The 50,540-nt window shown below is 59.8% G+C and carries 35 protein-coding genes and 5 pseudogenes; 20 read left to right on the top strand and 20 right to left on the bottom strand.

The window, feature by feature from the left end; translation table 11 throughout:
- Window positions 1–730: 730 nt before the first annotated feature.
- The 9 genes and pseudogenes from NKH90_RS20560 to NKH90_RS20520 form a co-directional block, all read right to left on the bottom strand.
- Window positions 731–1,762 carry an IS110 family RNA-guided transposase gene (locus tag NKH90_RS20560; protein WP_352820625.1) on the bottom strand — a complete coding sequence of 344 codons (1,032 nt, stop codon included), beginning with the start codon at window positions 1,760–1,762 and terminating at the stop codon, window positions 731–733.
- A gap of 308 nt (window positions 1,763–2,070) precedes the next feature.
- Window positions 2,071–3,100: pseudogene (locus tag NKH90_RS20555) on the bottom strand (IS110 family RNA-guided transposase).
- 277 nt (window positions 3,101–3,377) lie between these two features.
- Window positions 3,378–3,559, bottom strand: a pseudogene (locus tag NKH90_RS20550) (IS66 family transposase); the annotation flags it as partial.
- Window positions 3,560–3,638: 79 nt separating this feature from the next.
- Window positions 3,639–4,232 carry a VOC family protein gene (locus NKH90_RS20545; RefSeq protein ID WP_352820624.1) on the bottom strand — a complete coding sequence of 198 codons (594 nt, stop codon included), beginning with the start codon at window positions 4,230–4,232 and terminating at the stop codon, window positions 3,639–3,641.
- Between the two features lie 202 nt (window positions 4,233–4,434).
- Window positions 4,435–4,698 carry a helix-turn-helix domain-containing protein gene (locus tag NKH90_RS20540; protein ID WP_352706557.1) on the bottom strand — a complete coding sequence of 88 codons (264 nt, stop codon included), beginning with the start codon at window positions 4,696–4,698 and terminating at the stop codon, window positions 4,435–4,437.
- Between the two features lie 152 nt (window positions 4,699–4,850).
- A pseudogene (locus NKH90_RS20535) lies at window positions 4,851–5,267 on the bottom strand (DUF1403 family protein); the annotation flags it as partial.
- Between the two features lie 25 nt (window positions 5,268–5,292).
- Window positions 5,293–5,694, bottom strand: a complete 402-nt coding sequence (locus tag NKH90_RS20530) for a DUF1403 family protein (RefSeq protein WP_352706556.1) — start codon at window positions 5,692–5,694, stop codon at window positions 5,293–5,295.
- 243 nt (window positions 5,695–5,937) lie between these two features.
- A pseudogene (locus NKH90_RS20525) lies at window positions 5,938–6,530 on the bottom strand (type II toxin-antitoxin system VapC family toxin).
- A complete protein-coding gene (locus NKH90_RS20520) occupies window positions 6,520–6,816 on the bottom strand; it encodes a hypothetical protein (RefSeq protein WP_352468047.1) in 297 nt (98 codons plus the stop codon). The pseudogene NKH90_RS20525 and the gene NKH90_RS20520 overlap by 11 nt, the downstream one beginning before the upstream one ends.
- A gap of 275 nt (window positions 6,817–7,091) precedes the next feature.
- On the opposite strand from NKH90_RS20520, the gene NKH90_RS20515 reads away from it, so the two are divergent.
- From NKH90_RS20515 to NKH90_RS20495, 5 genes are all read left to right on the top strand, one after another.
- On the top strand, window positions 7,092–8,222 hold the full coding sequence (locus tag NKH90_RS20515) for a site-specific integrase (RefSeq protein ID WP_352706551.1): 1,131 nt from the start codon (window positions 7,092–7,094) through the stop codon (window positions 8,220–8,222).
- A 1,000-nt stretch (window positions 8,223–9,222) separates the two neighbouring features.
- Window positions 9,223–10,404, top strand: a complete 1,182-nt coding sequence (gene repA / locus NKH90_RS20510) for a plasmid partitioning protein RepA (RefSeq protein WP_024927411.1) — start codon at window positions 9,223–9,225, stop codon at window positions 10,402–10,404.
- Window positions 10,401–11,435 (top strand): plasmid partitioning protein RepB, encoded by a 1,035-nt coding sequence (gene repB / locus NKH90_RS20505; protein WP_352706549.1) that lies wholly within the window; start codon window positions 10,401–10,403, stop codon window positions 11,433–11,435. Before repA ends, repB begins: the two co-directional genes overlap by 4 nt.
- 154 nt (window positions 11,436–11,589) lie before the next feature.
- Entirely contained in the window at window positions 11,590–12,939 is a 1,350-nt protein-coding gene (gene repC, locus NKH90_RS20500) for a plasmid replication protein RepC (RefSeq protein WP_352820622.1), read from the top strand.
- Window positions 12,936–13,214 (top strand): hypothetical protein, encoded by a 279-nt coding sequence (locus NKH90_RS20495; RefSeq protein WP_352706546.1) that lies wholly within the window; start codon window positions 12,936–12,938, stop codon window positions 13,212–13,214. Before repC ends, NKH90_RS20495 begins: the two co-directional genes overlap by 4 nt.
- 38 nt (window positions 13,215–13,252) lie before the next feature.
- On the opposite strand, the pseudogene NKH90_RS20490 reads toward NKH90_RS20495, so the two are convergent.
- Both NKH90_RS20490 and NKH90_RS20485 read right to left on the bottom strand, forming a co-directional pair.
- A pseudogene (locus tag NKH90_RS20490) lies at window positions 13,253–14,180 on the bottom strand (recombinase family protein).
- A gap of 445 nt (window positions 14,181–14,625) precedes the next feature.
- Window positions 14,626–15,837 (bottom strand): site-specific integrase, encoded by a 1,212-nt coding sequence (locus NKH90_RS20485; protein WP_352820621.1) that lies wholly within the window; start codon window positions 15,835–15,837, stop codon window positions 14,626–14,628.
- Between the two features lie 167 nt (window positions 15,838–16,004).
- Here NKH90_RS20485 and NKH90_RS20480 point away from each other — a divergent pair, with 167 nt between their 5' ends.
- Complete coding sequence (locus NKH90_RS20480; protein WP_352816348.1) at window positions 16,005–16,997, top strand: DUF1403 family protein; 993 nt, start codon at window positions 16,005–16,007, stop codon at window positions 16,995–16,997.
- Window positions 16,998–17,002: 5 nt separating this feature from the next.
- On the top strand, window positions 17,003–17,707 hold the full coding sequence (gene scpB, locus NKH90_RS20475) for an SMC-Scp complex subunit ScpB (protein ID WP_352615659.1): 705 nt from the start codon (window positions 17,003–17,005) through the stop codon (window positions 17,705–17,707).
- Between the two features lie 202 nt (window positions 17,708–17,909).
- Here scpB and NKH90_RS20470 read toward each other — a convergent pair whose 3' ends face one another.
- Genes NKH90_RS20470 through NKH90_RS20460 form a run of 3 tightly spaced genes read right to left on the bottom strand, consistent with a single transcriptional unit; the run spans window position 17,910 to window position 21,278 of the window.
- Window positions 17,910–18,746, bottom strand: a complete 837-nt coding sequence (locus NKH90_RS20470) for a TniQ family protein (RefSeq protein ID WP_352820619.1) — start codon at window positions 18,744–18,746, stop codon at window positions 17,910–17,912.
- Between the two features lie 11 nt (window positions 18,747–18,757).
- Complete coding sequence (locus NKH90_RS20465) at window positions 18,758–19,636, bottom strand: TniB family NTP-binding protein (RefSeq protein ID WP_352706537.1); 879 nt, start codon at window positions 19,634–19,636, stop codon at window positions 18,758–18,760.
- Window position 19,637: 1 nt separating this feature from the next.
- Entirely contained in the window at window positions 19,638–21,278 is a 1,641-nt protein-coding gene (locus NKH90_RS20460; RefSeq protein WP_352785638.1) for a TnsB C-terminal domain-containing protein, read from the bottom strand.
- Window positions 21,279–21,408: 130 nt separating this feature from the next.
- On the opposite strand from NKH90_RS20460, the gene NKH90_RS20455 reads away from it, so the two are divergent.
- The 5 genes from NKH90_RS20455 (at window position 21,409) to NKH90_RS20435 (ending at window position 26,663) form a co-directional block, all read left to right on the top strand.
- Window positions 21,409–22,518 (top strand): RHE_PE00001 family protein, encoded by a 1,110-nt coding sequence (locus NKH90_RS20455; RefSeq protein WP_352820617.1) that lies wholly within the window; start codon window positions 21,409–21,411, stop codon window positions 22,516–22,518.
- Window positions 22,519–22,971: 453 nt separating this feature from the next.
- On the top strand, window positions 22,972–24,255 hold the full coding sequence (locus NKH90_RS20450; protein WP_352820615.1) for an ATP-dependent nuclease: 1,284 nt from the start codon (window positions 22,972–22,974) through the stop codon (window positions 24,253–24,255).
- A 2-nt stretch (window positions 24,256–24,257) separates the two neighbouring features.
- Entirely contained in the window at window positions 24,258–24,707 is a 450-nt protein-coding gene (locus tag NKH90_RS20445; protein WP_352820613.1) for a hypothetical protein, read from the top strand.
- Window positions 24,700–26,181, top strand: a complete 1,482-nt coding sequence (locus NKH90_RS20440) for a UvrD-helicase domain-containing protein (RefSeq protein WP_352820611.1) — start codon at window positions 24,700–24,702, stop codon at window positions 26,179–26,181. The genes NKH90_RS20445 and NKH90_RS20440 overlap by 8 nt, the downstream gene beginning before the upstream one ends.
- Complete coding sequence (locus NKH90_RS20435; RefSeq protein WP_352820608.1) at window positions 26,178–26,663, top strand: hypothetical protein; 486 nt, start codon at window positions 26,178–26,180, stop codon at window positions 26,661–26,663. Before NKH90_RS20440 ends, NKH90_RS20435 begins: the two co-directional genes overlap by 4 nt.
- A 184-nt stretch (window positions 26,664–26,847) precedes the next feature.
- Here the strand turns inward: NKH90_RS20435 and NKH90_RS20430 are convergent, their stop codons facing one another.
- From NKH90_RS20430 to NKH90_RS20405, 6 genes are all read right to left on the bottom strand, one after another.
- Window positions 26,848–28,128 (bottom strand): McrC family protein, encoded by a 1,281-nt coding sequence (locus NKH90_RS20430; RefSeq protein ID WP_352820606.1) that lies wholly within the window; start codon window positions 28,126–28,128, stop codon window positions 26,848–26,850.
- On the bottom strand, window positions 28,125–30,626 hold the full coding sequence (locus NKH90_RS20425) for a DUF8426 domain-containing protein (RefSeq protein ID WP_352820604.1): 2,502 nt from the start codon (window positions 30,624–30,626) through the stop codon (window positions 28,125–28,127). The genes NKH90_RS20430 and NKH90_RS20425 overlap by 4 nt, the downstream gene beginning before the upstream one ends.
- A gap of 407 nt (window positions 30,627–31,033) precedes the next feature.
- Window positions 31,034–31,984: a hypothetical protein gene (locus NKH90_RS20420; protein ID WP_352820602.1), complete on the bottom strand. Its 951-nt coding sequence runs from the start codon at window positions 31,982–31,984 to the stop codon at window positions 31,034–31,036.
- A gap of 14 nt (window positions 31,985–31,998) precedes the next feature.
- Window positions 31,999–32,262 (bottom strand): DUF4258 domain-containing protein, encoded by a 264-nt coding sequence (locus NKH90_RS20415; RefSeq protein ID WP_214473384.1) that lies wholly within the window; start codon window positions 32,260–32,262, stop codon window positions 31,999–32,001.
- Window positions 32,263–32,320: 58 nt separating this feature from the next.
- Entirely contained in the window at window positions 32,321–33,361 is a 1,041-nt protein-coding gene (locus NKH90_RS20410) for a DEAD/DEAH box helicase (RefSeq protein ID WP_352820601.1), read from the bottom strand.
- Window positions 33,319–35,691 carry a TM0106 family RecB-like putative nuclease gene (locus NKH90_RS20405; protein WP_352820599.1) on the bottom strand — a complete coding sequence of 791 codons (2,373 nt, stop codon included), beginning with the start codon at window positions 35,689–35,691 and terminating at the stop codon, window positions 33,319–33,321. The genes NKH90_RS20410 and NKH90_RS20405 overlap by 43 nt, the downstream gene beginning before the upstream one ends.
- 79 nt (window positions 35,692–35,770) lie before the next feature.
- Here NKH90_RS20405 and NKH90_RS20400 point away from each other — a divergent pair, with 79 nt between their 5' ends.
- From NKH90_RS20400 to NKH90_RS20365, 8 genes are all read left to right on the top strand, one after another.
- On the top strand, window positions 35,771–36,766 hold the full coding sequence (locus NKH90_RS20400; RefSeq protein WP_352820598.1) for a helix-turn-helix transcriptional regulator: 996 nt from the start codon (window positions 35,771–35,773) through the stop codon (window positions 36,764–36,766).
- A 187-nt stretch (window positions 36,767–36,953) separates the two neighbouring features.
- Complete coding sequence (locus NKH90_RS20395; protein WP_352820596.1) at window positions 36,954–38,225, top strand: metallophosphoesterase family protein; 1,272 nt, start codon at window positions 36,954–36,956, stop codon at window positions 38,223–38,225.
- On the top strand, window positions 38,222–41,719 hold the full coding sequence (locus NKH90_RS20390) for an AAA family ATPase (RefSeq protein WP_352820595.1): 3,498 nt from the start codon (window positions 38,222–38,224) through the stop codon (window positions 41,717–41,719). The genes NKH90_RS20395 and NKH90_RS20390 overlap by 4 nt, the downstream gene beginning before the upstream one ends.
- Before the next feature lie 209 nt (window positions 41,720–41,928).
- Window positions 41,929–44,220, top strand: a complete 2,292-nt coding sequence (locus NKH90_RS20385) for a helicase domain-containing protein (protein WP_352820593.1) — start codon at window positions 41,929–41,931, stop codon at window positions 44,218–44,220.
- A gap of 21 nt (window positions 44,221–44,241) precedes the next feature.
- Window positions 44,242–45,138, top strand: coding sequence for a hypothetical protein (locus NKH90_RS20380; protein WP_352820592.1), 897 nt, complete (start codon window positions 44,242–44,244; stop codon window positions 45,136–45,138).
- Between the two features lie 13 nt (window positions 45,139–45,151).
- Window positions 45,152–46,444 (top strand): BREX system ATP-binding domain-containing protein, encoded by a 1,293-nt coding sequence (locus NKH90_RS20375; RefSeq protein WP_352820590.1) that lies wholly within the window; start codon window positions 45,152–45,154, stop codon window positions 46,442–46,444.
- The gene (locus NKH90_RS20370; protein ID WP_352820589.1) at window positions 46,441–47,904 is read left to right on the top strand and encodes a BREX system ATP-binding domain-containing protein; all 1,464 of its coding nucleotides are present in this window, start codon (window positions 46,441–46,443) and stop codon (window positions 47,902–47,904) included. The genes NKH90_RS20375 and NKH90_RS20370 overlap by 4 nt, the downstream gene beginning before the upstream one ends.
- A gap of 25 nt (window positions 47,905–47,929) precedes the next feature.
- Window positions 47,930–49,921, top strand: coding sequence for a DEAD/DEAH box helicase (locus tag NKH90_RS20365; protein ID WP_352820588.1), 1,992 nt, complete (start codon window positions 47,930–47,932; stop codon window positions 49,919–49,921).
- Window positions 49,922–50,540: the final 619 nt, after the last annotated feature.

Raw genomic sequence — 50,540 nt, 5'->3', positions numbered from 1 at the left:
TGAGCCGCCTCTCAAAGCGAGAGGACTCGGATCCTATGAAGTTGGCAAACTGCGTCTACGCACACCTAGAGCTGACCGGATTTTTGGTAGTCATGAGACGATTTCTCCTCAACCGCGACCCAGATACACCATGACCGTGCAAGTGCCGTGCCAAAGGAAAATCACGCCAAAACAATTAAGTGGCGCTACTAAGATGACTAGTGTCCGACATTGTCGGACATTGGACGCAAGCATCTGAGGAAGGCTCGAGTTTGTCGCGCGCGTGCGGGTTGTCGGACAGGACGCTGCCAGGTTCAGGCCAGAAGCTCTAAAGGCGATACCGTGGCGATCCGGGCGGTGGAGGTACGCTGCGTCTTCGCGATTGCTCAACGCGCGCCACGGCGTAACAGAAACGGCCGAGGATAATCGCCGCTGGATGAAAGTTCAGTGGCATGTATGGACGTATATGGACCCCGCCCGATTGCAACAGGTCGGCTAGATCAAGATCGTCGGTCACAACTGCTGACGTATATCCGGCTTCCTGATGCGGCTGGACAACGTCGTCGCCGCGAGCCCCGATGGATTTTCGCGGGCTTCCACCTCATCGGCCCCTAGACATTGGCCGAAGCCAAGCCGGTCCACACACCAGGTTCGGGAAGCGACGGAATGACCGTTTCACCATCTCCTACCATTTTGCTGCAATTGCTGGGGTGAGACCTCCTTCTGTTATTCCTTCGTTTGCCGCTTCGCCTTAAGCTGCTTTCACCGATGGTGCGTGCTCGTAGACTGTGCCGCCCGAGAGCATGGCCCACACGATCCTCGCATTCTTGTTGGCGAGCGCGACAGCCGCGACATTGGGATGCCGCCTTTGCCGCAACTTACTAAGCCAAAGGCTTCGAGGATCCTGCTTGCCCGCTGCTTTGCCGAGCGCAGCGCGAGCGCCATGGATCATCAATGTGCGCAGATAGCGATCGCCGCGCTTGCTGATACCGAACAGGCGGGCTCGCCCTCCACTGGATCGTTGTTTCGGCACGAGACCGAGCCATGCCGCAAACTGGCGGCCGTTCTTGAAGCAAGTTCGATCACCTACGGCAGCGATCAAGGCTGTCGCGGTCACAGGGCCGATACCTTCGATCTTTCCAAGCCGCTGACATAGTTCGCTGTTGCGAAAGAGCTCCCGAACCCGCCGATCATAAGATGCAATGCGTTGGTCCAGTTCGGCCAACTCCGTTTGCACTTCTCGGATCAGCACCCGCACCAATTCATTGAGACCATCGTCGCTGCCCCCCGTAATTTCAGCAAGGGCCCGGCGCAGCCGTGGGATGTCGCGGGCAATGACCACTCCATGCTCGGCTAGAAGTCCACGAACCTGATTAACGAGCTTGACCCGATCTGCAACCAGACGGCTGCGAATGCGATGAACCGCTTGAATCGCCAATTGATCGGCTGATTTCGGCGGAACAAAACGCATCGTCGGGCGGCCTACGGCTTCGCAAATCGCTTCAGCGTCATTCCGATCGTTCTTGTTGGACTTGACGTATGGCGTCACGAACTGAGGGCTGATCAGCCGAACCTCATGGCCGAGATCGGAAAGCACCCTTGCCCAATAATGCGCTCCGTTCGAGGCTTCCATGCCGACCAGACATCGTGGCAGATTGGCGAAGAAGGGGGCTACCGCATCGCGGCGTAGCGTTTTGCGCACGACGACTTTCCCGTGGCAGTCGACACCGTGAACCTCGAAGACGTATTTCGCTAGATCCAGGCCTATTCGAACGATCTGCATGACATCCTCCTTCGTTGCAGTTGGCGTTCGAGATTTCACCTCGCCTGGAGGGCGGGGTCCATACCATTGGCCTCCGCAGGCAAGGGCTTTCTGACGTTGCTGCCAGATTGGTCGGGTGCAGGCATGTATTCGGCCTTTGAGTGCGGCCTATTGTTGCCGCTGGCCCTGATGAAGTCCGCTGATCGGATCCCAGAAAGGTCAACGCGCTTTTAAGCGGCACCCACTGAGCGGGTTTGTCCGATCCCGGCTCGACCGTCCGTCATCACACCATCAGCGCCTCACCAATCTCGGCAATCCTTCTCGACTGCTCAAACGGCGGCCGAAGCCTCAAAGCGTCGTCCGGACATCATTAGCGCCCAAACGACCCGCGCCATTTTGTTCGCCAGGGCGACGGCGACGACGTTGTATGGCTTCTTCATCAGAAGATCGGCCGCCCAGCGAGTTGATGGCGCTTTTCCTGTTCGGCTGAAGCGGCGTACGGCATGGGCACCGACCACGAGAAGGCGGCGGAGATAAGGATCGCCCTGCTTGCTAATCCTGCCGAGACGGTCCTTGCCGCCCGATGAGTTCTGCCGCGGCACCAGACCTATCCAGGCCGCCAGCTGCCGGCCGGATTTGAAGAGCGCTACGTCTGTCACGGTTGCGGCGATAGCGCTTGCAGTGATCGGGCCGATTCCCGGAACTGTCTCCATGCGTCGGCTCAGTTCATTCGAGCGATGCCAGGCATGAATCTGGCGATCCATCTCGCTGACCTTCTCGTGCACTTCCCGCAATTGCCCGATCAGCGGAAGAAGCGCCGACTGCGCAAGCGGCGAGATGAGATCGTGATCATCATCTTCAACCAACGCGATCAGCATTCCGACGCCAGCAACACCCTGGCGGGTCACGATGCCGAACTCCGCCAGGTGGCCGCGCAAGGCGTTCACCAGCATTGTCCGTTGCCGGATCAAGAGCTCGCGGACCCGATGCAGCATCAGTACGCTCTGTTGCTCCTCGCTCTTCACCGGAACGAAGCGCATCGTCGGCCGGGCCACCGCCTCGCAGATCGCCTCGGCATCCGTCGCATCATTCTTCTGCCGCTTCACTTTACATATGGCTTGACGTAGGATGCAGGCATCAGCCGAACGTCGTGACCCAGTGACATAAGAACCCGAGCCCAGTGGTGCCCCGTCGCGCAAGCCTCGATGCCGATTAGGCACGGCGGCAATGCTTTGAAGAACCCAGCGACATCATCGCGGCGAAGCTTGCGACGGACAACGACAGCATCAGCGCCATTGACCCCGTGGACCTGAAACACCTGCTTGGCGATACCAGACCAATTGTGGTAATCTTCTCCATGGACGGCTCTCCCTCATGTGACTTTCGACAGCCACACTTTGGCACCGTCCACCACATCAGGTCACCGTCCCTGGCGCAGATCAGGTGACGCTTTCCTTTTCGTCCAGTTCGTTCGCCTCGACCTGTTCGGCTTCTTTAAGCCCGAGGAGAAGCTGATCTTCAGTAAGTGTTTCGGCGCGTCGGCCCGCTGGCGCTGCAATCCTCTGATGATCTGGCGCAGATAGGCATTTTCCGCTTCGCGCGAAAGCACCATCGCTTTGAGCGCATTCAGGTCACTCGGGGCGCAGGTGCAGGCGGCACGGCCGGTCCAGTCCGCGAGTGTCAAACGGTCGAGAGCGATGTCTCGCCGCTTGCAGATTTTTGGCAGTCTGTAGAGAGTGAGGTGATCGGCGCATTTGGAGACGGCGACTAGGCTACGATCGCTTTTGTCGGAATGCCACCTTCGATCAGTCTTGCGGGACCCTGGTAGGCCGGCGGGCGCGCATGAAGTCGGATCACCAGCATCGCTATAGAAACCGAGGGGACCACACCTCTTCGATCAGTATTTTCCAGCCTGCTCAAGTTGCTCGAAAAGCTCTTGTACGTTGTTTTCAAGAAATGCTTCCTCTCCGTTCCGATGGATGAGTTCAAAGCTTATCCCCGTATTAGGGCATCGAGAAGAGAATGCTTGTGTTAGGCCAGGTCCCTCAATAATGGTCGTGTCGAACGACAATCCCCGCGCTCTAAGCGTATTGACCGCCGCCGACACATCGTCGACAGCTAATGCAACATGAGCTAGACCTACCCCGTAATTTTGGACAAGTTGAGACACCTGCGACTCTGGCTCTGTGCCTTGGCAAAGTACAAAGCACATGTCGTTCCGAACCATGTCCGCATACACCATCCCAGTCTTCTTACCCTTTATATGCAAACGCCGCCTAAGCTTAAAGCCAAGGACATCTTGAAACAGGTGGATAGCGTCATCTAGTTTATGAACCGCCAAAGCTATGTGATCAATGCTGTGTAATCGAGGGTCATGATGGCCATTTGCCTCGATAGATACTTTCAGAGAGCCATCAGACGGCGAACCCACGGGATAAGTCATTTTTTTTGAGTCCTTCTGTTTAGGTGACGCAGCCAATTTAATGATCAAGCCATAAGCTTGCTAACAGCCTGATTACACATGAGTAGCCTCGCGTACGGGAATGGTCCATTTTTGCGTGGTCGTGGGACAATTTCTGCTCAGTGTGAGCGCGTTTGTCGATGACTTGCATTTAACATGCCAACGGAAAAAACAGGCGCTGGCGTCTGGAGCGGTTTCGCCGCTGACAGGGGGCAGGTCAAGCCGGTCAGGTTCACGCGCTTTGAAGCGGTGGGATCCCGATCGTCTGGTCAGGATCATGCGCGCGGAGCGCAAGGCATGATCGCCTCAGGAGTTGTCGTTTACGTGTCGTGCCACCAGATCCGGAGAGCATGAGGAACTGTGGGGCGGTTGGTGGCGGAGGCTCTCTGAACGGGCCGGAACGGATGCGGTGCTTCTTGATCTTGTTGTATAAGGTTTTGCGGGTAATGCCGAGCGCGGCGGCAGCTTTGCCGCGGTGAAGCTTGTTCCGGCGCAACGCGTCGATGACCCATTCTCTCTCCGAAAGGGTCGTGGTCCCTTTGGTTGCCGGTTTGGCTCCAAGAACCGGAAGGACCCGTTCCGCCGTGATAATGTCTGCAGCCGCTCGAACAGCCGCCGCGAACCGAACCGAGACAGGGTTTTGGTGGTCAGCGAGCCGGACATGGCATCGTCATCGAGCAGTCTTTTGACCACCTCCCCCGCCCCCTTGGCGCGCAACTTTGGCATCACCGCAGCAAGCGGCTCGGCGCGCTGCGAAAGTTCTGCGGCCAGCCGCAAGGCATCATCCGCGCCCTGGGCCAGCGCCAGGCACGCCGCCCTTTCAAATTCTTTTTGCTCCCCCGGCCGAATCCGCTTGGCGCGACCGTCACCGGTTCGGAAGGCTAGAGCAAAAGCCTGGGCCATCAGCAGCGGCACCGGCCGCGGCCAGCGCAGCTTTTGCGCCAGAACCAGATCGGCGCACCACCACGCCAGCAATTCCGCTCCCGGCGACAGGGCAACAACACGGCTGGCGGCTGCCGCAGCTGTAAACGGCGCCGGCCGGCCGGCGCGCATCACATCGTCAATCGCACCCGGGAGATCGGCAAAACCGTCATCCCAGCGCAGCCCGAACTGATCGACCTTCAGCCAGCCTCGCGACGTCGATCGCCGGCGGCCGCGATGCCAGCTGCCGCCACGCAGCCAAAATGTTCCCGGCGGGGCCGGGATCGCCGTCAGCAGGACGCAGATACCAGGCATTGCGTAGCGCGGCCTCATCCTCGGAGCGGCCGGCTAGGCGCACGGCGGCAACGGCGCATTTCAAGGCAAGCCGCTGCCGCCAGGCGCCGGCCCAGGAAGGCTGCGGCGCCCGTGCGAGGCTGTCGAGCGCGCCCAAGGCGGCGCCGGCCTGGAAGGCGGCGTCGGCGTCGCTCGGCCCGCCGCCGGCGGCAAGCGCCCAGGCCGGGACGGTCGGCGGCGAGGCGGGACTGGCGGTCGCGGGATCGAGGCGAATCATGATTTCGAGGGTAAAGCGCCGGTGCGCTTTGCGCTAGAATTTTTGCGCCAAAACGCACAGCCTGTCGGCGTGATAAAACGAACGATAATTGCATTATCGTTCGTTTTTGTCATTACGTTAGAAATGGCCGCTGTCGCCCGCGGTTCAACGGTCGCAGGAGAGTGTCAGCGACCTTTTTGAAGACTGGTGGTCATTAAAGGAGGTTGGACGATCACGGTGCACGGGCATCTGCCACAGACGCTTTCAACCCTGCGGGCGCAAGTCTGTCACCGGCCGGTAGAAGATCACACGCACCGACGGAACAAGCTGGTTGAGGTAATCGAAATCCCCAACATTGCCGGTCAGGACCGTCGCGCCCAGCAGACCGGCCTGGTGCAAGATCAGCGCATCGTTGAGGAAGCGGCGTTCATGGCCCTCCCCTTTCGGCAGACGGCTCAGCCGGAACAGCAGGCCGGCAAGCATGCCGGCGCGTCCCCAGGCGGTGGCGTCGGGTGCATGCAGCCGGTGCACTGGAATGTCTTCATCGTGCCTGCAACCACTTTCAGGACCGACTTCGTCGTGGGGTGCGCTGGGTCGAGCCGGCCGAACAGGTGGCTGAGCTCGGCAAGGCAGACGGCCGAGTGCTGACAGAGCCTATAGATCAGAAGGTCATCGACCACTTTGGGCGTGCGCCCCTGAAGGACATCCAGATAGACGCTCGTGTCGAGAAGCAATGCACCGCCGACAGGCGGCTGGTCCCCTGCCCAGGACAGAGCGGAATCCGGCCGCCGTTCCAGCCCGCCGGCACGCCGCTGTGGTTTGAGGGAACGCAGTGCGCTCCCGAGATCAAACGCCAAGATCAATGTCTGCGGAGATGCTGCCCTTGCGGCGGACGAGCTGGGCGCCAAAATCGTCCTCGAGGGCCAGCCGCGACAAGGCGAGCTCCAGCAGCTCAGTGTCGGAGGTCACATGAGCGCGCTTCTTTGCCGCCTCGATCAATTCCGACGGCACCCTCCCGGAAAGGCGTGTGTTCTTGGCCGCGCCGAGAAGGCCGACCGCCCTCGCCTGCTCAAGCACCAGACGGTTCCGGGTGTGGGCGATCCGCTCCTCGCTTTCGGCTGCCGTTGCGCCACGTACGCTCATCCTGGATTCTCCTGTTGAACGAAACATAAGGGATGTTGAACATGAAGGCAAGGATCGGCACTGAGAAAGAGGGCTCTAGGAGGGTCAACACTGGATCGGACATGGTCCGTCGCCCGGTCATGCTATAGCACGACCCAGCGTGTGGTCGTACGCGACCGGCGCAAATCCCGGGAGCTATTGGTCAAGCACCTCGCGGTGGACAATTGGGCGCTTTGGTCGCACGTTGGGGCTCTCAGAATCGCACCACTGTGACATTCAAATGATCGAGAGTTTCGATGGGCAGTCCCCGCAATTTCATGACGCCCATCGACGCGGTCGACACCAGCGACCTGCCTGACATTGTCGACGTCGTCATGGAAATGGGGCACCCGGATGAGGCTCCCTCCCCTCCCACGCAGGTCCTCGACCCGCGACAAGCATCACTGCCTGCGCATCTCGAAAAGCTGGCCGACCGCGCGCGCGATTACGTCGAGGCGGCGAGTTCGGCAAACACCCGTCGCGCCTATGCCGCCGACTGGAAGCATTTTTGCGCCTGGTGCCGGCGCCAGGCGTTTGATCCGCTGCCGCCAGATCCACAAGTCGTCGGCCTCTACATCACGGCCCAGGCCTCAGGATCGGAACGGGACAAAAAGTCTGTGTCGACCATTGAGCGCCGCCTGTCGTCGCTGACCTGGAACTATACGCAACGCGGTCAACCGCTCGACCGGAAGGATCGGCATATCGCCACCGTGCTCGCCGGTATCCGCAATAAACACGCCTCCCCTCCCCGTCAAAAGGAAGCCATCCTGCGCGACGATCTTGTCGCCATGCTGGAAACGCTCGATCGTGGCACGCTGCGCGGTCTGCGCGGCCGCGCCATGTTGCTTTTGGGCTTCGCCGGCGGCCTGCGCCGCTCCGAAATCGTGGGCCTCGATGTTGCGCGCGATCAAACCGAGGACGGCTGCGGCTGGATTGAAGTTTTCCCGGACAAGGGCGTGCTGGTTACGCTGCGAGGCAAGACCGGCTGGCGCGAGGTCGAGATTGGCCGCGGCTCGTCCGATGCCACCTGCCCGGTCGTCGCCCTGCAGACCTGGCTGAAGCTGGCCCGCATCGCGCATGGCCCCCTCTTCCGCCGCGTCACGGGGCAGGGCAAAGCTGTGGGCGCCGAGCGGCTCAACGATCAGGAGGTGGCGCGGCTGGTCAAACGCGCGGCCTTGGCCGCCGGCGTGCGCGGTGATCTTTCCGAGGGCGAGCGCGGCCAAAAGTTTTCGGGCCACTCGCTGCGTGCCGGCCTCGCGTCCTCTGCCGAGGTTGACGAGCGCTACGTGCAGAAGCAGCTTGGTCACGCCTCGGCAGAGATGACACGCAAATACCAGCGCCGGCGCGATCGCTTCCGCGTCAATCTAACTAAGGCATCAGGATTGTAGAGTGCGGTACGCCCCCCAGCCGCAGGGGACTCTGGATGCGCCAATCCACCCCGGCGCCACAGATCCAACCGTCAAGTTGATGGGTTTCCAAGGTTTATTGGTGCGGCGCAAGCCTCCAACTTGAGGAGCTGTTCCCAGCTGGGAACTCAAAGTACGGGTTGTGCGAGAAGTTTGCTTCTCGATGAGTTCTCCAGGATCCTTCGCCGACACGTGGACTAGCCCCCGAGGGAAGTTGCCTGGCGACTGCAGGAGCCTCTTGCTCGACGCTGGAGGAAAGTGCGCGTGGACAGGGCGCCCACGTGCCAAACGGTGCTGATTGCTGTCAAATCGCATGGGACGCCTGGCGACAGATCCGAGCCGCTGAGTTGCCATTCGCGAGAGTCGCTCGGCCCGGAAGGAATGCCTCGTTGCAGGGTAGGGGCCGTGGGGCGTCTAACTTGTCAGCCTGGGGCGATCACCGAAGTGGCATCGGAAGCGGCGCGGCATGGCTGCATCACAAACACAACCCATCGTCTCCGACGCAAAGGATGGTGACTCCCCTAGGACTGCGCGAGCTCAGTGCCTCCTCCGTCACAACGGGAATTTCGCCGCCGCGCCAATGGGGGGTATCTCTCCATGCGCAGAAACCTACCGGCGCTTCTGTAGGTCGCTCGCCGCCGTACGCGGAAGCCAGAGGCCAACCGGTACACCAACGTCGACTACCTACGAGAACAAAACGGGCAACGGGGCTCGCCCGTGCCCCCATGCTGCGTAACCACCTTCATAGCTGTCTTTTTCAATGCCTGATGCGCAACTTTGACGGCACAGGGAAGCCAGCGATAACGAAAAGTTCCCAGCTGGGAACTGCCCTGCGTCCATTTGCTCGAATTCTCCGAATCGGGCATACCTCCAGTAACGGAAAAACCGCGTAATTCGAAAAGTTGGCGTAGTTGGCGTGGCGTTAACAGCTTGTTAACCACAGTCGCTATCAATAGGCGCTGGGTGCAAGAGGAGAATCTGGGTGACGCGGCATCTAAGTAGCCTTCAGTTCATGAATACCTTTTCGACGAAACTCGAGAAGGCACTCAACAATCTTTCGCTGGCTCAGTATCCTCCTGATGCGATTCGTACGATGCGCAAATTCACTTCGACGGAAGTGGCAGCATTGCTAGGAGTGACCGAAGCTTACATACGGCAGGTCTCCTTAAAAGGGCAGGGACCTGAGCCAGAGACAACGACCACCGGAAAGCGCCTATATTCTGTGGAGCAGGTGCTGGACCTTCGGATGCACTTGGCGGAAAAGGCACGGAAGAAATGGATCAATCCTCGTCGTGTTAAAGGCGAGGATTGCCAGATCATCGCGATCACGAACTTCAAAGGTGGATCGTCCAAGACAGCGACCACTATTCACTTGGGTCATTGGTTGGCACTACGTGGATATCGCGTTCTCGCAGTCGACATGGATCCCCAGGCGTCGTTAACAAGTCTGCAAGGAGCGTTACCCGGATTTGACTACCGAGAAGGTGACACCCTTTACTCAGCGATTCGGTTTGACGATCCGGTGCCAACGGAAAAGATTATTCATCAGACGCATATCATCGGATTCGACGTCATCTGCGCCGGTCTTGAGCTGACAGAATTCGAAACGGCCGTCACCCTTGAGATGCGCAAGAGCGGTGGAACCAGTTTTCTGCTTCGAGTGTCACAGGCCCTCGAACAGATCGTCGATAGCTACGACATCGTTCTTCTCGACTGTGCGCCGTCACTCAATTTCCTGACACTTTCATCGCTCACTGCCGCTACCGGAGTCCTAATCCCAGTTCCAGCGCACATGCTCGATGTCGACTCCACAGGGAAGTTTTTGGAGCTGGCCGCATCTTATATGCAAATCCTGGATGAGGCTGGTGCAGGCGCACGTTGGGATTTCGCCAAATTCCTCATCACAAAGTTTGAGGCCAACGACCACCCGCAAGCCAACATGCAGGCCCTAATGCGCCAAGTGTTTGGCGAGGATTTACTTCTGAATTCAGTCTCCAAATCCACTGCGGTTGCGGACGCTCTCACTTGGAAGCAGAGCCTCTATGAAGTGCAACGATCGAGGTTTTCGGCACCTAAAACTTATGATCGTGCAATCGAATCGATCAATGCCGCGAACGCGGAAATAGAAAGCCTCATCACAATGGCATGGAGGCGAGAACAGTGAGCCGTAAAGATTCTAAGGGCATGTTTGCTGCTGTTTTGGGGCAACTCGGGGAGGACAATTCGGAGGAGGGCGTCAGCCGCCGCACGTCATCGCCGCACCTGATGAAGGTGGCGGCTGGTGTTCGCCAAATGCAAGAGCGTAGCGATATCGCGGACAAGTTACTGAAGTCAGGCGAACAGATCATTGAACTCGATCCCGACAAAATACGGCCGTCGTCTATCACCGATCGATATGATGACGCCTACGAGATTTCCGCCATTGCTGAGATCACTGAATCCATGCGGGAGCGCGGTCAAATTGTGCCTGGATTGGTTCGGCCAGTACAAGGCAAGGATGGCGAGTTTCAAATCGTCTATGGTCGCAGAAGATTAGCGGCAGCTAAGCAGCTTGGGATCGGATTCAAAGCGGCCGTCCGCGAGTTAACTGATGAACAAGCAGTCATTTTCCAAGGCGAAGAAAACACCGCTCGAGAGGATCTTTCATACATTGAGAAGTGCGCTTTTGCGCTTGCGCAGCAGGAAGCGGGATACAAACGGGACACCATCTGCGCTTCGCTGTCGACAGGAAAATCGCATGTGTCCGAGATGATCAAAATCGCCTCATCGGTCGACAAGGAGATACTGCAATCGATTGGTAAAGCTCCCGGGATTGGTCGAGGACGATGGCAGGAATTCTCGAACCGCTATTCCATAGACGGCTCACCCGCAAAAGCTTTCGATCTTGTTCGCAAAAACAAATTCCGCGAGGCAACGTCCGACGACAGGTTCATTATTCTGCTTGAGACGCTTCCATCGGATCATAATGCGATCAAAGAACCTGCGGGTCCGGCCAAGCCATCAAAGCCCAAGATTGCTATGAAATCCTGGGCTGCTCCAGACAAAACAGTCAGCGTCAGCCTCAAAGACAACGGAAAAACTACCATGATTGCCGTGGGAGAGGCTGAAGGATCGCGTTTCGCAGCGTTTATCGCCGGACAACTGGACGACCTGTTTGAGGCCTTTCGGAAGTCCATCACGAAACAAGGAGTCTGAAACCGCAAAAGAAAAAGGCCCCCGAACGGCAAGCCGTGGAAGCCTCTCTCTGAACTAAGCACTCTGAGAATCGCATCTCCACGAATCACTGTCAAGAGTCATTGGCGTCGTTTTGGCGAGCAGGTTTCTTTTGCCTAATCGAGGGTGAAAGAAAATGGAGACGACTATTGCAACGACGCCCTTTGGGCGGCGGCCGATGACGCTTGGCATGATTTCAAGCCAGGTCACCGCAAGGGCGGTGCCGAAGGACGCGACTGTTCACAAATGGCATGTCTTCCAGGATATCAAGGACGCCAGGATCGCTCTGGGGGCCACAGATCGCGCTTTGGCCATTCTCGACGCACTGTTGTCGTTCCATCCGGACACGGCGCTTTATGGCGACGGCGAGCTGATCGTCTGGCCATCCAACGAACAGCTGATCCGCCGCGCCAACGGAATGCCCCCAACGACCTTACGGCGGCACTTGGCCGTCTTGGTCGAGTGTGGATTGATCATCCGTCGGGACAGCCCAAACGGCAAGCGCTTCGCCCGGAAAGGGCAGGGGGGCGAGATCGAGCAAGCCTATGGCTTCGACATCTCGCCGATCGTCGCGCGCGCCGAGGAATTCAAGGAGCTGGCGGAAGCGGTCAGATACGAGAAGAAGGCCTTTCGTCTCGTTAAGGAGCGGCTAACCATATGCCGGCGTGACATCGTCAAGATGATCGACGCCGGGATTGAGGAGGGCGTGCCGGCGAATTGGGGCAGGGTCCAGCAGGCCTACCAGGCGATTGTCGGCCAGATACCACGCACCGCACCCAGACAGACCTTCGAAGCGATTGCCGAGGAGCTTGAAGGCCTTTGGGCTGAAGTGCGTGAAGCATTGGAATCATTTGTAAAAACACAGAAAATGGACGCCAATGAGTCCCGAAATGGACGCCACATACAGAATTCAAAACCAGACTCTAAACTTGAATCTGAAAGTGGCTTAGGAAATATAGATGAAGCGGGCGGCAACGTTGCGGACACCGACAACGTACGGAGCCTGCCGAAGCGCGAGCTGCCGCTAGGGATCGTGCTGGATGCCTGCCCGAACATGCTTTGGCTGGTAAAGGGCGGCGGCGGCATCCGCAATTGGCGTGAATTTCTGGCCGCGGCCGAGGTTGCCCGGCCGACCATGGGCATCAGCCCGAGCGCCTGGGAGGAAGCGCGAACGGCAATGGGTGAGCAGCAGGCGGCGATTACCATTGCTGCGATCTACCAGCGACAGGACCAGATCAACAGCGCCGGCGGATATTTGCGCAGCTTGACGGACCGGGCAAAGACCGGAAAGTTCTCGGTCTGGCCGATGGTGATGGCTTTGTTGCGGGCCAAGCTTGACGCGTCGAAGACGGTCGGAACCGGTTCAGGAACTGAAGCCGCTGCCGTCGATTTGGAGACGGCAGGCAAGGTTGTGCGCACCGAATCCCGGTTGGAAATCAGCGATGCCTTGCGACGCAGCCTCGACAGACCGGGGCGCGGATCATGATGAGGAGGGCGGGTTTTGATCCGCTCTATAAGCTTGAACGATCGCTGCAGCGCTTGTCGGGACGAGCGTCTTATGAGAGCATCGAAGGCATGAAGAACGAACACGACCGGGAACCGACGCCCGATGAAACCGCCGGAATGGTGTGGTGGAACTCACTTGCGGAATCCGATCGTGCGGCTTGGCTGGCGCGGGCTGACAGCGCGGTTCCAGCTGATGCCTGGGCCGTGTACAAGCGGCTCGGGGATCTTGAGCGTCAGCCACGGACCGTAAACTGAGGACCATTCTGTAACGGGATGACGTCCTTGTCCCTCGGTCAGCTCGCGGGTAGTTCGGCGACGAGACCAAGCCGGCGGGCTCGATCAAGCAGGTTCTTGACTGATGAGGCCGACCATTTAGCGCTCCCTCGTGGGGTTCGCTCATGCAGGCGCTCGAGCTGGCCAGCGATGTCGCGTAGCGATAGGTCTGGGTTGGACTGATCCCTGCCACAAGGGTCATCAGGCGATCTTCGGGAGGCTGAGGAGACGCCCTCTTTAGCAGGGTGGATCCGGCCAGGTGCTCGGTGACGAGCCACCTCACTGCCCGCCGCAGTCGTTCAGGCGTCCAGTCGAGGCCGCGCTGCTTCAGGACCCGAGCGATATCGTCCCAGTTGTGATCTGGTCGCATCCGGCGGACTGTCGGAAGCCACTGGTTCATCGTTGATTGTAGCCGTCGGCCATAGGCTGCCTTTTGCACCGCAGTCATCTTCGCCAGGGCTTCGGGCTTGCGCTCCCGGATACCAGGATTGCCAGGCAGCCGCCCCTTCGCTCGTGCGGCGATGATGCCGGCCTTGGTCCGCTCCGAAATCAGCGCACGCTCGAGCTGGGCAACGGCGCCGAGTACCTGTAGCGAAAACATGCCCTGTGGCGTCGACGTGTCGATTGGATCTCGGAGAGATCGGAAATGCGCGCCCTTCTCAGTCAGATCCTCGATCACCTGAAGAAGATGGCTGACCGAGCGCGCAAGGCGATCGAGACGCACAACGACCAGGACATCGCCGGCGCCGATATCGCTGATCAACCGCAATAGGCAGGGCGAGCTCTTGACGCACCGGATCCATGTTCCTGAACGACGACGTCGCAGCCGGCCGACCGCAGCTCAATCTCCTGCGCCTCCGTCGCTTGTTCGTCCGTCGACACGCGCGCGTAGCCGATTTGCCGGCCCTTTGGTCGACCGGAGCGTCGATCTTGCGCTTCACGGCCCATTTGCGGCGTCTCTCAGCATTGGGAAGGGCGCTTGTACAAACGCCGAAGATATCAATAAACGATCGTTTGTAAACGTTTCTAGTGACCCTTTTGCGTAGCTCCTACGGCTTCGATGAGCCTGAAAATCAACGTTTTCTAGCCTCCTGACCGCTCCAGGGCGTGGTGCTGTACAGTCCCGATATGCGGTCATTATCGATAGTGAGATTTGTGCGCAGAATCATCGCCTGTGACGGAAGTGAATGGGAATATAGCTTCCGGTACGCGAATCGGCTACAACAGAATCAATGGCTTACCAATTCACCGATCTGCCTCTGGACACCCTGATCGGGCCGCTCGCGCGCGCCGATGTCGGTTTTACTTCCCGATTTCAATTGAAGCGCTAAGGTGAAAATCCCACCCTGCCGGGCCGCTATTCGACGGCCGAAAACGGGGGGAGGGGGCTTTGCTACAGTCCCGACGCCTTGGTGAGATTGACGCGAAAGCGATCGCGCCGGCGCTGATACTTGCGGGTCATCTCCGCGCTGGTGTGACCAAGCTGCTTCTGGACGTAGCGCTCGTCGACCTCGGCAGAGGACGCCAGGCCGGCGCGCAGCGAATGGCCGGCAAACATCATTCCGCGTTCGCCTTCGGGCAGATCGCCGCGCACGCCCGCTGCCAGCGCGGTCCGCTTGACGAGGCGGGCGACCTCTTGGTCGTTGAGCCGATCGGCGCCGACGGCCTTGCCCTGGCCGATGACACGCCGGAACAGGGGACCGTGCGCGATGCGCGCCAGCTTGAGCCAGGTCTGCAGCGCCACCACAGGGCAGGTTGTGTCGGACGAGCCTCGCCCGATTTCGACCTCGCGCCAGCCGGTCTTGCCGCGCAGGCGCAACAGCATGCCCTTGTCGAGGATTTCGATCCAGCCGGAAGAATCCTCGGTCTGGTCGCGGCCGCAATCCAGGCCGACAACCTCGGAACGGCGCAGGCCGCCGGCAAAGCCGAGCAGCAGCATGGCCCGGTCGCGCAGGCCGCGCAGGGTGCCTCGCTCGAGCGTTTCCAGCATGGCGATCAGATCCTCGGGCATCACCGCCTCCTTCTGCCGGGGCGGGGCGGCGTGCTTGTTGCGGATGCCGGCCATGACCGTGGCGATATGGCGATCCTTCCTGTCCAGCGGCTGGCCACGCTGCGCATAGTTCCACGTCAGCGAGGAGAGCCTGCGTTCGATCGTCGAGACGGAATTGGGTTTCTTGTCGCCGGTCGCCTTTCCGGAGGCGCATGCGGTGATGTAGAGCCCGACAACCTGGGGATCGGGCGGAAACATCTCGACGCCTTGGCGCCGGCACCAGCTCGCAAACTGCTTCCAGTCCGAGGCGTAGGCGCGGCGGGTATTGGCCGAGCTCGCCGCTTCGACATAATCGCGGGCGCGATCAGCCAGCGCGTCGAGATGCGCCGGCAGGCGGGAATTGGCGACGGCCGGAAGAGGGGAGGGGGCTTCGGCCAGCGTCTCTTCAGGCGTTGCGCCCATCTCCATGACGACGTCGATGATGTCCGGCAGGTCGCCATCGGTCTCGGCCGACACCTGCGCGGTCGAAACATGATCCGCCGACCCTGCACTGTGGGACGGTCCGGAAGGTCGCTCGGCGTGATTTTTGGGCTTCTGCTCGATGAAAACCGTCATTCCTTATATAAAGACGAAAACGACGGATAACGCAATTTTATCACTCGTTTTATCCAATCGACAGGCGCGGCGTTTTTTACCCATTTTCGTTGCCAAAACCGCCGCCGTGATTCATCCTGCTGACGATGATTCTGCGCCCGAAATCCTCTCCGCGCCATCAAGGTCCGATGCTCGCCGCCGCAGCGGCCGCTCCCCCCGTCCCGCTGCCGGGATGGCTGCGCCGCGCCGTTCCCGACGCGCAAAGCCTTGCCGCGCAAGGGCCTGGGCCAAATGCCCTGGAGGACATCGCGATCACCGCCGGCGCCGCCATCGGCGCGCTCGACGCGGTGGTTCGTCGGCAGGAGCGATGGGCCGGCGCATGGCGGCAACGGCTGGCGCTCGCCGCCGCGGCGGTGGCGACCAGGCAGGCCGGGCGTGTCGAGGACGAAGCGGGTCTGCGCGATGCCGTGCTGCTCACGCGTCCGGGCGACGATGTTGGTCCGGCCGGCCGCATGCTGTTGGCCTGGCGCTGGCTGGCCACACTGCCCGCGGAGAAGCTTCTGACTGAAGCGAGCATCGCCGGCGTGCTCGAGGCCCTGGGTCTCGCTCGGGATGACGAGACGACGAACGACCTGACCGACGAGCTTCGGCAGCTTGCGGAGACGGAAGGTGCTGTCGGAATGCTGATCGGCGCCTTTGCGGCAGTCGAGCGGCGCGGCCTTCCAAGCACCATCGGATGCTGGTTCGCAGACGCCATGCTCGCGCAGCGGCTGGGCTGGAAGCACGCCGTGCCGCTGCTCGGTGGCGAAGCTGCCGGCGCAAATGGTTCCGATCGGCGGCGGCGCGCGGCGACCGTCCTTGCGCCGAGAGGCATCGAGGCGGTCCCCGAGCGCGCGAAGACTTTGCTCGCCGCGCAGGCGCGGGCGGCGTTACGCGCCGTCGACCAGTCAGCCGACATCGGGCGCTGGGCTGACCGCCTGATCGCCGTGGCGCCCGGTCTTCGCGCCCGAGGCGCAGACATCGTCGTCGATCGGCTTTTGTCGGACGACGCCATTGTGGCGTCGGCAAAGATTGCCGGCATGAGCGACCGCAGCCTGCGCCGCTTGTTCGAGCGGCTGGTCGAACTCGGCGCTGTCCGCGAACTTTCCGGCCGCCCGACTTTCCGCATCTACGGGCTGTGACGGCGATGGCGGAGAGTGCGGCGAGGCGACGAAAAAGTGAGCAAGGAGGCGAAGGCCTCTTCGACCGCGAGCTCGACCATCTGCCACCGGAGGCGCGCTGGCGTGAATGGATGAACCGCGTCGAGGCAACTATTTTTGCTGCCAGCGAGCCGGTCGGCCGCGAGACGCTGGCGCGGATCGTCGGCAAGACTTGCAGCATCGATCTTCTCATCGACGACATCCGCGAGGAGTTGCGTGGCCGGCCCTATGATCTGGTGGCGGTCGCCGGCGGCTGGAAGCATCTGACGCGGCCGGCCTATGCCGACGCCATCCGCAGTGCATTTGGCACGGCCACCGGCGGGAGCGGGCATGCCAAAGACCTCACGCAAACCGAAGTGCTGGTGCTGATGTGCATCGCCTACTTCCAGCCGATCACCCGCGCCGAACTGTCCTCCTTCTTCGGCAAGGAGATCAGCCGCGACCTGATCGGCAATCTGCGCAGCTTTGGCTTCATCGCCTCTGGCCCGCGCGCGCCGCAGCCGGGCGCCCCCTATACCTATGTCACCACCCAGGCGTTCCTGCTTGAGTTCGGGCTCGACACGCTGCGCGATCTTCCCGACTTCGGGGCGCTCGAGGACGCTGGCCTGCTCTCGAAGGAAAAGCTGCTGGCGGGCGACATCATGCCGGGGTTCGCCGATGACGGCGACCCTGGTGCCGTCATGGACGAATAGTACCCGCGCCAGGACTGCCACCGATCATCAGGGTTGTGGAACTCGGAGCCTGCGGTGACGCTTTGACGTGGTTCGATCACCGGCCACGCGCAGATAGGCCGTCAGCACGTCGGCAAGACCAGCACAGGGCTGTGGTGGGCACATGGATCTCGGCCTCGTCTGATGCTTGCCCAGGAAGTCGGCGAAGCGGGCAATCAATTCGTCATGGCCGCCCGCCGCCAAGATTATCCGACGCCGATGCGGCGGCGTCCTCGTGTGTCACAAGCCAGTCCAAACGTTTTGCCGCGAGCTGATTGAAGCAGCGAATGCGTGCGGCGGTCGAGACATTCGTAAGGGTTCCCCCCAGGCCGATATCGGCGACGACGGGTGCGCGTAGCACGCGCGAGACAACATCGATGGTTGCCGCCGAATCCGTTGCCGATTCCACCCGGCATATATCCGCGATCGCGCGTTCCAGCCGACGTGCGGCCGCGTTGACCCCTGCCTTTGGGGCAGCCCGCAGATCGAAGCCGCACCGTGCGCAGAAATGCTGAGGGACAAGCTCGACCTGGTCGAACGACACAATTGCGGTGCGGCAAGCGGGACATCGATCTCGAAGGCCGCAGCCATGCGCGGAGCAGGAGATTCGCGACGCCAGGCGCCACCGCCGCCGGAAATAGGGCGCCTCGTCGCTGGCGAGGCAGAGAGGACAATACTGCATCCAGCTCGAACGGTTCCGGTGGACGTTCTCGCGCAATGGCAGCAGGAGTGGCGTCAACGCCGGTTCAGTCATTGCCATTGCCGATATCGTTTCCTGACGAACGTTCGTCCGATCGGCCAGCAGGGCGGCTGCCTCCCGCGGAAGCTGGAGATTGAGACGCGGCGACCACATCCCTTCACCCAGCCCGAGGGCGCTGGCGAACGACCGCGGCGCGATGCCGTTCGCGAGGGCAAGGCGGTGGAGCCAGCTCGACAACAGCTCGTCCGGCTGCGGGTCAACGGAAACAGGCCACCGATCCCGAACGACATCCCTGTAACGCTCGCGGATCTCGATGGTCAAAGCGCCGCCGGTCACAGCAGTTCGTTGCGCAGCGGCGCCCGGCGGCGCTTCGAGACGGGAATGTAGTGTAGCGCCTCGAGGCCTGATTTCGTGATGCGCTCGGCGCCCAACCTTGCCGCGGCCACGGCCGCCGCGGTGACGATCGCCACGATCTCGCCGATCAAACCTTCGGAAAGCTGGAAAATCGTTCGTGCCAACGGTTCATCGGAGAGATCGGAAGCACGCGCGAGAGGCAACACGCCCTCGAGGCTGTCGAGGAGTGTCAGGAACTCTTCGCCGTATTGCCACCGCGGTACGGCCTGCAGCTCGAACCTGCTCGCCATCTCGCTGGTCTCGTTTATGAAATCGTAGACGGCGACCTCGCCGATCAGGACCGGGGAGATGTCGAACTGACGGCCGATCCGCCTGAGGAAGGCAAGAACCGCCTCGACGTCGCGAGCCCGGCCACGCAGGGCATTGTGGAATTCGTCGAAAATGAGGATCCTGGGCTTCAGGCTGCCAAGCAGATGATCGATCTGCTCAGCCTTGCGGCCGATATCCCGATTGTTGCCGACCGGCGCGCGCAGCGCCTGCAGAATGCTTCCATAAAAGTGCGCAAGGCCGGCCCCCTCGCGCGTCTGAACCACCCATACCCGCTGCCGCTCGGCGGCTCTCAGGCGTTCCACGGCAAATCGTTCCGCGATCATCGTCTTACCGTTGGCATAGGGTCCGACCAACATCAGCCCTCGCGTCCGCAACGCCGGCGGCCGGGCGAGCAACTCGGCAAGACGCTCATGCGCCTGCAGCGCCACCTGATGCCCGACCCATCGCGGCGCCAGGATGTAGGCGATCCGCTCTTCCATGCTTTGGTCGAGATACGGACGAACGTGGTCGAGCAAATGGTCCGCCACGTCACCAGTCCTCGACCGCCAGACGGCGCTTCTGGCGTACCGGATGCTCGGCGGGTGCCGGCGTCGCCGGGCGCATCGCCTCATAGGGTTTGGGCGCTTCGGCTGCGTGCGCCCGGCGGACCGCATTGCGCACGTCCGCCTTTGAAAGTTTCTGCCTGCCAGCGATTTCCGCAATCCGGCGGCGCAGCGTCACCTTCTCGACGTCCGACCGAGCGTTTGCGGCACGTCGGCAAACACGATCACCTTCATGTTCCCACAGTGTGATCGGTGTAGTGAGCCCGTCTCTTCTCGCCACCGGCCGGAACTCGCGTGTGTCGGGATCCCGGATGTAAATGTGGCTGATGTCGCGAGGGTCATATCTCATCTCGAGCCGGCCCAGACGGTCCCGCCGCGGGACGAGACTGCCTAGCCATGGTGAAAAATAGTCCAGCGCGAACATGCTGACGCCCTGCGGCGAGATGCGCCTCTCCGCCCCAGGCATGAATGCCAGCAGGACCCGCATGGGATCATCGTCGAAGCGGGGCAAATCGTGCGCCAGCCGGTTCCATTCTGTCGCCGGTACCTTCAAAGTCTTTGCGTTCTCCTGCAGATTATGATCGATCACGGCGAGCGCGACGCACCGCTCGAGATCGGCGAAGCTGAGACGGGCTCGCCGCTGCGCGGGGTATTCGTCACGGTCCGCCACGGATCGTCCCGTCGAGCCGGGTTGCGTCACAAGCACGGCGTTGAGCTTCCCGAGCAGCCTTTCGACGACGCCGCCCTGGTGGACGCGGCCGCGATCCCGGTAGCGGACCCGAATACCATAGTCGTCGCATCCACGTTGGAAGGCGTTCCCTTTGAACTCCTTGGCCGAGTCGGTGACGATTAATCGTGGTCGACCGAACATCGGCCAACCATGCTCGATGCCGCGCGCGGCCAACCACGCCTCCCTCGGACACATGGCGTGCGCCAGGCAGAGCGCGACCGATAGCCCCGACGGCTTCTCGAGGGTGAGGCAGATGCCGAGAATGCAGCGGGTCGCCACGTCGGTGACGATCGTGAGATATGCCCGGCCAATGAACGTTCCGCCTCCGTCGACGACCTCCACGAAGTTGATGTCGGTCGGCGTGTGATCGATCTGGCAGACATCCAGTGGTCGCGCCGCATGAATGTATCCTGGTCGCGGTTTGAGCCGCTGAAGGTGCTTTGGGTTTGCAGATCGCTTCTTCGCAATCTCCTCGGGGCTAAACAGCGTGGGTATGCGGCGGGCTACAGTAAGATAGGAAGGAGCTGCCAGGCCGGCCTCCTCGCAGCGAGCCCGGATCTCGGCCACCGCGGGAGCGAGCGGCGGCGCCTCCAGTACCAGCCACTGCTCTCGCAACGTTGTTGCGACGATCGTCTCGATGCCTTGATCAAGGCGCTTCTTGCGGCTGCCATCCAGCCGAGGCAGCAGCGACGTCACAGTTCGATCGATGCGATAGCGCGCCAGCAGATTGTAAATCTGGCGGGTGGAGAGACGCAGCTCAGCCGAGGCTCGCTCGATTGCCGCCCGGCGCGGTCCAAGATCGTCGAGAATTTTGTCGAGCTCGCGCGCGACACGACGTGCCGCCAACCATGTTTCATCAGATCGCGATGAGGCAGGAGTGGCTTTTCGGTTGTGCATGGGGCGTGGCAAATCGAGCGTCAGTGAAATCGTTAGCGAAAAACTAAGCCCGTCCTAGCGCCCAAACCTAACCGGCATATGACGTTCGGGCGTTTGAAATCGGGAAGTAAAAGCGACAGCGACCGAAGCCTTGGCGCGGCTCGACGAGCGGCTGGCTCGTTCCCCCGTCCGCGACGGGTTTGTCGAGCGCCAGCATTTCGCCGACGCGGTCGCCGCACTGTGGCTCGACGGCGAGCTCGTCCATGGAGAAGACCTCGTCCTGCACGACGCCCATATGGACATCCGCACCCCGACCCACGAACTCACCCGGGCGCATGCCGTGCTGCGCGCCCGCCGCCGGATTTTTGCGCACAAGCCCGACTGGGCGCTGTCGCGCCCCGGCCTTTTGGTCCTGCGCGGCCGCGAAGGGCAGGGCGGCGACGGGTCGATCGCCGGGAATGCCGCCGCCTGGCCAGTCGACGCCACCGGCGACAGCCTTGCTGAAGACACCGGCCAGAAGGACGCTCTGGCCGAAGAACTGGCCGAGATCGACGCCGTGCTGGCCCGCTCCAGCCGGCTGCTGGCGGGCGAAAAGTTCGCGCCGCGCTCGGCGGACAACCCGGACGTCGACGCAGCAGGGCGGGGGACGAAAGCCCCGGAGACGGCTTCCTTTGATGGCTTCGGGCCGCTGATCCGCGACCTCGACTGGGACGAGGACCAGCGGCTGGCCGACTGGCTCGCCGTCGTCGACAAACTGCGCGGAGAAAACATGCCGGCCTTGCTTCAGGCGGCAATCGCCTGGGAGGCGTGGCAAGACATCGAACCGCTGCAGCACCAGCATTGGCTAGGCACGCTGTTGGGCGCCGCTCTGCTCCGCCAGACCGGCAAGGTCGGCTCGCATCTGTTTTGCCTCAATGCCGGATTGCGGATGGTTCCGCGCGAGCGGCGCAAGAGCCCGGTCCGCACCACCCGGCTGCTGGCGGTCCTCGGCGCTTTTGCAGAGGCGGCATCGGCCGGGCTCAAGGAACTCGACCGGCTGGCGCTGGCCAAAGGTCAGATGGAACGCCGGCTCAGGAAGCGGCGAAAAAACTCGAGCCTGCCGGCGCTGATCGACCTGGTCCTGGCGCGGCCGGTGGTGTCGGCCGGTCTGATCGCGGCGGAGCTCAAGGTCACGCAGCGTGCGGCGCTCGGCCTCGTTTCCGAGCTCGGCATCCGCGAAGTGACGGGCAGGGGGCGCTACAGGGCGTGGGGATTTGTGTGACGAAAGTCGCAAGATCAGCGGTGTGTGTGCCCTCCTCATGCAATCTTGGCAGGGGAAACTCACGTCGCGTTTTCCGTGCCCGCCCGTGGCGTGGCTCGGCATCGAGCCATCACCGCCGCAGAAAAGCATCCTCCGTTTCATCGCGTTTAGGCAGAGCGCTCCTTCCCCTTCCAAAACCTACCCAGACCAACGTCGTCGCCGTTGGATTGCGACCGTAGGCGTCTGCCGTCCTCGGAAACCCCAAACGATTCCGGCGCGACAGGTTTCCGCTGCCGATGCTCGTCAGTCCAGATCCGAAACGTACGGGAGCGGTAACTACTAACTGGCGGGATGCGTCTAACTCCCGATCGCAAAGAAGTACCCCCGTATCTAACTGCCGTTTTTCACGTCTTCCGCTGTATTTCTGATGAAACGCGAAGCAGTCTGATACATAATCAGCCGTCGGGAGGCGGGATGGCTAGAATCGTTCACATCAAGATTGAGAGCTTTCGCGGCATTCGCCTGTTGGAGTGGATTCCATCGCGGAGGGTCAATTGCCTCATCGGTCCCGGCGATTCGTGCAAGACGACAATTCTCGACGCCATCGAACTCGCGCTAACGCCACGCAGTTATCTGATCGCCGATGACTCGGACTTCTTCGATCTTGATGTCGAAAAGGCTGCAAAAATCACCGTCACGCTCGCCGGCCTGCCTGCTGAGTTCAAAGCGGATGATCGCTATGGCCTTCACCTTCGGGGCTGGAATGAGGATTTGCAGACGCTAGAAGATGAGCCGGGCGATGGCCTGGAAGACGCACTCTCTATTCGCGTGACCATCGATTCATCTCTTGAGCCGCGCTGGTCGCTCTTTAATGAGCGGATCGGCGACGCCGCAGAAGACCCGCCCGCCCTGCGATACAAGGATGCAAAAGCGCTGGTCCCTAGTCGACTTGGTTCTTATGCTGATCGTCATCTTGGCTGGGGGCGGCAATCAATTCTCACCAGATTCGAGGAGGCGCAATCGCCGGCAGCGGGAATCCTCGCAAAGATTGGACGCGACGCGAGATCGGCGTTCAGCAAAGAAAATCCGGACGTGTTCAAGGAGACCGTCGCCAAAGCCAAGGTCGCCGCCACGAAATTCGCTGTTCACATGCGCGGGGAGTATAAAGCCGAACTCGACATTCAAGGGCTCTCGATTTCTTCCGGGGGCATATCGCTGCACGATGATGGTCTTGCGCTGCGTAATCTCGGAACCGGCTCCTCGAGACTTGTGGTGTCAGCTCTTCAATATGACGGCGGAGACACGATCACCATCGTCGACGAGCTTGAACACGGGCTTGAGCCCCACCGGATCGCCCGCCTCGTCCGATATCTGAAAAAAGAAAGAAAGAACCCCGATACGCAAGTGTTCCTGACAAGCCACTCGCCCGTGGTCATTCGCGAAGCAGGGGCCGAGGACATACACACGGTTCGATCGAAAACGGGCACCGTGACCGTAAGCGCAGTAACACAAGCGGCTGTGGATTTGGATCAAGCGCAGCGCCACGTGCGGGCTTCGCCTGATGCGTTCCTGGCCGGAGAATTATCGTCGGCGAAGGCCGCACGGAACTTGGCCTGCTACGCGGGTTCGACGCGATGTGGACAGTCGCCGGGCGTGACTCTTTCGCGTTCCTTGGTGTCGCGGCCGTGGATGGAACCGGCAACTCATCGGCAACGGCACTGGCGCGGCATCTTCTCAAGCTCGGTTACGATGCGCTAGTCTTGCTCGATCGCGATGACCCTGCGCCGGAAGCGGCCGTTGCCGCTGTCAAAGCGATGGGCGGCCGCGTCGTGGAGTGGCCTGACGACTGCTCCACCGAAGAGCGCATGTTTCTCGATCTTCCCTGGCCGACTCTACAGGCCCTCGTCGCCTACGCCGAAGAGTGCGTCGGCAGTGAGGCGGTGCTCGCCCGAATAAACAACGTGATGGCGGAAAACGCACTTGCCGCTATTCCTGATCTCTCATTGCCAGACGGACTGGATACCGCCGGATTCCGGTGGACGCTCGGAAAAGCTGCGAAAGGCAAAAAGAACCAGAAGAAGCCCGGATGGTTCAAAGAGATTTCGCGCGGCGAACGCGTCGCCGAAATCGTCTTCGCGGCGCTGGTAAATATCCCGAACCAGCCCTTCGCCAAGGGAGTTGCAGACATCCGTGGGTGGGTGGATGGATGAGATACTCGAGGAGGCGGTAGCAGAATTGGCGGCGGGCATCGCGCGTGGCAGCGTGATTGCTGCCGCCGGGTGCGGCAAAACCGAGCAGATAGTGAATGCGACCCTAGTCTCCGCTGGCCGCCGTCTCATTCTCACCCACACCCATGCAGGCGTGGACGCGCTCCGCTGGCGCATGGACAAAAAACTTGTGCCGAAATCACGCTATCGGATCGAAACGATAGCCGGATGGTGTCTTCGATACGCCGCATCCTTCCCGGCACGATCGGGCATTCACATAGCAGCCCCTCGCACAGATGCGGACTGGCAATCGATATACGATGCCACGGTGAAGCTGCTTGACGCGGGGACGGTCACAAATGTTCTGCGCGCCTCTTACGGCGGGCTATTTGTCGATGAGTATCAGGATTGCACCCAATTCCAACACAAGGTCATCGACGCTCTCGCGCAGATACTTCCAACCTGCGTGTTCGGCGATCCGATGCAGGCGATATTCAGTTTTGGCGGCCAGGTCCCTGTCTCCTGGGATGCCGACGTATTTCCGTCTTTCCCGAAAATAACGGTGCTGCAAAAGCCGCACAGATGGTTGCGCGAAGGAAACAAGGAACTTGCCGACTGGCTGAGCGTCGTGAGGTTTAAGCTGGAGGCCGGCGAAAGCGTGGACCTGGAGCAGCGCCCGGCCTGCGTCGACTGGCAGGCGCTTCCCGCCGACGCCGCCTATCATCGCCCGAAGATTGTCGGCTCATGTAAAGCGCTCCTGGGGCCGGCTGCCAATGACGGCATCATTGTTATCGCAGACGCCAAGAACGCTGGCTCGCGCTCAGGGCTTGCGAAAATGCTCGGCGCCTCGGGCTTCACCAACATCGAGCCGGTGGAGTGCAAGACACTCGCGGCCGCTGTCCGCAACATCGGCAAGTCGAGTGGTGAGCAACGGCTCGAATTCGTCATGGGTTTCATCTCGGACTGCATGACCGGCGCGGAAGAAACGCCCTACCTGAAGGCCGTCGTATCGCACCGCCAGGGCGGCAAGTTGGGGCAAAAAAATTTCGGCGATCTTATCGCCACAGGAATCGCTACTGTCGAAAACGAAGACCTTGATTCCGTTCTGGCTCTTATGGAGGGCTTCCGGGATCGACCCGCGACCACGCTTTATCGCCGGGAAATGTATCACGCGATGGCGAGCGGTCTTCGGCTCGCGATCAATTCGCCAGGAAAATCGCTGAGCGATGCCATCTGGGACGTGCAAAACAGAATCAGGCATGTAGGACGCATCATTCCAAAACGAAGCATCGGCAGCACCCTTCTCGTAAAAGGGCTTCAATTCGATCGAGCGGTGATTGTCGCCAACGGCGCAATGAACGGCAAGGATTGGTACGTCGCTCTAACAAGAGCCAGCAAAGGCGTCACCATACTGTCCACCGCGCCGAAGATTCATCCCGCCGTTCAGGCAGCACTGTTGGGGGAGGCTGCGGAATGACCGGCAGCGGGAAGTGGGCGGAAAAGGCCGTGCCCCACAAAGGTTGGACCTGCGTGGATATCGAAGACCTCGGCTCGCCGTCCGAGACCTGCGAAATGTGCGAGATAACCGACATCCGCTACGTCCATTGCATGGAGCATCCGGACTGCCCCCAAGTCCTTCGTGTCGGCTGCGTCTGCGCGGGCAACATGGAGGAAAATCTTGAGCGGGCGGAACGCCGCGAAAAATCCATGAAAAGCGCCGCGAGGCGTCGTAAGGCATGGCCAGGCCGCAAGGCGTGGAAAGTTTCGCAAAAAGGGAATTGGTATATTTCCGAAGACGGCTACGTCGTTACGATCTTCCGAAAGAATGACAACTGGAGCGGCGTCATTAGCAACGACGCGCTCGGCATTAAGCACTTTGCCCGGCGGACATATCCGGACGCCACGGCGGCAAAGCTTGCCGCCTTCGATGCGCTCGTGCTGTTGAAAAGTCGAAATTGATTAGCCTGTTGGGCGCCCTGGTGTCGCTTGGCAGTTAATCGTGAGAATGCGGCCGTTTCGGTTAGTTTGGCAGCTAATTGCGTGTCGGCTGTCCCGCTCAATGTGCCCGAGTTGAACCGTCATCTGAGCACCGACTGTCCCACGCCGATATGCCTTCTCGACGGAGAGCCGTCAGCGTTCCGCGTTAGAAGTCGGTAATTGCCCTCAGCCGCTCGCTGAACATTTCGCTTCTACCAATGTCGATTGTAGCGGTTTGCAGCCAATTGCTGCATCCGGTGACTTGGTGCACTGCGTGCACTCCTTCGCTGTTTTTCATAGCGGCGTGATGAGGGTAGAGGAGTGTCAGCCGATCACATTTGTAGAGCTGACCATACGCCATCATTTGATACACGTCACCCTGGGACACGTCTTGCCTGGCATCATCCATACGGGCGGCGATCCGCTTCCATTTCGTGTCGATAATCTGCACGACCTCGTCGCCGCGCTTGACTAGGATGTCCGGCCGCGTCTGGAACAGGCCACGTCGATCTTCAGTTTCGAGGCAGTAGAGCCGTCCACCTTGGCTGACGACGCGGAGATCTGTGTCCACCAGCGCACGCTTCAACATTCGGGCGACATATTCCTCGAACAGGGTGTTCATCTCGAACAGCAGAGAGAAGCCGTCGCTGCAACCGGCAGAGGTCGTCTGGAACCGCTCACCAAGCAGCAGGCGAGCGAGATTGAGCAACTCGCGCCAGCGGCTGTTGGTCCGATCAAGCACGACCTCATCCCAGCGCAGGACCGAAATAGGCACATCCGCTATATCGGCATAGGCGAATGCCAACTCGCGCAGTCGGCGCTGGTTGTCGGCGGTCCGTGCGATGCGAACGAGCCGGGCAACAGCAGCCTTCATGATCCGGTTGAGGGCAATATCGGCGGTCAAGGAGTCATAGCGACAAGCCAGCCGCGATGGTTCGGCGGCGAGGATCGTGAACTGCCGCGTCACGTCGAGCCGTCCGCGCAGCACGGGCAGATCATCGGCATGTTCGACATAGCGCCGCGGCATACCCTGCCGAACAGCATCGACCAGCTTCTCAGAAAACAACCGGATCAGGATTTCGAGCAGCGTCTCTCGCTGCCAGTCTAGCGTCGTGACCTGGCCTGCATCGATCTTCAGGTCTAACGCGACGGCGAGCATGTGGACGAGACGACGGCGGATGCTGCCGGTCATCTCGGCGCCATTCTCGCCTGGAAAGTCGATCTTGGGCAATATTTCCATCGCACAGCCTTCGGCAGCAATCACGCCGACGACCCCTCTCGCACGAAGCTGCTTGCGTCCATGCTCAAGGACACCGCCGCCGCCCCGGCCAGCGAGCGGCGACGCCGCCGCAATCGCAGCGATACGATCGGCTGCTAGTACTGGGATTTCATCGGCCGCCTCGCCGTAGCGAATCGTTTGCCATTCGAGGATTGTGCGACGGATCATACAGCTGCGAAGTCGTCATACGAGAAGGCATCGCGGACGCTCCACCGATATCGGGGCGCGGCATCCTCATCGCTGCCGTTTCCCTTGGGTGGCTTTAGCCGACGCCGATCAATGAAACCACCCTCACGGTCGCCCTCGCTGTCGTGCCCGTCACCGAGGACTGCGGCGACCTTCGCCCAATCCTCATAGAAGTACTCGGCGAGCAACGGGATAACCTTGTGCCGCATCACCTCATCGACATCGGCGCGGGACTTGCAGTTGATGAAATAGGCGTGGCCGATCTGATGCTCACGATCAAAAAGATACTCGATGCGCTCGTTTATCGAGGCGAGTAGCATTCCAAGGTCAATGCCTTCAACCGTGTGGAGCAACGAAGCGTTCGGCATAAGTTCGCGAAACTCAAACCGGCGCCGGAGAGCGGTGTCGAGCAGCGCGATCGAGCGATCCGCGGTGTTCATCGTGCCAATGATATGGAGATTTGCCGGCACGCCGAACACATCACCCGAATAAGGCAGTCGAACCTTCAAGGCATTGGGTTGGCCAATGCGCTTGTCCGGTTCGAGCAACGTGATCAGCTCTCCGAATACCTTGGAGATATTGGCACGATTGATTTCGTCTATAATCAGCACAAACGGCTCGGGCGCGCCGGTGCCCGCGTCCTGCTGGCTGGCGATATAGCGTTCGAGCGCAGGTACGTTCAGGTCAGCGTCACTCAGCAGATAGATCGATTTCTGCGTGAAGTTGCGCGCATAGATCTCGCTCACGGGCACACCGGCGCGATCCACCCACAGCCACCGCACCGCGCGACGATGTGCGTAACCGCCTCCCTGGCGCGGAACGAACTGATAGTCTCCGGTCACCTCGCCGATTGCGCGGAACAGGCTGTTGCCCTTGGACACAACCACGATATCGCCGGGCTTGACCCAGTTGCGAAAGATGAACGGCATCTGGACTCGACCGCTCATGGCGTTGGGTTCGCCACCTTCGCGGACGCCTTGTGAGCGCACCGCCTCGATGATGGAGTCGCGATCAGCAAAGCGATCATCGCTCCAGTCGATATCCTCAAAGCCGAGCAGTGTGTATCCACTCGTGATCGCCTCCTCGAACAGATGGGCATCCTCGGGGTTGGCCGCCTCCCCAAGCGACATCTTGAATACTTGGCGACTTCCGATGGAGAACTCCACATCGCCTGGTCCCGTGCTTGTCTCCGCACGTCGCGCAATTCGGCGGAATACCCCTTGCTCAGGCTTCAGCTCGAAACCGGCGGCGCCATCTTCGCTCGCTTGCGTTGGCCGCAGCCCCTCGACGAAATCCTCATACGAAATCGATTGGTGAAAGGTGACGAACTCAATGCGACCGGCGTCCGACAAGCGACGATAGGCCGCCATCAGTTCTTCACGGCCTTCGGGCACTGGTTCGCCGCAAAGTCGGAGCGCCTCCGCTGCGGTAGCGAAGGTTTTGCCCGTACCCGGCGGCCCGAAAAAAATCAGATTCGTTGGTTGAGCCACGTGTTGGTCCATCTCATTTTGAGGGTCAGGTCGCTTGAACACATCGCGACTGAGGTTCATCGTTTGCGCAAGTTCACCCTGTGGTGGAACTCCAATTTGCTTGGCCATTGTCGGATCAAGCTCATAGCGGACAAGTTTTTGTTTTCCGTAGGCGAGATAGTTCACCGGGCCGCCTCGAAAGGATTTGATTCTTGCGGGCCGACCTTCGACGAGCATGGCGCGTGCAACTTCGGCAATGGTGTCGACCTCTAAGGCCTCGACCGTCTCGTTGCTCGCTCCCGGCGGTTTGATCCGGTAGGCCGAGTGGTCCGTTTGGCGGTTGTAGTGCTTGACCGGTCTGAACGCCTCCCCCATTGCGTCGAACAGGACAAATGGTCGGGCGCCATCCTCGTTGGCGTCCGAAGTGGCCGCTTGACCCAAGCGAAACCGGAAGACTGTCGCCGAACTTTGGTCCCTGCCAATCTGTTCGGGCGGCTCTACGTCGGCCATTTCTAAGAACTTTGGGCCAGTGATAGCTTGGCAGATGTTCGGCCATGCTTTGTTGAGGCCAAGCGCCTCATTGACGTCGTGGACCAACACATCGACCGCTTCTGCATCGCGTTCCCTTGCGGTTTCAATAAAGTGTTCAAGCACATACTGGCGGATACGATCGGCATCACGTTCTCCCCGCGGTTCACCGCTCAAGAATTGGCCGTATTGGCCGAGCCAAGATCGCCAGTTCGATAGTCGGTTATATGGCTTGTCCGACTTGGGCATCAGAATTTTATATTCGGTACCGCCGGCTGCGAAGTCCTCGCGCAGATCCTTCAGCCTCTGGCGCAGTTGTTCAAAGCGATCGGCCTTCCACGCGTCGTCGAGGTCGGCATCGGGCAAGCCGAGTGCTGCTAGATTGCTTTCGATCGTACGAACGGCATAGGCGCGAGTGTTACGTCCAGTCTCTGTTCTTGCGCCACCATCCTCGAGCCACGCTTTGAATGCCTCTTCCTTCACTTAACCCCCTCATCCGTCCCGCAAATGTAGTCTTTATCAGTCGGCTCCTCAGGCGCACCCTAAGAGCCGCCGAGCAAGCACGAAGATTGGCTGAGTGCAATAGCCTCACGAATCCTGTTCGGCGTTGACGCGGAAATGTTTTCAAAGCGGCCCGAAAGGCAGTTATTCAGGGGCTGCGTCCTGAGCCGGACCGACTGTTTTTTGGCGCGACCGAGCCGGCCGTCGCATTGGCTCGGATGATACTGCGATGGAGCGTTCTATGTCTCAATCGGGTGGATTCAGGATTCAGGACGGTCCCATCTATTCTAGTTAACCGCCATACCATGCCGGCGGAGCAACACGTCGCGAATGGACGGGTGGTCTGGGACTGCCCCTGCGTGAAACACCAGCCACGCAACAAGACCACTTTATCTACCAGTTGCGGTGACCTTTGCTTCCCGTTGCAGAAGGAAATCGAGCAACAAAGTTGCGGCCGTCAAAGCCTCTCTAATTCCCTCATCAGTGATGCGGCTGAAATCCGACGGAGCGTGCGAAACAGGCATGGTCAGCACTCTCGTGGAGCCCAGCGTCCGAAGCACCGCGTTGCTCAGCTTGGTCCTTGCGTCCGGCGTCAGATCAGCGTCCTCAATAGCGCGAGCCGAAGCACCGGGCCAGAACGACAGATCAACTGTGGCCTTCTTGATCTTCCAATCGATTGTCACTTTCGGCGGGAGAGCGCCTTTGAAGATGACCCAGCTTGAATTGCTTCCCTTCCCGGTCGGAGGTTTCATTTCCAAGGCAGGAAATTCACTGCTCGCAATACCGTAAATACGCTCCCACAGGGATGTCACTGCAGGCGCTTCGACAAGAATATACGAGGATCGGGCTCTTTCGATGGCTCGCCTGATCAGAGATGCTCGGTGCAGTGCCCGGGAGGTACCCTCCTGCTCGATTGCTGCGGCGATTTCTTCGTAAGGGACAATGGCATCAAATGCGGAGACGGAAGGAGTTAGACTTCCAACGTAGGACTTGGGCGCCACAAGCACACAGCGGGCGAAACCGTGGGAGCTTTCCAGCGCCTGCGTTCTTTCCCGATAACGTTCCGCCTGGCGAGGTTGGAAACAGGCATCTATTTTGTTCTCTATCAGAAGAACCCCTTTTTGCCCGTCTATCTCAATTGCCGTCAGCACATCAGTTTCACCGGATTCGTCAAACACCGATAGGCGGCAATCGACAAATCGCACGAAACCATACAAATCCAGCGCACGTGTGAATAGAGTTTGGACGCCCGAGTTGAATAGAAGTTCCTCCTGCAACAACACGTCGATGTCACGTTCGTAAAGGCGCGGGAGAATTTCGGACGCGGGCTGCGGCTTCATCTACAAACTCCCATTCAGAATTTCAGCCGGCCCAATCGCTTTCCCGCAGTAATCATCTGACCATCATCGCTGATGACAAGATAAGTGTTGAGGCGGTCGGACACCTTAGCATAGCTCCGCCCGAGCTCGGCCATGGCGCGAGATCGAGCCTTGCCGTCCATGAAATATACGTCGGCACCAAAGCGCCGCTTGCGGCGCCCATAGGCGAGGATTGCGTCGATGACTTCCGGCTTGATCCCCCGCTGCTGGCAGCGGGTTTCTGCATGGCGCGTATACATTGATCTCTCCTCCCTCCTTCGTCCCCTGGAAGATAGGAGAGGGGGGTGCCATTTCCTGTCATGCCGCTCGCTCTTTCGAAGTAACTGGGGGGCCTGAATCCATCTGACTCCCGCTGTATTCCCGCAGGGCGCAAAGCATGCTTACGAGCCGCATCTCGTGAACGTTGTTGCAGTGGACCTCCAGGAGCCGTGGATTCGCAAAAACCAAGGCAAGCACCTGCGCCCGCGATACCGCGACGTTGATCCGATTGAGGCTGAAGAGGAAATCGACCCCGCGCGGGATTTCATCCGCCGACGAAGTGGTCATGGATACCATGCAGACAGGAGCTTCCTGCCCTTGGAACTTGTCGACGGTTCCGATCCGGGAACCAAGGGGAAGCGATCCTCTCAGGGCATTCACCTGCGCGTTGTAGGGCGCAACGATCAGGATGTCTTGAAGCGTCAGGCTTCTTTCTTTGCCATCACGATCGCGGAACCTGACTCCGATGAGGCGATCCATTTCGCGGCGGATACCATCGATTTCCTCGACAGCGACCTGTCTGTTACCAGTGTGCTGAACTTCCACAAGGTGAACACCTGAGGATCGATTGGCATCTGAGATGATCGCTTGTCTGGCGGCGCCTTCATCTGACGCGAGCCGGGTCTCATAAATGATGTCGGATATGAACCGGCACACAGCGGGATGCATCCGGCGTGATATTGGCAAGAAAATGCCCATGTCGGCCGGAACAGTGTTATGCCCGGCGAGCAGATACTCGAGCGATGACAGCCCACTTTCTCCAGGATGCGAACCCTGAATCGGCTGAGGCAACTGCATAGGATCGCCAACCAGCACGATGTTTTTGGCACAGGTGCCCATTGCAACGATGTTCGCCACCGAAACCTGGCCAGCCTCGTCGACAAACAGATAGTCGAAAGCCTGTTGGAATTCTGGCCTCGAGAGCAGCCAAGCCGTCCCGCCCACCACTGAGGCCGTGATCAACTGACTGTCTTCATTTTTGGACGTGACGTAGATGGAACCATACGGATCGTGGAAGCCGTCTCCCCCCTTCTTTGCTATGGCGACCGATGTGCCGGCTTCGTTTGCTCTGTCGACCACCGCACACAGCAGATTGTCGATGGCCTTGTGGCTGTTGGAAGCGACCGCATCCGCTTCCCTCGCTTGACCAAATCCAGGATAGCGCAGGAACTGACGTAAGTCTTTCCAGTGCCAGGTGGTCCCTGGACGGCCACTGTACTGCGATCGAGGTCACGGACTGCGGTGATGACTTCCGGAACGACATCTGAAGACTGATCGATGATGTTCGGCTGTCTACCATGGCTCAGGAAGCGAGGTCTGCAACGCTGCAAGAAATCCAGGATTGCCGGGAACTGCCGATCATCCCGAATGATTGAGGCCACCGCGCGTTGAATGGCGCCTTCGATGGTCCGGGTATCCAGCGGTCCCGCAGGAACCAGGCACGTCGATTCGGGTGCATCGTCGTAGCGGTTTATTGAAAACTGCACGACCGCGCGATTGCTAGTTCGATCGATCTCGATCAGCTTCGCGGAAGACGGCAGGCCGTCCACCTCGATATGGCAATCTCCCACGTCGATCTTCGTCTCCTGCGCCGGAAACTCATAGGTGCGCTGCCAGTACCTGCCGGCGACAGACGTTGCCGAGACAGCCTCCAGCCCGCCGAGGCAGTCGAGATCATCCACCAGTTCATCCGCCTCCCTCCCTATCTTGTCAAAGATCGACCACCAGGCCGGCTTCTTTTCTCGCGGGTGGAAGTAGCTCAGATCAAACAGCAAGTCGGCCAGCCGATCCCCTAGTTGGGCACGAACTGGCTGCAGCCTTTCCCGCAGTTCGTCCGCGGCTGCTTGCTCGGCAGCAACTCTCCCAAGATTGCAGCCGGCGCCTTCGGCCGCCCCTCCTCGATCCCGCCATTCCATGTTTGGGGGACGCACCTCGGCTATTAACCAGTCGCGGAGCAGCTGTGTGGAGATGCAGTCAACCCGGTTGTAGTCGCGGATTTCATCGAGAATGCTTTGGTCGCCCGTCTCGCGCCATTTTTCGTAGGCGACTACGCTGCCACCGGCAGTCTTCACCTCCCCGGTGCGTGCTTCCATGTAGAAAACTTCCAGATTCTTGAGCGAGTAGCGCGGTTCCGACGCAATCAGACCTGCCGAGACCACGCTGTAGAGATCGACGAACCTGTTCTCCCTGAGCATCTGATCCAGCAGCGCCTCGCCTACGCCATGACTGCTGGTGAGCTGGCGCAGGGCCGAAACCTCGTACGCGGCGTAGTGATAGATGTGTGCTCTCGGGAACCGCTTCAGACGGTCCTCGAACAAGACCATCAGCTGCCGCAGCGCCTCTTTCTCTTCCGTGCGATTGTGCGCCCAGAAATCTCGAAACTCTCCACTGCCTCCACTGCCTAACCAGACCCCATGGAGATATTCCAGCCCGTCCTCGTAGAAGGGGTCGCCTTCGATGTCATAGAACAGGTCTCCTGCATCGGGCTTCGGAAGCAGAGCTAGGCCCCGGCTAGGGTCGAACGGCTTAAGTTCGAACGAAGGCCGCCCTCCGGCCCGCCGCGCTGTCTGCAGACGAGCCTGGGTTCGCAACCTGCTCAGCGTCGTCTCCGCTAGCTTCGGGACTCCTTCATTGTGCCGCCCAAGGGCAGCCATTGTCGTCACGCCAGCTGCAATCAGCTTGCTCCGCTGGCTCCTGGAGATGCCGGCCACAAGGGCAAGGCTGTCCGACTCCTCCCAATGCGTCTGGCAAACCTCGCGCCAGCGGCACAGATCGCACATCTTCACCGGATCGGGAGAGGTCACGGGCGGATCGGCTACAAAACGTTCCAGCCGGGATCGTGCATGGCGAGCATATGCCGCATATCCCAATAGCCTGAAGGAGAAACGCTCACCGTTCCCCAGCTCAATGTGGGCATATTCCGGTTGAAGACCCTGGGCCTCAGCCAAAAGATCCGAATACAGCACAAGCTGCAGAATGTGTTTCGGGTCCGGCTTCCGTTTCAGCTTGGTATCGACGACCTCATAGGAATAGGCGCCCAGCAACGATGGCTTATTGACCTTGATGAGAAAATCGGACCACCCGCCCCAGGGCAGCCCGAAAAACGCGCCCTGGAAGAGGACATCCGCGCCGGCAAAAAGCGCCGCACGCGTTTCTTTGGCAGCGGCTGGCAAATCCATGTCGCGGCCGAACTCGATAACGCGATGGCCTTCTGCACGCAGCTTGGCAAGAAACTTCGCTTCGTGGGCGTCGCCCTGCTTCTGGAGGATCTTGGCATCCTCCGTGTCCTCGGCGGGGAGAAGAGGTTCCCCCTTCGCGTATCTGAGATCCATCGCGGTCGCATGATTACAGCCCATGAACCGCATCAGGTCTGATGCGGAAAGCAAAATCTCCGAGCCTTCCAGTTTCATTTCACTCCCCCACCCAACTCATAATAGAACCGTAAGCACTGATCGTGACAATAGCTGTCACCCGGATTGGTGAAGATCGATGTCATTTGAAAAGGCGCAGCAGCTGATTGAGCTTGCAACGTATGTTGCAGCCCGAAGAATGGGCGTGACAGTTGACGATGTCGGGGAGCGGTTTCGCGTATCCAAACGCACGGCGCAGCGGATGCTGCATACGCTCGAAGTTCAATTTCCCGATACCGAACCCAGCTTCGAAGACGATGGACGTAAACGTTGGCGATTGCAGACGGGAGCCTTGCGCGATTTGCTCACGCTTACTCCCAATGAACTGGCGGCCCTGGATCTCTCGATCGAGACACTGGAACGGAACGCTCAAGGTCTGGAGGCCGAGCAACTCCGTTCTCTGCGAGAAAAGATACTGGCGCTGGTGCCGGGGAATCGTATCGCACGTCTGGAAACCGACCATGAAGCATTGCTTGAGGCGCAGGGTCTCGCAGCCCGCCCGGGGCCCACGACAAGGCTGGCGCCCCATGTGGGTTCGACGATAGCAACGGCGCTTAAGGGATCGCAGCGGTTGAAGATCGTCTACCAGTCCCGCGGGTCAGCGACATCAACCGAGCGAATGGTGGAACCTTACGGCGTGTTGATCGGAATCCGACGCTATCTGGTGGCCAGGCAAACAACCGATCGCGCGGGTCCGCTCAGGCACTTCGTGGCTGAGAAGATCGAACGCGCGGAACTGACCGGCGAGGTCTTCGAACGCGATCCAGGCTTCGACATTCATGCGCATGCGCGGAAGGCGTTCGGAGCTTTTCAGAACGACAGTGAGTTTGGCGAAGTCATCTGGAAGTTCAAGCCTGACGCAGCGCCGCACGCGCGAACTTTCCTGTTCCATCCGGCTCAGATCCTGGAGGATCAATCCGACGGTTCACTGATCGTGCGTTTCTGGGCGTCCGGTCATATGGAGATGTGCTGGCACCTCTACATGTGGGGAGACAAGGTAGAGGTCGTGGCGCCGGAGGCCCTTAGCCGAATGGTTGAAACGCACCAGCGCTCTGACTTTCCCTCCCTTCCATAGAATGCAATTTCCCAACCAGCTTTGAACCGCGGGAACAACACGATCCCCTCCTGGTGACAGGTTCTGTCATTAGCCTGTGGAAACCTGAAATCGCGAGGGATTGGCAGCCTAGGCAGGAACCTAAGCGCAGCCCAGTATCTGTTTCGGGGAATCAAAGCCTTCCCACGCGAAGGCAAAAGGTGAGGGCATGGCTTTTCGATTTGTTCATACGGCGGACGTTCATCTGGATTCGCCTCTTCGGTCGCTTGCGCTGCGCAACCCGGAACTAGGCGAACTGATAGGCAACGCGACGCGGCGTGCCTTTGTCAATATCGTCGATCTCTGCCTATCCGAGCAGGTCAACGCGCTTCTTCTCGCAGGTGATCTCTATGACGGCGATCAGACCTCCATGAAAACTGCGCGGTTCCTTTCCGAGCAAATCCGCCGACTGGACCAAGCCGGAGTCCGGGTGTTCATCATCCGGGGTAACCACGATGCGTTGTCGAAGATCACCAGAGAACTGACGTACCCAGAAACCGTAAAAGTTTACGGTGGACGCCCGGAGGCTATCGCGCTCGAATCGGGGGCTCTAGCGACCCCTGTGGTCATTCACGGACTGAGCTTTGCGCAGGCCCAGTGTCCGGAAAGTCTGGTCGGAAAGTACAGGCCACGGGTCGAAGGCGCTGTGAACATAGGTCTTCTGCACACCAGCCTCGCAGGAACCGGGGGGCACGATCCCTACGCACCCTGCAACGTCTCGGATTTGGAGGCGGCAGAGTTCGACTATTGGGCGCTCGGTCACATTCACAAGCGCTCAATCAGTACCGGACGCTGCACGATCGTAATGCCTGGCATGCCCCAAGGGCGCGACATCAACGAATCCGGTCCGAAATCGGTGAGTCTTGTTACGATCGCCGATGACCGAACCGTCCATGTTGAGGAGAGGTTCACCAGCATCGCACAGTTCGAGCGCGTCGTGATCGATCTCGATGGCATCGCAGACTGGCGTCAGATGGTGGCCACGGTAGTAGGCACCTTGGGGGCTGCACGGGAAGCTGCAAATTCCGAACATCTTGTCGTCCGGCTTTCCTTCACCGGACGAACGCCGCTCGCATGGCAGCTCCGTCACGACGCCGACCTCGTCAAGACCGAAGCCGAGCACAGAGCATCTGTCATTGGCCGGACCTGGATCGAGAAAGTGGAGATCCAGTGCACCGACCTCGTTTCCGCAGATGGGTCCAACGGGGATCCACTCGTCGAACTTCGAGAGCTTGTCGGAAGCGAGATCATCGGCTCGGAAGCTTACCATGCCGCGCTCATCGATATTGGGGAGGAGCTTCGTGGTCATCTGCCGCCCGAAAGTAGAGGTATGTTCGGTGCTGATCAGGAGGAGTTTTGGGCCACGTTGCTCCTGCTCGCGCAGGACGGGGTCGAAGATGTGCTCGCCCGGCTCCATCGTCGGAAGCTGGAGGTTGCATGATGCGCATAAACCGGCTTGACCTTACCCGCTACGGCAAATTCACCGACAAGCACATCGACTTCGGGCCCGTGGAGCCGGGCCGTCCAGATTTACATATTATCTACGGTCCGAACGAGGCGGGCAAATCAACCGCCCTATCTGCATTCCTCGACCTTCTCTTCGGCATCGAGTCCCGCAGCCGCTATGATTTCCTCCACCCATACTCAACGATGCGCATCGGAGCTGCATTGGACATCGGCGGTGTTGCCCGGGAGCTTGTCCGGATCAAGAAGCCCCAAAACAGTCTGCTCGGTCCGGGTGATCAGCCGATCGGCGAACATTTGATACTGGGCGAGCTTGGTGGAGTTGAGCGGGACGTCTATTGCTCGATGTTTTCACTCGACGATGACACCCTTGAGGAAGGCGGGAAGAGCATCCTGGCCAGCAAGGGTGATCTCGGACAGCTTCTGTTTTCGGCAAGCACAGGTTTGGCCGCACTAAGTCAGACACTTGTTGAATTGCGTTCGCAGGCCGACGGCCTTTTCAAACTCCGGGCCCGCAGCAGTGAAATCGGCGACTTGAAAAGTCAGCTTTCCGATCTGAAGGAGCGAAAAGAGCAGATTGACACGCTCGCCACCCATTACCGCCAGATGGTGGAAACCAAGGAGCGGTCACTGTCACATTATGACGAGGCGATGGCTGACCGAACCCGGACGCAGCTTCGGCTTGACGAGATCAAGAACCTGCTGACCGCACTGCCACGACTGGCGGAATTGCGGGACATTCGCGACAGTCTCGCTGAGTTGCAAGATGTTCCCGAAGCGCCGCCTTCGTGGGGAAACGAACTTCCGGCAATTCATCAGGAAGACATCGAGCTTGCCGTGAAGCGGGAGACGGCGAAAGCGTCCATCGCCGAGCTTGAGAAAGGGCTCAATGCCATTGCCGTTGACGACACCGCGCTCACCTTGGGGCAAAGGATGGACGCTGTCGGCGAGTTGCACGCCCGTTATGTCACTGCTGCAAGGGATCTGCCGGACCGTCGCCTGCAATTGATGGAAGTCGACCGGGAAATTGCGAATATTCTGCGGCTTCTCGAGCGCCCTGAAGGAGACGAGCCGAGCAGCCTGATGCTCGGAAGTCGCATTTCTGGAAGCATCAGAGATCTCGTTGAACGCCGCTCCGGTATCGACGCGACACTTCACAACGCGAAGCGCGAAGCCGAAGAGGCGAACCGCCGTCTGATCGAGTTGCGGAGCAAGCTGTCGAGCGAAGCCGCTGCCTCCATAAACGGCAAAGCCATTGCAGCGCTGGCGAGGGAGCTCTCGGCTCTTCGAGAGAACGATCATGCCGCCCGTCGCCGTGTCGCCGAACGCTCCCGTGTGGATCTTAAAGAAACACTGGCGCAGCAGATGTCGGAACTCCGACCGTGGGGTGAAAGCGTTGACCAGGTACGGCAAATGAGAGTGCCGGCACCTTCTGAGCTGGAGGCCTGGAAGTCAGCTCTGTCTAAAGCGGAAGCCGAGATCGATCGCTACAGCGATGACAGCGGGCGCCTCACGAGTGAGCTGCGGTGTTTGCGAGCCGAACTGGATGCATTGAAGAATTCCACCGGCGTCGTGGACGATCATGAGGCAGCGACGTCGCGATCAGCGCGTGAAGCGGCATGGGCTACGCATCGTGACGCGCTCGATGAATCGACCGCTGCGGCGTTTGAGATCGAGCTGCGGAAAGACGACCTGATCACCAGCGCACGGCTGGGACACATGAGCGACCTGGCGAAGCTGAATCAAACTTATCAGAGGCTCGCCGTCGCGGAAGCGGAATTAGAGCGCTCAGCGGAGTTGCTGAACGCGGCGAAGTCGAAACGCGAAGCTATCAGGGCCGAAATTCTGGAGTCCGCTCGGAAAATGGCTCTGACTGTTTCTGGGGACATCAAGCTAGGTGGGCTTGAGGCATGGCTGGGACGCCGCGAAATGGTCCTCGCGACAGCCGACTTGCTCCGGGAGGCCGAAGGTGACTTACGCCAGGCCGAAGCGGACGGCTCGGCGGCGCGCAACCGGCTCTCGGCGGCACTATCGGCGGCAGCCGTTTCCCAGGATCACTCTGACTCCTACGAAGCGCTTTTGGCCAGGGCCCAATCCGCCGTTGATCTTGAAGTCGAAAACAAGAACTTGAGGGAGCAACTTGAACGCTGCGAAAGGGAGCAGGCTTCCCGCCAGTCAGCCCTTGACAAGGCAACTGCCGACGAGGCGCAATGGGACGCGTCATGGGCTGAGGTTTGCAAGAGCTGCTGGCTCGGCACGGAAGGGACTATCCCCAGCCTCGCGACCGTCAAGGAGGTCATGGACAGACTTGCCGAGCTCGGCCCGGCCGCTCAACGACAAGCCGGTTTAGCAGATCGCATCGCCAAGATGGAGGAAGATCAGGCGGCCTTCTCACGCGAGCTTGCAGTCATGGCCGCGGAACTCGGATTAGATCGACCAGCCGAGAGTGCCCTGAGACTCTGGGCGCTGATGTCCGCCAGAGTGGAAGAGGCCCGATCGAAAAAGGCGGAAAAGGAATCCAAGCACCTTGCTCTGGAGGATCAGGTTCTCAAAGACCGGGACCTGGAAGCTGAAATCGCGGTTTGCGAGCGCCGCAAATCTGAAATGACGCAGCTGTTCGGAGTATCATCCTTGCAGGAGGCAGAGAAAAAGCTGCGCATGATCGAGCAAAGGAGAGACTTGCGCCGGCGGTCCAGTATCATCGAGCGCGAAATCCGAGACGCGCTATCGGTCCAGGACATTGCCGATGTCGAACAGATGCTTGACGCCGCGGATCGGCCTGCGCTGGACTCCGAGCAGGTAGAACTCAGGGCCCGGTTTGAGGATCAGGATCGGCGCGTACGAGAGTTGTTTACGGCATACAGCAAAGCGTCCGACGAGGTGGATGCCGTCGACGGCGATAGTGCCGTGGCTGCTCTTGAGGAGCAACGGCGCACGGTCCTCCTGGAAATTGAGGATAAGGCGTTCAGCTACTTCCGCCTCAGGGCCGGCGTCGTAGCGGCCGAGCAAGCCTTGCGCCTCTATCGCGACAAGCATCGCAGTTCGATGATGCTTCGCGCCTCGGGGGCTTTTCAGGTGATCAGCCGTGGCGCCTATCGTGGTCTGGCGACCCAGCCTGACAAGGACACCGAAGTCCTTATTGGCATCGGGGCTGATGGGAGTTCCAAGCTTGCGCAGGAAATGTCAAAGGGGACACGCTTCCAACTCTATCTCGCGCTCAGAGTTGCCGGCTACCACGAGTTCGCCCAATCTCGAACTCCTGTTCCCTTCATTGCCGACGACATCATGGAGACGTTCGACGACTTCCGTGCCGAGGAAGCCTTCCGGCTATTTGCCGATATGGCGAAAGTGGGCCAGGTAATCTACCTGACGCATCACCAGCATCTTTGTGATATCGCCCGGCGGGTTTGTCCAAATGCTCGCCTACACGAGTTGGCGGCACCGCTCGTCCCGGAGCGCCGAGCGGCGTGAGACGTGGGACCCGAGTAGGGGATTCGGGGCGCTATCGGCCTCGAAGATAACCACCGACATCGTCTCAGCTGATTTTTCATGTGACGGATTTCCGATGCGACGTCATCGTCGCGCGCGCGCGCGAGGAGTTTAGATGTTCGCTGTCAGGTCGGCTTGCAAACGAATTTCGTCTCGGCGATGGTGCGCCGGGGTAACATCTTGGGGGGGCAATGAACACTATCACCTCAATCTCAAAGCTCGACGAGCGCGTTGCGCGTGACCAGCGCCATGCCGAGATCGCGGCCGGCGCAGCCAGGGCTGAACTTGTAAGTCTTCGCCCGGCGCTGGCTCCGGTAGATAGCCGCTTTGGTCTAACGGACCACGATCGAGGCCGAATGGATTATGCTGACCGAAGGCAGGCTGCTCTTGAGGCGATAGAAGCGCAACCGTTCCAGGTGATGGTGGAAGCCTACACCGAGGTGGCAGGTGAAGACGGGAAGGTGATCGAAAAGGAGCAGCTGTGGTATGCCAACGCTGGGTCCTCCGCGAATGAAGTCTTCAAGTACGGCGGCACGACGGTCGCCGTGCTCGCCTGGACCCACCCAGGACTTCAGCTGGCGCTAGGCACTAACCTCGGCGATTTCCGGGACGTCCGGGCCAACGGCTATCGCCTTCTGAGCGTTGAGCCGCTCGCGAAAGCACGCTTCGACGAAACCTTGCCGACTGTCTCGGCAGTCTACGAACCGGGTGGCGCCGTTCGTCCGCAGGCAGCTACGCCAGCAAAGACCGGACTAAAAGCCGTTAAGCTCCACATGACCCAGGACCAGGTGCTTGCCTTTGTCTCCCGGATGTCGGGCCTTATGGTGGTCACTGGCGCCCCTGGGTCAGGCAAAACGACGGTTGCCTTTCAGCGGATTCGCTTTCTGTTCGACCAGCAGGACCAACGACAGAATGATGGACGCTTGGTACCTTACAAACCGGAGCTCACCCGCGTATTCCTCGCTAACGAGAACCTCGCCGATCAAGCCAAGGCTCTTCTAGCAGACCAGCTCAACATTCCGACGTTCGTCGTCCAGCCCGTAGACGACTTCATCGGGAGCTACTTGGATCAAGTGTGGCTCTACAAGCACAATGCCCGACCGCGTCAGCGAAAGCTGCCTCCGTTGGATATCGCTGCGCGAATGGCTGTGCTCGGCCTTTCAGATCACCACGATCTCACTCGCCTCTGGGAGGTCTATGAAAATCAAGTCGCTGATCGTCTCGGATCGGGCGCGGAAGCGCCTTGGGCGAGGGTTGATGCAAACAGTGTCGAGGGTTTGACCGCATTGGCGAACAGTCTTCGAACTGTTGCCGAACGAGCAACCGTCGGAAGCGACCCGTTGCGATCGAAGCTCACGATGGGAGCGATATTCCGGGGTGTAACGAGCAGCTACACTGCAGCACGCCAGGGGATGCACGCAGGGGTAAGAATCCGATTTGATCAGCTTTTTCAACAGTGGCTGTACTTCGTCTACGACCCGCTCTCGTCCGTGGCAACGTACTTTGGATCCCGCGGGTCGGAAGCCGCCCACAGAATGAGGCGGGGCACAGGCGCTCGCGTTGACGAAGCCGAGATACTAAAGAATGCAATCTCTGAATGGGCTGAGCGCGGCTTTGGCCCCGAAGACAGATCTTGGCTCGCTTGGCTCCTGCGCTTTGCACTACCTGAAGCAACTGATCCTGACTTGCGATTCCGCGAAGTGCCATCGGCGATTGTACCGGCTATTTCAGGCCACGAGCGCTGGACGCACGTTGCGATCGACGAGGCCCAGGATCTCTGCGTAGCCGAAGCATCACTCATTGCTTCGTTGGTCGACCCGGACGGTGCACTGACAGTCTCGGCCGACTTTCGGCAGATCGTCAGCCCGGTACACGGAATGAGAACAACCGATGCACTTCGCATCGGCAGATCTCTTCGCGGCAAGGGGGCGGAGCAGATCTACCCGTTTGCCCGGAACATGCGGCAGAGCCTTCAGATAGGACGATTCCTACAGGGGTTCTATGAGATAGCGTTCAAGGAGCGCCCCACTTTTGAGGTGAATACCACCCTGCACGACAAGAAGCCTCAGCTCATCATCGCGCCGCCGCGGGATCAGGCTTTGCGGATCAGGCAGCTCGTTTCCGTCCTGCGAAGGTCCCATGTCGTCCGCAGCATTGCGCTTCTCCAGATCAACGAGGACGAGCAGTCTTTGAAACAATTGCGATCCGCGCTTGAGCAGGTAGGCGTTCCTCTCGCGCCTCTCTGGTCAGCTGGGGGAGACGGTCTCGTCACTACTTCAGTCGAGCGGATAAAGGGGCTTGAATTCGACGCATGCATCGTCTTGGGCCTGGAGGATGTCGAGAGCGCCGCACTGAATTTCACATTGAACCGTGCCTATGTTGCGCTCTCGCGCCCTGCGCGGCGCCTCGCCCTCATTTCCAACGAATATCCATCACTGCTGCGTCGAGTTGATCGCGACCTCTTCGATATCACGCATTCCTGACCTCTCCGACCAAGGTTCGATATGTCCGATAGTGCCAGCCCACCTCTTTTCCCCGCCTTCGAGCGTTTCGTCGAGCGCAATAGACTCCTCGCCAATGCGAAGGGCATCCTCGCCGCGCGACTTCCGCGAATCCTGGGTCAGGGACAAACGCGAGCGGAAGGACTAAACATGCCGCCCGCAGTTATCGAGCGGCAGCAGGAATTATACGCGCTATCACTGCCCGACACTGCCACGCCCGACCCCGAGGTTCGGCACGAGATCGCCGAAGCAAAGCGCGCCCTCGAGGCGCATGCCGAACATATGCGCCATCCGGACAACCGCAGGCGTTTTGCCATGCAAGTGCTCCATCATCTGGAAGGCGTTCAGACGGGCAACAAGGACAATCATTTCTTCGCCGGCCGCTTGGTCCTTGTTCCTGACAAAAGCGGCCAGAACTGGGCTTGGTCGATGACCGCCCATTACCCGGTCATCGCTAAGATTCCGGCTGACATTGACTACGTCGTAAACGCCTACAAATCAGCTGAGCGCATCGTGGACGACTGGACATTGCCAGTCGATCTCTTCCTCGACAGGCTGCTGTTAGCCTGGACGATGGCCAAGCACTTCACGAGCGGCGATGACATCTTCATTGCCGATGTCGCACGACTATTCAAGATCGCCGCGCAGAACGAGCGCTTCTGGGGTACGCCAGCACGGCGGAACTTCGAAGACGTTCCCGAAGCAGTGTTCATCGCGAACCTGATTCATTGGCGACGCAACAAGGATTCAGCAACGTCACGCGACAGCTTCGAATTTGAACTCGTGCCGGCGACCCTGAACCAAGCGCACGGTCCCAGGTCACGCGCCTTCTTCGTACCAGGAAATGCCGAAGGCACAGTCGTTCGGCCGATGATCTACATGCGTCGCCAAACGGTTTGAGAGGGAGGGTCCAGTGGAAGTCGCAATCAACAAGATCGACGCGAAGCACCTTGTGAGAGGCCTGCTCAATTCGCCCATCGCGCCGGGCAAGTATTCTCACTTCATCAACGTCGGTACGGATCATATCCTCGACGCTCTTGACCACAACTATTTCCGCGGTGACCTCGCCGAGGGAATTGGCTGCTTCAAGTATCTTGAAGGGGATTATGGAAGTGGCAAGACACAGTTCATCAACAGTTTAGCCAGTCGCGCAAGCGAGCAGGATGTCGTCACGGCTCTGGTTACCGTTGGGGCCGAATGTCCATTCAACTCACCGGTGGCCATATTCCGCGCAATCATGGAGTCGTTTCAGCCGCCGATCGAAAACCAACTGAACGGGAACGACTCCAAGGGCATCGAAATCCTCATCGAAAGTTGGATCGTGCGTCGAATTCAACAGCTCGGCGCGCAACCCGGTGGTGATGTGCCTGAGCTAGTCCAACGGCAGATTGAGCAGCAGATCGGAGGACTCTGGAGAGGTGCTCCAGATCAACAAATGGCCTCTGCTCTCACTGCACTTAGCCAGCGTTTGCTGAAGCTGGCGTGCGGCGCAGCCGATTCCGTCGGCGACAATGAGTTGATCTCGTGGATTCGCGGTGACAATGTCCGATCGACGGCCCTAAAAAGTATTGGTCTGTTCGAGCCGGCACGCGATGAAAATGCGTTTCGGCGACTCAAGACGGTCATCTCATTTCTGCGCAGCCGCATGGGGTATAAAGGCTTCTTCATCGCATTCGATGAAGGAACGCGTACGTCCTCATTCCGCCGTGGCTCGGCGAAGCAGAGGCAGGCAATCGAAAACCTGCTCACTATGATCAACCAAAACGCCGACGGCGAGTTCGGCGGGGTCATGTTCCTCTACGCCGCTACACCGGACTTTCGCTCAGAGGTGATCAGCACCTATCGAGCACTCCAGGATCGGATAGGCACCAAGGCCTTTTCGAGGGGCAGCCCCATGGTGCCGCTCATCAATATCGAGGAGGCCAATTCCGAGGCGGTAATCTACAGCATTGGTGAAAAGCTTTTGAGCGTCTTCGGTCAAGCCCACGGCATGGCATGGGATGTGCCGACCCAGATAGCCAACATGCGAGCAATTGTTGCGGCGCAGAAGGACCTGTTGTTCGAGACGCCGAAGCCGCGCTTCTTCGTCTATCAGTACTGTCGTTTTCTTGATCAACAAAAGGACGAGCAGCGCCCGATCAGTGCCGAACAGGCGAATGATTTTGTCAGCAACAATGAACCTCCGCTTGATGGTGATGGCGCATGATCGTATCAGGCACCCAAGTCGAACACGCGGAATACGGGATAGGAACAGTTCTGGCGGTCCTCGGTGACGTGGCTACCGTCGAGTTCTTTGGCGAGGCGCTGGACGTTGTCGCCGGCGAACTCATGCCTCGCCAGCAGTCCAAACAGGCTGCACCTCCACCGGCCCGTGGGCAAACCTCCACGGACTTCGCCTTTCGGAAGTCGTTCGAGGCGGTCAATCTTGGTGTGGTGCCGACTGACCCCGACCAACTTGTAGATCTCACGATAGGCGGTGAGCAGGCGTCGGACGAGATAGGTTCACTACTAGCGAACGCATCGGAGGATGGCGTTTGCCGGATCTTCATGGGGTATTACGGTTCCGGCAAGTCGCATCACCTGCACCTTGTCAAAGCGGTCGCCATCCGCGACGGCTGGGTCACGGCATCGCTTGAGCTTGACCCGAAGGCGGCCGATCCGGCCAAGCCTGCTACCGTTTACCAAGGTCTCGTCGGCGGGCTTGAATTTCCGATGCGTGCTGATGGCAGCAGAAGCGCAGATTTCTTCGATCTTATTAAAGAGATCCGAGACAATTGGTCAGTCGTTCGCGACCTTCCCTATTTCAAGAGGTCGCCCTGGTTCAGCAAGGGATTGGAAGCCCTCCTGTATCTCTCTCATCGTCGCGACGATACGGACTACGTGGCTGCGGTGAGCTGGCTTGCCGGCCAGGTAAAACAGATCGGCGCCATTCGCTCGCTCAGCTGGCGAGGCGGTCACAAGACCCAGATCCCAATCTTGCCTCAGACGAAAGACACGGGACTCATCTATGCCTACAATCTCGTCGTTCTCCACGAAATCCTAAAGGCGCTTGGCTATAAAGGCTTGGCCCTCATTATCGACGAGGCCGAACATGTCCGAAGCTACTCGTTCAACCGCTACATTCGGGCGAACAACTTCTTCGATATAATCGCGCGTTGTGCTCACGCGCCGCGAAAGGACCTCCAGAAGCCGCAGAGCGACTACGAGCATTTCGACCTGCCACCCTTCTGGAAGGAAGGCCCCCATTTTACGCTGTTCGTGGGCTTGACTGAGGGCGAGGATACCCATGACCTGAAGCGAAAGATGGGTGAGATGAGCGTTTTAATCCACGATCCAAAAGACGTGGTTCATCTGGAACCGCCATGCGAGAGTGACTACGAGAAGTGGTGTGAGGCCTTCCTTGCCGAAAGTGCAGGACGCCTTGGTCCGAAGGTGCAGCTGCTCGCGGACCCCGGGCTGAGGGCGCGGATCGCAGCAACACTCCGCCACCACTTTGACCAAACGCCCGTATCTGAGCGGATCCTGCGCAATTGGACCAAGATTGCCGGCTTCGCGCCTGCCGTCCTAATGAGCCGCGACGGAGCGACTAATAGTGACGAGCTGGTCGAGTTGATCGACGAGGCGGCTCGACAGATCGCCGGCGAGATGCTCCCCTGGGATGACTGAAACTCGCTCCCACCTGGCGCGAATGATGCCAGACGGCTTCCCGATCTTCTTCGACGGACGGCAGCCGTACGAGGGGCAGTCAGCCGTGATGTCAGAGATCGTCCGGGGGCATCAGGTGCTTTTCGCGGCGCCCACAGCATCGGGCAAGACGGAAGCCGCCGTCACCCCGCTCTTTCAGCGGCACATGTCGTTCACGCGCCAGTCTATCTCGACGGTCTATGTCGCGCCGACCAAGGCGCTCGTGAACGATCTACACGAAAGGCTGATCGGGTATCTCGGCACGAGGTTCCCGAGCGCGATTTCACGCTACACGGGAGACCGCCACGAACTCGGATCGGCTTCCGGCGTGTTCTGCTTGCTGGCAACCCCTGAAGCACTCGACTCCTTGCAATTGCGTCGTCCGGAAGCGCTTGCGGGGGTGCGCGCCGTCATCATCGACGAGATTCACCTCCTGCATGGTCAGGCTCGTGGCCAACAACTGCGCCATGTGATCGAACGCATCCGAAGAGCCGCCGTGACGCCGAAATCAGCACGGGACAGCTTCCAAATTGTTGGGATGACGGCAACGCTTGACGACATGGAAGGCGTTGCCCGGATCTGGCTGGGCAACGATGCCAAGATTATCGCACACGGTTCACCAAGGGAGATAGACCTCCAGCTCATTCGGATAGCGGCGGATGCCAGTGTCGATCCGTACCTCGCGCGAGCCAGATCTCTGGCCCGATGGGTGGACGAGGCGGGCCTTGAGAAGATTTTGGTATTCACGAACTCCCGCAATGCCGCGCACGCATTAGCGGCGCATCTGCACCGAGAGCTCAACGGCAGGCGATGGCCGGTACACCTCCATTTCGGTGCATTGTCTGCGTCCCATCGGGAGCGAGTCGAAGACGAGATGCGTGCAAATCGGTATGGTATCTGCGTCGCTACATCGACACTGGAGATCGGCATCGACATCGGCGACATCGATGCTGTCGTCCTGGCCGACCCGCCCTCGACTGTCAGCGCCTTTCTCCAACGTATTGGACGTGGCAATCGCCGCAGCGGCATCTGCCGAGTAGCTGCCTTCAAGACCTCCGACGATGACGAGCGGATGATGCGCGCGTTGATCGATTGCGGGCGGCGCGGCGACCTCGACGACGCTTACGAGTATGACCGTCCTTCGGTCCGGTTTCAGCAGATACTCAGTCTGTGTTGGCGCGCCACGCGGCAGGATCGCGCTCTGTCCGTTGCCGCTCTGGCCGCGGAGGCCGGCACCGACACCCACAAGCCCGTCATCGATGACATGATCGACACCGATTGCTTAACCAGCATCCGCGGAGCCCTGATTCCCTCCGACCGCCTTATGGACGAAGGTGATGCGGGGCGCATCCACACCGTCATTGCGGGACAACCGGGCTCCGCCGTCTTAGACCTTCGCACCGGAGAAGCCGCAATCCGCGACGCAGACGAGTCCAGCGCGGGGGGTGCAGTGTTCATCGGCGGGTCGATGCGTAAGCTGGTGGTGGGCTCCGAAGGCGGCGCGTTCCTTGCGGAAGGGGTGTCCCGTTCCCAGCCTCTAGCCCGCATCAAAGCGGCCGGTTCGGGTTTGCCGGTAAGCCGCAGCGTCGTATGGGGCCTCGCGCGTCAACACGGCCATGATCCGACCCGGTGGCAGCAGGAGGGAGCCAGGCTGGCGACTTGGGGAGGCGTGCGGTTCAACACTCTGCTCGCTGCCCTCCTCATGCGCGAGGCGACGGGACGGCGGTTCCTGCCATCCGACATCGGTATCGGCGGACCGGTCTCTGCGATGAGGATATCGGTCGAAGGCGTTCGGGAGTTGGCGTCTCAGGCGGAACGAGCCAATGACTTCCCAATTAGCGTGGCTGCGAAGTTCGCGAGTCCCAGTCGCTTTTTGGGCGAGCTATCGAACCGTTTGGCCGCGGATGAGAAGCGTCGGTCGATACCCTGGACCCCATTTTACCGCTGGCTAGATCGCATCTCTGGCATCGACATAGTCGGATCCATGCCGATAGACTAGATGGTCTCGGATTGCACTTAAGTGTGAGAATGTGGCGGTTTGTGCAGCTTACTGCGGCTCCCCCCAGCGTACCGTTCGTAAGCACAGGCCTATTTCAAAGTCTGGCACTCAGCAAAATCGTGAGAAGGCGACGGAGATGGAATGAGAGCGGGCGTCGCCCTGCGGGCCGGGCTGTTGGCTGCGCTGAAGCCCCAGAGCCGGGTCTTCACCCTTGCGGGCTGTCATCCCTGACGCGGAACGCGAGAGGACTAACTGCCAGCGACGGCCGACTTCTCGCCAGTCGACAGGACTCCAAAATGTGTTTCGGCGCGGGGACCGGGCGCCGATCGGCACGCTAAGCAATTGTTTGGTGATATGAGGGTCATGACGAGACGCCTGTTCACATTTAAAATGATATCCGGCGAGTTGCAGGCAAAATCCTCGGCTGTCTGCTGACGGACCGAATCGGCCAGTTCAAGAAGTTTTGGCGGAAGTATTCCGTGCTCTTTTTGAAACGCAAATATGGCATGCACCATCCGGAACGCAAAATGACGGAATGGCCAGCTTCAGTCGGCAACTGTGCGGGAGGACCATTTTTAATTTGGGGATTCCAGTCGGACTCTGCCGCAGGTAGATTGCT

This window comes from Mesorhizobium sp. M0898 (assembly GCF_040319695.1).
Taxonomy (GTDB): domain Bacteria; phylum Pseudomonadota; class Alphaproteobacteria; order Rhizobiales; family Rhizobiaceae; genus Mesorhizobium.
This window is presented reverse-complemented; position numbering and strand designations above follow the sequence as displayed.

What these genes read in the sequence shown, in the direction of transcription:
- NKH90_RS20560 (WP_352820625.1), bottom strand. Translation starts at nt 1,762, where the DNA reads ATGCAGATCGTTCGAATAGGCCTGGATCTAGCGAAATACGTCTTCGAG.
- NKH90_RS20530 (WP_352706556.1), bottom strand. Translation starts at nt 5,694, where the DNA reads ATGATTCGCCTCGATCCCGCGACCGCCAGTCCCGCCTCGCCGCCGACC.
- NKH90_RS20520 (WP_352468047.1), bottom strand. Translation starts at nt 6,816, where the DNA reads ATGAGCGTACGTGGCGCAACGGCAGCCGAAAGCGAGGAGCGGATCGCC.
- NKH90_RS20515 (WP_352706551.1), top strand. Translation starts at nt 7,092, where the DNA reads ATGGGCAGTCCCCGCAATTTCATGACGCCCATCGACGCGGTCGACACC.
- repC (WP_352820622.1), top strand. Translation starts at nt 11,590, where the DNA reads ATGGAGACGACTATTGCAACGACGCCCTTTGGGCGGCGGCCGATGACG.
- NKH90_RS20495 (WP_352706546.1), top strand. Translation starts at nt 12,936, where the DNA reads ATGATGAGGAGGGCGGGTTTTGATCCGCTCTATAAGCTTGAACGATCG.
- NKH90_RS20485 (WP_352820621.1), bottom strand. Translation starts at nt 15,837, where the DNA reads ATGACGGTTTTCATCGAGCAGAAGCCCAAAAATCACGCCGAGCGACCT.
- NKH90_RS20480 (WP_352816348.1), top strand. Translation starts at nt 16,005, where the DNA reads ATGCTCGCCGCCGCAGCGGCCGCTCCCCCCGTCCCGCTGCCGGGATGG.
- scpB (WP_352615659.1), top strand. Translation starts at nt 17,003, where the DNA reads ATGGCGGAGAGTGCGGCGAGGCGACGAAAAAGTGAGCAAGGAGGCGAA.
- NKH90_RS20460 (WP_352785638.1), bottom strand. Translation starts at nt 21,278, where the DNA reads ATGCACAACCGAAAAGCCACTCCTGCCTCATCGCGATCTGATGAAACA.
- NKH90_RS20450 (WP_352820615.1), top strand. Translation starts at nt 22,972, where the DNA reads ATGGCTAGAATCGTTCACATCAAGATTGAGAGCTTTCGCGGCATTCGC.
- NKH90_RS20440 (WP_352820611.1), top strand. Translation starts at nt 24,700, where the DNA reads ATGGATGAGATACTCGAGGAGGCGGTAGCAGAATTGGCGGCGGGCATC.
- NKH90_RS20435 (WP_352820608.1), top strand. Translation starts at nt 26,178, where the DNA reads ATGACCGGCAGCGGGAAGTGGGCGGAAAAGGCCGTGCCCCACAAAGGT.
- NKH90_RS20430 (WP_352820606.1), bottom strand. Translation starts at nt 28,128, where the DNA reads ATGATCCGTCGCACAATCCTCGAATGGCAAACGATTCGCTACGGCGAG.
- NKH90_RS20420 (WP_352820602.1), bottom strand. Translation starts at nt 31,984, where the DNA reads ATGAAGCCGCAGCCCGCGTCCGAAATTCTCCCGCGCCTTTACGAACGT.
- NKH90_RS20415 (WP_214473384.1), bottom strand. Translation starts at nt 32,262, where the DNA reads ATGTATACGCGCCATGCAGAAACCCGCTGCCAGCAGCGGGGGATCAAG.
- NKH90_RS20405 (WP_352820599.1), bottom strand. Translation starts at nt 35,691, where the DNA reads ATGAAACTGGAAGGCTCGGAGATTTTGCTTTCCGCATCAGACCTGATG.
- NKH90_RS20400 (WP_352820598.1), top strand. Translation starts at nt 35,771, where the DNA reads ATGTCATTTGAAAAGGCGCAGCAGCTGATTGAGCTTGCAACGTATGTT.
- NKH90_RS20395 (WP_352820596.1), top strand. Translation starts at nt 36,954, where the DNA reads ATGGCTTTTCGATTTGTTCATACGGCGGACGTTCATCTGGATTCGCCT.
- NKH90_RS20390 (WP_352820595.1), top strand. Translation starts at nt 38,222, where the DNA reads ATGATGCGCATAAACCGGCTTGACCTTACCCGCTACGGCAAATTCACC.
- NKH90_RS20385 (WP_352820593.1), top strand. Translation starts at nt 41,929, where the DNA reads ATGAACACTATCACCTCAATCTCAAAGCTCGACGAGCGCGTTGCGCGT.
- NKH90_RS20380 (WP_352820592.1), top strand. Translation starts at nt 44,242, where the DNA reads ATGTCCGATAGTGCCAGCCCACCTCTTTTCCCCGCCTTCGAGCGTTTC.
- NKH90_RS20370 (WP_352820589.1), top strand. Translation starts at nt 46,441, where the DNA reads ATGATCGTATCAGGCACCCAAGTCGAACACGCGGAATACGGGATAGGA.
- NKH90_RS20365 (WP_352820588.1), top strand. Translation starts at nt 47,930, where the DNA reads ATGCCAGACGGCTTCCCGATCTTCTTCGACGGACGGCAGCCGTACGAG.